The sequence below is a fragment of the Streptomyces sp. NPDC028298 genome (assembly GCF_055565895.1).
In genome coordinates this window covers 475,399-532,191 of record NZ_JBVHTL010000005.1, presented here as the reverse complement: position 1 = coordinate 532,191, position 56,793 = coordinate 475,399, and the positions used below count along the sequence as shown (strand labels likewise).

Sequence of the window (56,793 nt, the reverse complement as noted above, 5' to 3'; positions counted from 1 at the left end):
TCACGGAGTTGCCGACCGCGTCCTTCATCTGGGAGGCGACGGTGCGCTTCCAGATCAGCTCGTACAGCTTGAACTGGTCGCCGGTCAGTCCGGTCTCGGCGGGGGTGCGGAAACGATCACCCGAGGGGCGGATCGCCTCGTGCGCCTCCTGCGCGTTCTTGACCTTTCCGGCGTACGTACGCGGCTGGGCCGGCAGGTAGTCGGCGCCGTAGAGCTGGGTGACCTGGGCGCGGGCGGCCGTGACGGCCGTGTCCGACAGGGTCGTGGAGTCCGTACGCATATAGGTGATGAAGCCGTTCTCGTACAGCTTCTGCGCCACCTGCATGGTCGCCTTCGCGCCGAAGCCGAGCTTGCGCGAGGCCTCCTGCTGGAGCGTCGTCGTACGGAACGGGGCGTACGGCGAGCGGCGGTAGGGCTTGGACTCGACCGAGCGGACCGCGAAGTTCGTGTCCGCCAGGGCGGCGGCGAGCGCGCGGGCGTTCGTCTCGTCCAGGTGGAGCGTGTTCGCGCCCTTGATCTGGCCGAGCGAGTCGAAGTCGCGGCCCTGGGCGACGCGCTTGCCGTCGACGGCGGTCAGCCGCGCGACGAGGGTGGACGGGTCGCTCGCGTCACCGGTGCGGCCGGTGCCGAAGGTGCCGGTCAGGTCCCAGTACTCGGCGGAACGGAACGCGATGCGCTCGCGCTCCCGCTCGACGACGAGCCGGGTCGCCACGGACTGGACACGGCCGGCCGACAGGCGCGGCATGACCTTCTTCCACAGGACCGGCGAGACCTCGTAGCCGTAGAGACGGTCGAGGATGCGTCGGGTCTCCTGCGCGTCGACCATGCGCTTGTTCAGCTCGCGCGGGTTGGCGACGGCGCTGCGGATAGCGTCCTTGGTGATCTCGTGGAAGACCATCCGGTGGACGGGAACCTTGGGCTTCAGGACCTCCAGGAGGTGCCACGCGATGGCCTCGCCCTCGCGGTCCTCATCGGTGGCGAGGAAGAGTTCGTCGGAGTCCTTCAGCAGGTCCTTGAGCTTCTTGACCTGAGCCTTCTTGTCGGCGTTGACCACATAGATCGGCTGGAAGTCGTGTTCGACGTCCACACCGAGGCGGCGGACCTCGCCGGTGTACTTCTCAGGCACCTCCGCGGCGCCGTTGGGGAGGTCGCGGATGTGCCCGACGCTCGCTTCGACGACATATCCGGGGCCGAGGTAGCCCTTGATCGTCTTCGCCTTGGCAGGCGACTCGACGATGACGAGTCGGCGGCCGCCGTGTGCGGTGTCGCTGGTCGGGGACAACTTCGCTCTTCTCTCCGGTCGACGCGGAATCTCCTCGGGGCCTGGCTCCCGAGAGGTCGGGTCATGCTGACGCTGCGGAGTGTGACGGTACATCCCGCCCCCGTGTCAAACGGGAAAAGCCCGCAACGGCCACTCGAACGGTAACCCGACTACCGCCATTCCTGCCGCCCGGAGTGTCGACCCGCTCTTCCGGGCCTATCCGGAGGGTAACTTCCCAGTTACCCGAGGCGTGCTGCTCACGCGCGGTCTCACAGGCGCGTGAAGCACCACACGGCGAGCACCAGTGCCCCGCTTCCGGCGACGCTCGCGAGGGTCGCCGATGCGACGCGGTTCACACCGTGGGCGACCGGCTCGCCCTGCCGTACCCGGACCACCGCCCAGGCCAGGATTCCGCCTCCGAACAGGGCGAACACCATCCCCGCGAAGATCGCCGGCCCGCTTTCCATGGCTCTGTCCTCTCACCCCGGGTCCCCAGGCTCGGGACGCTGACACGCCCCGGCAGCGGGCGTACGAACCCACGGTGAACACCAGGCAACCGGTGCCCCATGGGCCCCTCACGCAGCACCCGACGCCGGGATCCACCCCGCCGTCCGGCGTCCGCGGACGGGGCCTCCCACGCCCCCGACTGTGGCGAATCCGTCGTTCCCGCCCCGTCCCGCCGATGGCCGGCAGCCTCCGCGCGGCGCTCCGCCCGCTCCCGGCTCCCCTCGATCCCGCCTCGACCCGCCGCCACGGAGTCGCCCTCCCTCGCAGCCGGTCCCTTTCCTCCTCGCCCTCGTCTCTTTTCTCGTCCTTTCCACGGACGCCTTTGCCGTGACCGGAGTCCGTGTCCGCGTCGGCGTCGGCATCCGTCCGCCCATCCATATCCGTCATACGGGCCGGCCATTCATATCGGCTGTCCGGCCCGTATCCGTCCGGGCCGGACAGTTACGCCGGGTAACTGCTGCGGGCGATTGCGGCGCCGGTGAGGCCGCCCGGAGGTTGGCCGGTTTCCCCTCTCGGGCGGCCGACAGCGAACCCCCCGTTTATTCGACCGGCTCCAGGAATCCCTGCTCGACCAGCAGACGGATCTGAGCGGGCGTGCGGTCCCGCAGCAATACCGGGTCCTCGCCGACCAGTTGGGCGATGGCGTCGAGGATCCGGCCCGCGCTCAGTGTGCCGTCGCACACGCCGGCGAAGCCCGCGCCGACCGTGTCCACCTTGGTGGCCCTGCGCATGCCGCGGTGCTGACGCAGCACCACATGCTCCGGGTCCTCGGCGCCGGGCAGCCCGACCTGCTCCTGCACGACCTCCGCCACCAGTCTGAAGTGACCGGCGAGCAGGCCCGCGTCGTCGTTCCGTCTCAGATAGTCGACCCGGTCGAAGTGCTCCCGTACGGCCTCGCCGAGCGGCTGCTCGACGGAGTGCGGCCACTCCTCCACCGTGACCGACGGCTCGGCCTCCGTCGTCCTGCGCAGGGTGATCCATCCGAAGCCGACGGCCTTCACCTTGCGGGCCTCGAACTCGTCCAGCCACGCGTCGTACCGCGCCTGGTAGTCGGCCGGGTCGGCCCGGTGGTCGCCCGAGTCGCGCAGCCACAGCTCCGCGTACTGCGTGACGTCCTGCACCTCGCGCTGCACGATCCACGCGTCGCAGCCGCGCGGCACCCAGGAACGCAGCCGGTCCTGCCAGTCCTCGCCCTCCACGTGCTGCCAGTTGGCCAGGAACTGGGCGTACCCGCCTTCGTTCAGCCGGTCCCCCGCCTCCTGGACGAGCGTGCGGCACAGATCGTCGCCGCCCATTCCGCCGTCGCGGTACGTCAGCCGGGCGCCCGGCGAGATCACGAAGGGCGGGTTCGAGACGATGAGGTCGTACGTCTCGTCCGCGCGGATCGGCTCGAAGAGGGAGCCCTGGCGCAGGTCCGCGGCCGGTGCGCCGGAGAGCGCGAGGGTGAGCGCGGCGATGCGCAGGGCACGGGGGTTCAGATCGGTCGCCGTCACGCGCGTGGCGTGCTGCGCGATGTGCAGGGCCTGGATCCCGGAGCCCGTGCCGAGATCGAGCGCGGAGTCGACGGGCCGGCGCACGGTGATGCCGGCGAGGGTCGTCGAGGCGCCTCCCACTCCGAGGACGACCTCTTCGTCCCGGCTCCCGATGCCGCCCGCTCCCCCGACGGCGCAGCCGAGGTCGGACACGATGAACCAGTCCTCGCCATCGGGCCCGCCGTAGGGCCGGATGTCGACGCTCGCCACGACCTCGTCCCCGCCCGTCCGGGTCAGCCAGCCGCTCTCCAGGGCGTCCTCGACGGGCAGCACCTCCGCCACACGCGCGTACGGCACGGGCTGCTGCAGCAGGAACAGCCGGACGAGCGTCTCCAGCGGTGTGTCTCCGCGGGTCGCCCGGAGCGCGGGCACGGTCTCGCTGCGCGCCAGCGCGGCGTACGCGGGGGCACCGAGCAGGTCGAGGAGACCGTCCGCGGTGAAGGAGGCCCCGAGGAGGGCGCTCCGCAGCCGGGCGGTGGTGTCGGCGTGATCGGACGAGGGCAACGGTGACAGGCTGGTGTGACTCACGCCTCCCATTGTGTCCGCTATCGCCCACGGGCACCCACACCTGTGGACAGAGCCCGGCCTGTGGACATCCCCACCTGTGGACAGAGGTTCACCCGTAGGCCGGGGCTCCTCCGCTCACCGCGGCTCGTCTGTCGACGGCGGCCCCGCTGGGGACGGCGGGCCGGCGCACGCCGAGAGCCCGGCGCGCACGCGTGCCAGGCTCTCCTCTGGCTCTGCGGACGGCCTCAGCCGTTGGCCGCCGCCGGGGACCCGGACGCCGACTTGCAGCTCTCCTGCTGCGCCATCGCCTTGCCCACGTCACCCTCCTCCAGCTTCTTCAGGGCGTCGTTCCCGCTCTGGCTCAGCTTGCCGAGCTGGGTCGCGATGCCCTTGAGGCCCTCGGCGAACTTGGCCTGGTCCTTGGTGTCGAGCTTGGCGACCTGTGTCTTCAGGGCGGCGTACTGCGCGGAGATGCCGTTGAGCTCCTTGACCGCGTTGGTCTGCTTCGTCTTGCCGTCCTCGACGTCGGGCGGTCCCGCGTTGTCGACGGCGGTGCCGATCGCCTTGTAGGCGTCGGACATGTCCTGGAAGGCCTGCGCGTCGGTCTTCTGAACGGCTTCCGGCGTGCTGTTGTCCGAGGTCTGCTTCTGGATCGCGGCGTTCGCTTCCTCGATCTTCTGCGCCTGCGGCTTCACCGCGTCACAGACCTGCTTGGCCCAGGAGTTCAGCTTGTCGTTGCCACTGTCCCCGCTGCTGCCGCATCCCGACAGAGCGAGCACCAGTACCGCACCGCCGGACAGTGCGACCGCGAGCTTCTTGTTCACCGGTTTGGTCCCTTCCATGGCTCTCGGCCCCGGAACATACACGCCATGTGGGCGACACCCACATGGCGAATGCCCGCTATGACTGCTTTTGAAGCCATTTGCACCAAGCGAGAGAAGGCTCACGGCGACAACGTGAACACATGCAGAACGGGCGCGCGGCACGTCAACACGCGCCGCGCGCCCGCCTGTTGGCCCGTATCTGATCCGGCACGGAATTCCGTGCCGGATCAGACGCGGAACCGGTGCGCTACGAAACCACCGCGGGGTCGGCCGACTTGGCGACCCCTTCGTCGTTGTCCTCCTCGTCGCCCATGACGATGCCGCGCCGCTTGGAGACGTACACGGAGCCCACGATCACGATGAGCGCGAGGACGGCGATGAACACCCGTACGCCGACGCTCTTGTCGTCGCCGTACGAGAACTTGACGATGGCCGGAGCGATCAGCAGCGAGACCAGGTTCATGACCTTCAGCAGCGGGTTGATCGCGGGGCCCGCCGTGTCCTTGAACGGGTCGCCGACGGTGTCACCGATCACCGTCGCCTCGTGGGCCTCACTGCCCTTGCCGCCGTGGTGGCCGTCCTCGACGAGCTTCTTCGCGTTGTCCCACGCGCCACCGGAGTTGGCGAGGAAGACCGCCATCAGCGTGCCCGTGCCGATCGCGCCCGCGAGGAACGAACCGAGCGCGCCGACGCCGAGCGTGAACCCGATCGCGATCGGCGTGAGCACCGCGAGCAGACCGGGTGTGGCCAGTTCGCGCAGCGCGTCCTTGGTGCAGATGTCGACGACTTTTCCGTACTCGGGTTTCTCGGAGTAGTCCATGATCCCCGGGTGCTCGCGGAACTGCCGCCGCACCTCGTAGACCACCGCCCCGGCGGACCGCGACACCGCGTTGATCGCCAGCCCCGAGAAGAGGAAGACGACCGCGGCGCCCGCGATGAGACCCACCAGGTTGTTGGGCTGTGAGATGTCCATCATCAGGTTCATCGGAGCGCCCGGCCCCGAGACCTTCTGGCCCACGTCGCTCGCGGCCGTGGTGATCGCGTCACGGTACGAGCCGAAGAGGGCCGAGGCCGCGAGGACGGCGGTGGCGATGGCGATGCCCTTGGTGATGGCCTTGGTGGTGTTGCCGACGGCGTCCAGGTCGGTGAGCACCTGCGCGCCCGCGCCCTCGACGTCGCCGGACATCTCCGCGATGCCCTGCGCGTTGTCGGAGACGGGACCGAAGGTGTCCATCGCGACGATGACACCGACCGTGGTGAGCAGACCCGTTCCGGCGAGCGCCACGGCGAACAGCGCCAGCATGATCGACGTACCGCCCAGCAGGAACGCCCCGTACACGCCGAGGCCGATCAACAGGGCGGTGTAGACGGCCGATTCGAGACCGATGGAGATGCCGGCGAGGACGACGGTGGCCGCGCCGGTGAGGGAACTCTTGCCGATGTCCCGGACGGGACGGCGGCTGGTCTCGGTGAAGTAGCCGGTCAACTGCTGGATGAGCGCGGCCAGCACGATGCCGATCGCGACGGCGACGAGTGCGAGCACCCGTGGGTCACCGTCCTTGGCCTTGATTGCCGCGTCCGTGACCCCGTCCAGTTCGCCGTAGGTCCCCGGAAGGTAGATGAAGACGGCGAGGGCGACCAGGACGAGCGAGACCACCGCGGAGATGAAGAACCCGCGGTTGATCGCGGACATGCCGCTGCGGTCGGAGCGCCGGGGCGCCACCGCGAAGATGCCGATCATCGCGGTGAGTACGCCGATCGCGGGCACGATCAGCGGGAACGCGAGCCCGGAGTCGCCGAACGCCACCTTGCCGAGGATCAGCGCGGCGACGAGCGTGACGGCGTACGACTCGAAGAGGTCGGCGGCCATACCGGCACAGTCGCCCACGTTGTCGCCCACGTTGTCGGCGATCGTCGCGGCATTGCGCGGGTCGTCCTCCGGGATGCCCTGCTCGACCTTGCCGACCAGGTCGGCACCGACGTCGGCGGCCTTGGTGAAGATGCCGCCGCCGACACGCATGAACATCGCGATCAGCGCCGCGCCGAGACCGAAGCCCTCCAGGACCTTCGGCGCGTCGGCCGCGTACACGAGCACCACACAGGAGGCGCCCAGCAGACCGAGCCCCACCGTGAACATGCCGACGACGCCACCGGTGCGGAAAGCGATCTTCATGGCTTTGTGCGAGACGGCGGTGAGATCCTTTTCGGGCTCACCCTCCGCCGGGGTCGCTTCCCGTGCGGCGGCGGCCACGCGGACATTGCTCCGTACGGCGAGCCACATTCCGATATAGCCGGTGGTCGCCGAGAACGCCGCGCCGATCAAGAAGAAGATCGATCGTCCGGCGCGCTGATTCCAGTCGTCCGCGGGAAGCAGCATGAGCAGGAAGAACACCACGACGGCGAATACGCCGAGCGTGCGCATCTGACGTCCCAGGTAGGCGTTCGCGCCTTCCTGGATCGCCGTCGCGATCTTCTTCATGCTGTCGGTGCCCTCGCCGGCCGCGAGGACCTGGCGCACCAGGATCCCGGCGACCACGAGCGCTGCCACGGCGACGACCGCGACGACCGTCACGATGAGACGGTTGCCGTCCGTCAGGACCGCGGCTGCGAAGGTTGTGGGGTGGTCAAACTGATGAGGGGTAGAAAGCCCCGCCATTCGTCCTCCTTGACGCTTGGGCTGAGCTCAAGATGTGGACGGATTCTAGGTACCGGAACCTGATCAAAACAGTGCGCGGTAAGCGGAATTAGCCTTCACTTGCCCTTCAGCAAATGATCGACAGGCGTCCACGGACCCAAATGCAGTAATGCCCCAGAAGCGTTGACGCTTGATCCAATTATCACGCGACTGATCGTGAACCAATTCACGAAACGCCGTGCGCGATCAACGGAATACACGATCACCGGAGCGCACGATCACCGTAAGGGTGAGGCAGGTTTCCCGGACATGCCGAAGGGCCCCACCGAGTAGGGCCCTTCAGGTCGAACTCAAGAGGGACGGCTGTCAGGTAAGAGCCACGGCCGGCGGCGTGGTGGGCCAGCTCATCCTGATCAGTCCGCCGTGCTCTCCGGCGATGACTTCAACGTCGTCGACGAGGCCGCTGATGACCGCGAGGCCCATCTCGTCCTCCTCGGCCTCCGCGTCCGAGACGGCGCCGGACGCCGCCCCGCCGGGCACGGAACCCGGCGCCTCGTCGCCGACCTCGATGGAGAACTGCTTCTCCTCCTCGATCAGCGTCACGTGCACCGGCGCCGCGATACCGCCGCTCTGGTGCAGTCCGACAGCACGAGTACAGGCCTCACCGACGGCGAGCCTGACCTCGTCGAGGACGGCCTCGTCCACTCCGGCCCTGCGCGCCACCGCTGCCGCCACCAGACGGGCGGTCCTGACGTGCTCGGGCAGCGCGCTGAAGCGGAGTTCAACGGTGGCCATGCATCCCCCTCTGAACTACGGGCGTGCTGTCTGGGGGCCGGGCCGAGGGGCCCGGTCCCCGATGTGTGCGAACCCGGGCCCCTCGGCCCGGGAGACCGGCCGTCAGTCGGTCGCGTTCACCGCCTCGTCCACCGAGGTGTGGATCGGGAACACCTTGGTGAGACCGGTAATACGGAAGATCTTCAGAATGCGCTCCTGGTTGCAGACCAGACGCAGCGAGCCCTCATGGGCCCGTACGCGCTTCAGGCCGCCCACCAGCACGCCGAGACCGGTGGAGTCGAGGAAGTCCACGCCCTCCATGTCGACGACGAGGTGGAAGCTACCGTCGTTCACCAGCTCGACCAGCTGCTCTCGCAGCTTGGGCGCGGTATATACATCGATTTCGCCGCCGACCTCGACGACCGTACGGTCGCCGTTAGGGCCGGACACATTGCGAGTCGACAGGGACAGGTCCACGGATCCTCCAGCACCTTGCTATCGAGCGGTCGCCCCATGGGACACCTCGGCAGAGCCCCCGGGACGGTTCGCCAGCCGCGATGGCATTCAATCACTTACCGGCAGGCGTGCACGACGCCTTGGGCCCATTGTCCGTCACGCCAGTGACACACTCGATGCCGATGGCCAAGAATCACCGATCCGATCGTTCCTCGGCGGACACCGCTTCCCGCCCCTCGCCGAGCACCGTCCTGGACCGGCTCGCCTCGGGGCCGAGCCGGGCTTCGCGCATCACTCATACGGAGCACTTGCCCCCGCGAGCGGGTCGCCATGCCGTCTGGCCCGACCGGATCCGTTCCGAGGTCATCGCCGCCGTGCAGGCGGCGGGCATCGAACACCCCTGGGCCCACCAGGCGCAGGTCGCCGAGCACGCCCTGGACGGCGAGTCGGTGATCGTCGCGACCGGCACCGCCTCCGGCAAGTCCCTGGCCTACCTCGCCCCCGTCCTGACGGCCCTCCTGGAGGGCTCGGAGGCCCCGAACGGCCGGGGTGCCACCGCGCTGTACCTGGCCCCCACCAAGGCCCTGGCAGCCGACCAGCGCCGTTCGGTGAAGGAACTTTCACAACCGCTGGGCAATGCCGTCCGCCCGGCCGTGTACGACGGCGACACACCCTTCGAGGAACGCGAATGGGTACGCCAGTACGCGAACTACGTCCTCACCAACCCCGACATGCTGCACCGCGGGATATTGCCCTCCCACCCCCGCTGGTCCTCCTTCCTGCGCGCCCTGCGCTACGTCGTCATCGACGAGTGCCACACCTACCGCGGCGTCTTCGGCTCCCACGTCGCCCAGGTCCTGCGCCGCCTGCGCCGCCTCTGCGCCCGCTACGGCGCCTCTCCCGTCTTCCTGCTGGCCTCCGCGACCGCCGCCGAACCCGCGGTCGCCGCGCGCCGCCTGACCGGCCTCCCCGTCGTCGAGGTCGCCGACGACGCCTCCCCGCGAGGGGAACTCGTGTTCGCCCTGTGGGAGCCCCCTCTCACCGAGCTGCACGGCGAGAAAGGTGCACCCGTCCGGCGTACCGCCACCGCCGAGACGGCCGACCTGCTGACCGACCTCACCGTCCAGGGCATGCGCTCGATCTCCTTCGTACGGTCCCGGCGTGGCGCCGAGCTGATCGCGCTGATCGCACAGGAACGGCTCGCCGAGATCGACCGCTCGCTGTCCCGGCGCGTCGCCGCCTACCGCGGCGGCTACCTCCCCGAGGAACGCCGCGCCCTGGAGAGCGCGCTGCACTCCGGGGAACTCCTCGGCCTCGCCGCCACCACCGCCCTCGAACTCGGCGTCGACATCTCCGGCCTCGACGCCGTCGTCATCTCCGGCTACCCGGGCACCCGCGCCTCCCTCTGGCAGCAGGCCGGCCGCGCGGGCCGCTCCGGGGAGGGCGCCCTGGCGATCCTGGTCGCCCGCGACGACCCGCTGGACACCTTCCTCGTCCATCACCCCGAGGCCCTGTTCGACCAACCGGTGGAATCCACCGTCCTCGACCCGGACAACCCGTACGTCCTGGCCCCCCACCTGTGCGCCGCCGCCTCCGAGATCCCGCTGACGGACGAGGACCTGGACCTCTTCGGCCCCGCCGCAGCCGGGCTGCTGCCGCAACTGGAGGCCGCGAAGCTACTGCGCCGCCGGGCCACGGCCTGGCACTGGACCCGCCGGGAGCGGGCCGTCGACCTGACCGACATCCGCGGGGGCGGCGGCAGCCCGGTGCAGGTCGTCGAGGCCGGCACCGGCCGCCTGCTCGGCACGGTCGACGAGGGCGCCGCGCACACGGCGGTCCACGAGGGCGCGGTCCACCTGCACCAGGGCCGTACGTACCTGGTGCGCAAGCTGGACCTGGAGGACTCCGTCGCACTGGTCGAGGAGGCCAGCCCGCCCTACTCGACGGTCGCGCGCGACACGACGACCATCGCCGTCCTCGAGACCGACGTCGAAGTCCCCTGGGGCGACGGTCGGTTGTGCTACGGCTCCGTGGAAGTCACCAACCAGGTCGTCTCCTTCCTGCGCCGACGTGTCATCACCGGCGAAGTGCTCGGCGAGACCAAACTCGACCTCCCTCCCCGTACGCTCCGCACCCGCGCCGTCTGGTGGACGGTCACCGAGGACCAGCTCGACGCGGCCCGGATCACCCCGGAGATCCTCGGCGGCAGCCTGCACGCCGCCGAGCACGCCTCGATCGGCATGCTGCCGCTGTTCGCCACCTGCGACCGCTGGGACATCGGCGGCGTCTCCGTCCCGCTCCACCCGGACACGCTCCTGCCCACGGTCTTCGTGTACGACGGCCACCCGGGCGGCGCCGGATTCGCCGAGCGGGCCTTCCACACCGCCCGCTCCTGGCTCACGGCCACCCGCCAGGCCATCGCCTCGTGCGAGTGCGACGCCGGCTGCCCCTCCTGCATCCAGTCCCCCAAATGCGGTAACGGCAACGACCCCCTCCACAAGCGAGGCGCGGTACGCCTGCTCACGGAACTCCTGCGGGCGGCACCGGAGCCGAGCCCGGAGACACCGGTCGGCGAGGAGTCGGGTCGCGTGTAGTCCGGCGGGAGTGGTCGGGCCAGGAGCGATTCGGGTGGGGCGCCATGGCCGGATGGGTCGGTCGAGGCACCTGGGCTCGATGCGCTGGATCGCTCGGATGGTCCAGGCGGGGCGCCAGGGCCAGATGGGCTGGGCGGGTCGCCGGGACCTGGCGGGGTGCCAGGGCTGGGCGGGTCACCGGGGCCGGATGGGCCGGCCGGGACGCCGGGACCGGACGGATCGCCAGGGCCGGATAGGCCAGATAGGCCGGATGAGTGAGGGCCGACGGCCGGTCGGAGGAAAGTTGGGCCGGGATAGGCCGAACGGGTGACGTGGGGGCGCTCGACCCCGCAGGCCCGGCTCTCGATCTGACCTCGGCGGTGATCGGCCCGATTCCGGACGACGCCGTCACCTCCGAGATCTGACCCTCGACCTCGCACCGCACGAGCCGCGCGCCCTGTGCTCGGGCCACCCGGTCCGCGCGGGCGCAGGCCGCCGTGCCACCGTCGCTCCAGTGGTCCGCCGCGGCGAGGGCCGCCAAGTCCGCGGCCCCCGCGGCCCGATGCCGCACCACGACGGCCTGCCCCATCGACAGCACCGCCCCGAAGACGGCACAGAGCACGGCGACCGCACCTACCGTCCACACCGTCGCGGACCCTCTGTCGGAGGACGCGCGCCACCCGCCTGAGGACGCACGCTCCCTATCGGAGGGCGCATGCCACCTGTCGGAAGACGCACGCCACCCGGCACGGCGGCCCACCCCGACAGGCGACCACACCCATCGCGGGCTCGGCCCGGCGCTCCGGTTCCTCATCTCCCCTCCACCTCGGCGGCCGTGTCCCCCACCGTCTCCTCGGCCAGCGCCACCGCCTCGTCCTTCAGTTCAAGGGACAGAGCGGCGGGACCGGGGGTCCGCGCGCCGACGGTGACCCGGACCAGATCTCCTTCCCGGCCCACCGTGACCTTCGCGCCGGGCGGGGCCGCACGACGGGCCGTCTCCAGGACGGCCTCCTCCGGGTCCTGGCGCGCCGCCGACCGAGCGCCCGCCCTCGCCGCGTCCACGCACTGGATCTGCGCCGAGGCGGCGAGCAGGGCCCCGACGAGCGCCATGCCGACGAGCACCAGAGAGGGCAGGACCACGGCGGCCTCGGCGGTGACGAACCCACCGTCCCGGCGCGAGGCCGGACCCGCCCTCAACTTGGCTTGTCCCCTGCGGTGTTCACATCTGGACATTGAGCGCCCGTCCCACGATGCCCTGCAGCTCCTCGCCGACCTGCCCGCTCGTCACCACCTTGTAGAGCGCGGCCGCGAAGGCCACCGCCGCGATGACACCCACCGCATACTCGGACGTGACCATCCCCGTGTCCCTGCGCGCCGCGACGGACGCGATCCGGGCCCGCACCCACGCACGCCCTCGCCCCTGCTCCCGCCCCTGTTTCCGCTCCAGCTCGTGTCCCTGCTCGCGTCCCCGCCCTTGCGCCGATCCGAGAACTCGTGCCATCCCGCTCATGTCAACCTCCTTGATATTCAGACCTGTCGGTCATTTCGCTCGCTCGCGTTCACCACTGCCGTTCACCGCTCACCTCCGCCGCCCGTCACCCACCACCCCCTCGCAGCAGTCCGCCGGCCAGCCCGATCACCACGGGCAGCACGCCGATCGCGAGGAAGGCGGGCAGGAAGCACAGGCCCACCGGGGCGGTGACCATGACGGCCGCCCGGCGGGCCTTCGCCGTCGCCGTGCGCGCCCACTCGGCGCGGGCCTCCGCCGCGATTCGGCCGACCGGCACAGCCGCCGGCACCCCCGAATCACCCGCCCGCTCCAACAGGCGCGCCAGCCCCCGAGCACCCGGCAGCGAGGCCAACCTCCGCCACGCGTCGACCGGTTCGCCGCCGAGCCGTACCTCCGCCGCACCCCGGGCCAGCCGCTCACCCACGGGTCCGCCCAGTGCCTCGCCGACGGCCTGCGCGGCCGCCACCGGACTGGCCCCCGCGGCGATACAGGGGGCCACCAAGTCGGCGGCGAGGGGCAGTTGGCGGGTGGCCGACGCCACGTCGTACTCCTCCGGAAGCACCGCGTTCCGCCGCCGAAGCCACCGCCGGACTGCGAACCCGGCCGCCAGCCCGGCCAGAACGCCGACGAGCCCGCCGACCAGAACCCAGCCGGCACACACCACACCCAGCAGAGGCAGCCATCGCCGGCCGAAGCCCCGTACCTCGTGGCGCCGCGGTGGCGGCTCGGGTTCCGGGATCATCAACGCGGCCAGACGTCCACGCACCCTTCTCACCCGCCTCACCGTCCCGAGCCAACGGGCCGGTGAGCCGATCAGGAGCACTCCGCACACAAGTACCCCCAGCCTGTGGACAACTTCTGCGCTCATGCCGCCTCCGCTCCTCGTACGATCCGCAGCGCCCACCACATCCCCACGCTCTCCAGCACCCCGCCGACCAGCAGGCAGCCCAGCCCGGGACCCGTGTGCAGCAGCACGTGCAGGGGGTTCGCGCCGAGCGCGGTGCCGAGCAGGAGACCGAGGACGGGCAGGCCCGCGAGCATGAAGGCGGTCGACCGCGACCCGGCCAACTGAGCGCGTATGTCGGCTCTTTGATCCCGCTCGGCTCGCAGCGCGCCCTCCAGCCGGTCCAGTCCCGCCGCGAGCCCCGCGCCCCGGTCCACGGCCACGCGCCAGCACGCGGCGAGCCCCACCAGTCCGTCGGCACCGGGCTGCCGTGCCGCCTCGGTGAGCGCGCCCGGCACGTCTCCGCCGAATCTCGCCGCGGCCAGCACCAACGGCTGCGCCTCGGCGAGTCCGTCCGAATCGCGGGCGGCCACGAGCAGTGCCTCACCGGGCTGGCGGCCGGCCCGCACCTCGCCCGCGAGTGCGCCGCACAGGGCGATCACCGCGTCGCCCCGTCGCTCACGTTCGCGCCGGGCCTCCCCCGCTCGCCGCACCCGGCGCAACAGGGGCATGCCTGCGGCTCCGAGGAGCAGGGGCACGAGCGATGTGCCCAGTACCGCGATCACCGCTCCCGCCACCAGGGACCACGCTTCGGGCCGCAGCCGCCCGCGCAGCCGTCGCCAGTCGACACGAGCCCGCTCCCACGAAGGCGGCCCGGTCGCCGCACCACCACCGGCGAGCAGGGTCCTCGCTCTGCGCGCGCCGGAGCCGTGCCCGCCGATCAGCCAGGCCGCGATCCCGGCACACGCCACGGCCGCTCCCGCGGGCGCGTCCGCCATCTCACCGAACCTCATCCCGCTCCCCGTTCGCATCCCGACGTCCGGCCTTCGTGAAGACCCCGCCGTCCGCCACTCCCGCGGGACTCCTCGTACTCCTCCGATCCGGAGGGACTTCCTGGCTCCCGAGCCCGAACGGCTCGCGCCACCCCTGACCCGACGCCATCGGCGTGCGGCACTCCTGGCTCGACCCCATCGGCTCGCGACGCCTCCGGCCCGGACCGATCGCTCCGCGGCCGCCCTGAGTTCGGCATTCCTGGCTTCCCGCCCGGAGGAGCTCCCGCAGCCGCTCCCACCCCCGTTCGTACGCGAAGGCGTCCTCGCCCCACCGCAGCGCGGGCACGGTCACCACCAGCCCCGACGGGGCTCGTTCCAGCACATGGACCTCGGCGATCCGGCGCCGGCCGGTCCGGTCCCGTACGAGATGGAGGACCACGGACAGTGCCGCCGCGAGTTGGCTGTGCAGCGCGGCCCTGTCTAGGCCGGCCGCGGTGCCCAGGGCCTCCAGCCGGGCCGGGACCTGCGCCGCCGCGTTGGCGTGGAGCGTTCCCGAGCCGCCCTCATGTCCTGTGTTCAGGGCCGCCAGCAGCGAGACGACCTCTGGACCTCGCACCTCGCCGACCACCAGCCGGTCCGGTCTCATCCGCAGGGCCTGCCGGACGAGATCCTGGAGGGAGACGAGTCCGACGCCCTCCTGATTGGCGGGCCGCCCTTCCAGGCGCACCACATGTGGATGGTCGGGCCGCAGTTCGGCCGAGTCCTCGGCGAGCACGATCCGCTCGCCCGGACCGACCAGCCCCAGCAACGCGCTGAGCAAGGTCGTCTTGCCCGAGCCCGTGCCTCCGCTGATGAGGAAGGACAGCCGGGCGTCCACGAGTGCTCTGAGGACCTTGTCCCCGCCCGGCGGCACCGTTCCCGCCGCCACCAGTTCGTCGAGGGTGAACGCGCGTGGCCGCACGACACGCAGCGACAGGCAGGTGGAGCCGACGGCCACCGGTGGCAGCACCGCGTGCAGACGGGTTCCGTCCGGCAGCCTGGCGTCCACCCAGGGGCGGGCGTCGTCGAGCCGTCTGCCGGCCACCGCGGCGAGGCGTTGCGCGAGCCGTCGTACGGCCGCCGTGTCCGGGAAGGACACGGAGGTCAGTTCCAGGCCGCCACCGCGGTCCACCCAGACCCGGTCGGGCGCCGACACGAGCACGTCGGTGACCGACGGATCGGCGAGCAGTGGCTCCAGCGGGCCGCTGCCGACCAGTTCGGAGCGCAGCCGCTCGGCCGCGCCGAGGACTTCGGCGTCCCCGAGCACCCGCCCCTGCTCGCGCAGCGCCTGGGCCACGCGCGCTGGGGTCGGTTCGGATCCGCTCTCGACCAGCCATTGCCGTACGCCGTCCAGCAGCCCCGCACCGCCGTCCGGCGCGGCCCCGGGTCCGTCCCACGCCTCGATCCCCGGGGGCGGGAGGCCTGGCGGGCCGACCCTCGTCTCCTTTCTCGCGTCCCAGTTCATACGCCCCCTCCTTCGACCGGAACGCGCTGCCAGAAGGCCGCGCAGAACCGTGCCAGGGGCCCCTTCGCCGCGCTTCCCGGCGGCGGCCCGCCGTCGAGCGGGAAGGACTCCGCCGGCAGTTCGCCCACCAGGGGCAGGTCGAGCAGACGGGCGACCTCGCGGTCGTCGAGGCCCGGCGCGCAGGGGCCGCGGACCACGATCCGCAGATCGCGCAGAACCATGCCGACCGCTGACGCCACCCGCCCGGCCGCCGCGACCGAGCGCAGGTCGGCGGGGACCACCAGCAGCCCCATGTCGAGCTGGGCGAGGATCTCGGCGACACCTTCGTCGATGCGACGGGGCAGGTCGACGACCACCGCACCACCACGCCGTCTGGCGGCGGCCAGTACCGCCCGGACCGCTTGCGGGGGAACGGTGACCGTGTCGCTCCGGTCCCAGCTCAGAACGCGCAAGGAGTGCAGCCTGGGCAGGGACTCCTCCAGGGCGCCACCGCCGACCCTGCCGCGGGATGCCGCGAACGCCGGCCAGCGCAGCCCCTCGGCCGTCTCGCCGCCGAGGAGTACGTCGAGTCCGCCTCCGAGAGGGTCCGCGTCCACGAGCAGAGTGCGCTTCCCCTCACGCGCGGAGGTGACGGCGAGCGCGCAGGCCAGCGTGGAGGCACCGGCCCCGCCACGGCCGCCGAGCACGCCGACGGTGAGGGCGGGCCTGCCGACTCCTTCGGCCACGTCCGCGATGCGGTCCACGAGCCATTGCTCGCCGTCCGGCAGCACCAGGACGTGATCGGCGCCGATCTCGACGGCACGCCGCCAGACTCCGGAATCGTCCTGGTCGCGGCCCACCAGGACCACTCCCCTTCTCCGCACGGCGCCCCGTACGCGGGATGCCGCGTCGTCGCCGACCAGGACGAGGGGTGCCGCCTCCCAGCTCCCCCTGCGTTCCGGAATCCCGTGATGGACCTCGGGTCGCGCGCCCGCCGCGGCGCACAGGCGCAACAGGTCGTCGAGAAGGTCGACGTCCTCGGTGACGATCAATGGTCCGCCCTGCCGCCCCTCGGCGGTGGGCGGCCGGTCATGGGTGATGGCTCCCGCCACGATCTCCAGCCCCCTTCGCTGCTTCTTGCGCGGGGCCCTCCGGGACCCCGCGATTCACGCTCGTATGAAGAGCCGGCAAGCGGCCTCCATATGAACGGCCGTTACGAACCGGCCAAACGCGTCCGACAAACGGAACCGGCCATGAACCGGCCGCGAACGGAGCGCGTGGGAATCACGGTGCGGCGATCCTGGAAATCGTGTGGATCTTGGTCGAAAACTGTGGACAACTCGGCGGCTGTGAATATCGCCTTCACGCCTACCGGTGAACGCTCAACGACTTCCGCAGAGCATCACGGCGACTACACACAGTGACGGATCATGGGTGCGCGAAGAGAGCGGAATCAGCGGTGCAGAGGAGGTTCCGGGGTCGCGCAGAAGCGGAGAAAACCCATCCGGACATGCGACGACCCCCGCCGGGGGGGAGAGCGGGGGTCGTCCCCACGGCCGACTCGGGGGGGGGAGGAGTCGGACCGGGTTAGCACGGTCGCGAACGATCCGTGACTTCCATGGTGTACCCGAGAGCCTTCTCAGGCAAACCCACGCGCCTCACCTTACGCCGAATGGTGGGCCCTATGCTCGACCTCGTGGAAAACCACTCCTTGCCTCGTACAGCGGCCTTCTTCGACCTGGACAAGACGGTCATTGCGAAGTCGAGCACGCTCACCTTCAGCAAGTCGTTCTACCAAGGCGGACTGATCAACCGCAGGGCGGCCTTGCGTACCGCATACATCCAGTTCGTGTTCCTGGCGGGCGGCGCCGACCACGACCAGATGGAACGGATGCGCAAGTACCTGTCCTCGATGTGCCGCGGCTGGAACGTCCAGCAGGTCAAGGAGATCGTCGCCGAGACACTGCACGACCTGATCGACCCGATCATCTACGACGAGGCCGCGTCGCTCATCGAGGAGCACCACAAGGCCGGTCGCGACGTCGTGATCGTGTCCACGTCCGGCGCCGAGGTCGTGGAGCCGATCGGCGAACTGCTCGGCGCCGACCGGGTCGTGGCGACCCGCATGGTCGTCGGCGAGGACGGCTGCTTCACCGGAGAGGTGGAGTACTACGCGTACGGGCCGACGAAGGCCGAGGCGATCAAGGAGCTGGCGGCGTCCGAGGGGTACGACCTGCCCCGCTGTTACGCCTACAGCGACTCGGCGACCGATGTGCCGATGCTGGAGTCCGTCGGGCATCCCCACGCGGTGAATCCGGACCGCGCGCTGCGCCGGGAGGCGGTCGCCCGCGCCTGGCCGATCCTGGACTTCCACCGCCCGGTCCGGCTGAAGCAGCGGCTGCCCGGCCTGTCCGTGCCGCCCCGCCCCGCCCTCGTCGCGGCGGCCGCGATAGGAGCGGCGGCGGCCACGGCGGGACTCGTCTGGTACGCCAGCCGGCGTCGCGCGACGGCGGTGTGAACCCTCACGCGCGCGTGAGGGTTCACCGCGCACAAGAGTTCTAAAAGAAGTCCATTTCTCACCCTTTTGAACCTAAAAGTAAAGAAGTGCGGTAAGGGGTTTCGCTTCCTCCGAACCTGGAGTACAAAGGGTTTAACGGCCCGCGAGACCAAGGACATCCGAGAGGATCACCTTCAAACGCAACCAGGCCCCACGGACCGAGCACGAACATCGAGCACCCACGCGACGTCGACCCGTCGATTACGGGCCAGCCGCACCAGGTGACGGGCAGAAGATCCCGACCTGATGGGCATTTCTCGAGGACGCTTGGTAACCCGGTGAACGTGCCAGCGGCGGTACGAGAACTCGTACCGCCGCAACCCTTTTCCAGGCCGTTCGCGCCCTTAAGCGGCGCCTCGCTGCAGTGCCTCGCAGACCGCGGCGGACTCACGCGCGCCCAGTTCCACGGCCCGGCCGCAGTGCGCGATCCAGGCGGCCATGCCGTCCGGGGTGCCGGAGACGTAACCGTCCAGTGCCCCGAGATAGGCCGCACGGCCCAGTTCCGCGTGGCCGACCTCCGCCGGACAGATGGACTTCGGGTCGAGACCGCTGCCGATCAGGACGATGCGCTCGGCGGCGCGCGCGACCAGGCCGTTGTGGGAGGCGAACGGACGCAGGGCGATCAGCTCGCCGTGGACGACGGCCGCCGTCACCAGGGCCGGCGCGGAACCGCCCGCGATGATGAGCTGGGACAGCCCTTCGAGGCGGCCCGCGACCTCGTCCGCGTCCGGCAGCGGAAGCTCCACCAACGGCTCATCGGCCTTCTCGCCGCTCCGCCTCGGCCGGCCGACCGCCTCGCCCCGGTCGGCCGCCGCCACCAGGTGGAGCCTGGCCAGCACACGCAGAGGCGACTGCCGCCAGATGGACAGGAGCTGGCCCGCCTCGGCGGTCAGCCGCAGCGCGGCGCCGACCGTACGGTCCTCGTCCCCCGCACTGAAGTCCGTACGCCGGCGCACCTCTTCGAGGGCCCAGTCGGCCCCGGACAGCGCCGCGGAACCACGGGCCCCGCGCAGCGCCGCCTCGGACGTGATCTCGTTGCCGCGCCGCCGCATGATCCGGTGTCCGTAGACCCGGTCCACGGCCTTGCGCACGGACTCCACGGAATCGGCCACCCCGGGAAGTGAACCGAGGGCCGCGAGCGGATCGGCGGTCGCACCTGTCGTACTCATGAGTACGACATTACGCACCCCGGGCCCGCGCCCCACGAAGGAGTGGTCTTCTTCACGCGGCGCGAGCACCGGGAGCGACGATCGCACTACCCTTGGTGAACATGAAAATTGCTTTCGTCGGGAAGGGCGGCAGTGGCAAGACCACCCTGTCGTCGCTCTTCATCCGCCACCTCGCCGCCTCAGGGGCACCTGTCGTCGCCGTGGACGCCGACATCAACCAGCATCTGGGGGCCGCGCTCGGGCTCGAAGAGACGGAGGCCGCGCAGCTCCCCGCCATGGGCGAGCGGCTGCCGCTCATCAAGGACTACCTGCGCGGCTCCAACCCGCGCATCCCCTCCGCCGAGACGATGATCAAGACGACCCCGCCCGGGGAAGGCTCCCGGCTGCTGCGGGTCGACGAGACCAATCCGGTGTACGACGCCTGCGCGCGACCGGTGGAACTCGACGGTGGCGTCGTCCGTTTGATGGTCACCGGCCCGTTCACCGAGGCCGATGTGGGAGTGGCTTGCTACCACTCCAAGACCGGTGCCGTGGAGCTCTGCCTGAACCATCTCGTCGACGGCCGGAGCGAGTACGTCGTCGTCGACATGACGGCGGGCTCCGATTCCTTCGCGTCCGGCTTGTTCACCCGCTTCGACATCACGTTCCTCGTCGCCGAGCCGACCCGGAAGGGAGTCTCCGTCTATCGCCAGTACAAGGAGTACGCCCGCGACTTCGGCATCACCCTGAAGGTCGTCGGCAACAAGGTGCAGAACCAGGACGACGTCGACTTCCTGCGAGCGGAGGTCGGGGACGACCTGCTGGTCACGGTCGGGCACTCGGACTGGGTGCGCGCCATGGAGAAGGGGCGCCCGCCCCGTTTCGAGACCCTGGAAGAGGCCAACCGGCGCTCGCTGCACGCTCTGCGGGCCGCCGCCGACGCCACGTACGAGCTGCGCGACTGGGAGCGGTACACGCGCCAGATGGTGCAGTTCCACCTGAAGAACGCCGCCAGTTGGGGCAACGCCAAGACCGGGGCGGACCTCACCGGGCAGGTCGACCCTGGATTCGTGCTCGGCGAAAGCCCCATGGCCACCGCGTGACGAGCGGGTCCTGAACGAGCGGCGTCCCGGGTACCCCTGCGACCTGAACGACGGGACGGCCCGGGGCACCGCATCGGCTTGATCGCCGGTGCCCCGGGGACTCCGCTACGGCTTCAGCGCCGGTGCCCCCGGGACTCCCTTCGGGGCCGGGGCGGGGCGGCCTGCGAGGAAGGAGGCCCAGCCCTGCTTCGGCACCTCTCCGACCTGGAGGCCGCGGAGCTTGTCGAGGGTGGCCGGGTCCTGGGCGTCGAGCCAGTCGGCCAACTGACGGAAGGAGACACAGCGCACCTCGGCCCTGGTGCAGACGCGCTCGACGACTTCGTCGACGGCACGCATGTAGGTGCCGCCGTTCCAGGACTCGAAGTGGTTGCCGATGATCAGCGGGGCGCGGTTGCCGTCGTAGGCGCGGTCGAAGCCCTTCAGCAGCCCGTCGCGCATCTGGTGGCCCCAGAACTCCTGCTTGGCCGGGTCGCCCTGGGTCTGCGTTCCCGACTGGTTGACCATGAAGTTGTAGTCCATGGTGAGCTGCTCGTAGGAGTGTCCGGGGAAGGGCACGAGCTGCATCGAGAGGTCCCACAGCCCCTCCTTCCGCTTCGGCCAGACCTGGTCGCCGACGCCACTGCTGTCGTAGCGGAAGCCCAGCTCGTGGGCCGCCTTCATGAAGTTCTCGCGGCCCTCCAGGCAGGGCGTGCGGGCGCCGACGAGTTCCTTGTCGTAGTCGAAGGGCAGCGAGGCCGTGGACTTCAGGCCCGCGTTGGTCCTCCAGGACTTCACGAACGACTTCGCCTGGGCGATCTCGCTCTTCCAGTCCGCGACCGACCACTGACCGACCCCGGCCTCGGTGCCGCAGAAGTGGCCGTTGAAGTGCGTGCCGATCTCGTTGCCCTCCAGCCACGCGCCGCGCAACTGCTTCGCGGTGTCCGCGATGCCCTGCGCGTCGTTGAAGCCGATCTCCGAGCTGCCGGGAGAGTGCTGGGGCGGCCGGTACAGGTCACGCTTGTCCTCCGGCAGCATGTACACGCCGCTCAGGAAGTACGTCATCGTCGCCCGGTTGGCCTTGGAGAGCTCCCTGAAGTGGGAGAAGAGCTTCTGGCTGTCCTCGCCGGCGCCGTCCCAGGAGAAGACCACGAACTGCGGCGGCTTCTGGCCCGGCCTCAGCCGCTCGGGCCGCGGAAGATGCGGCTGGGCCCCGGTGTACGACGTGGATCCGTCGCCGATCAGTCGGACCGCGGCCTTGGGCGCCAGGGCCCCCGTCCCCTTCTTCGCGCCGTGCGCCCGTTCGCGGGATGGCGTGCCGCCGCCTGCGCAACCGGCGAGCGCCGTTGCGCAGGCCGCGGCGATTGCCACACCCGCGGCGATCCTCTGGCTGGCGGCCATGTTCCGCCCTCCTTCTTCTCGGTCGGGCAGCGCCGGTCGGGGCACCGGCGCCGCTGTGCACCGACAGGTCCGCCAAGGTTTCACGGGACCGAGAAGGAATAAGTACGACAAGCCGATCAAAAGCCTGCTTCACCCCACGGGATGAATTCATGCCCCAATTGCCCCTATTTTCGACATCATCCCTTTACTCTGCATTACGATCCATTTACCGAGCGTTGAAGAATCCCGCCGCTGCACGCCGTGACCCACGGCCGCGACCCGCCCCCCGTCACTCCCGACGGGGGATCACCTGTTCCGCGACCGCGCCGCCCCGGAGGAGACGGGAACCATGTCTGCCTGCGTCCCCACCCGCGCCGCCGACCCCACTCGGCCCGCGCAGCTTCACCAGCCCCACAGCCCCCCACCGACCCCGCCCCGACGCTTCCGTGTCGCGGGCGCCGATCTGTCCGCCTCGATCGCGGTCTTCCTGATCGCCCTCCCCCTGTCCCTCGGAATCGCCCTCGCCACCGGCGCGCCGCTCCAGGCCGGGCTGGTCGCCGCCGCCGCCGGCGGACTGGTCGCGGGCCGGCTCGGCGGCTCACCGCTCCAGGTGAGCGGACCCGCCGCGGGACTGACCCTCGTCACGGCCGAGCTCATCCAGCACTACGGCTGGCGCGCGACCTGCGCCATCACCGTGATGGCGGGCGTCACCCAGCTCGGGCTCGGCTGCCTGCGCGTGGCCCGTACGGCCCTGGCCGTCAGCCCCGCGATCGTGCACGGCATGCTCGCCGGCATCGGGGTGACCATCGCCGTGGCCCAACTCCACATCGTGCTGGGAGGAATCCCGCAGAGCTCCGTCCTCGACAATCTCGTCGGACTGCCGGACCAGGTGGCCCGGATGCACTCCGCCGCGGTGTCGATGAGCGTGCTGACCCTGGTGCTGCTGTTCGCCTGGCCGCGACTTCCCGGGCGGACCGGACGGGCGCTGCGCAAGGTGCCCGCCGCGCTCATCGCCGTCGCCGGAGCGACCCTGACCGCCTCGGCCGCCGGACTGACGCTGCCGAGGGTCGAACTGCCGTCCTGGAGCAGCCACGCACTGGCCGGACTGCCCGAGGGCCCGGTGCTCGGCATCGTCGCCGCCGTCCTCACCGTGACGCTGGTGTGCAGCGTGCAGTCGCTGCTCGGGGCCGTCGCCGTGGACAAGCTGGTGAGCGGCCGTCCGGAACTCCAGGGCCGGGTGGGCCGTTCCCGCCTCGACCGGGAGCTGCTCGGGCAGGGCGCCGCCAACGTCGTCTCCGGCGCGCTCGGCGGACTGCCCGTCGCCGGTGTCGCCGTACGAAGTTCCGCGAATGTGCACGCGGGTGCCGTCAGCCGGAACTCCACGATCCTGCACGGCGTTTTCGTAGTGATCGCCGCGCTGCTGATGGTCCCGATCCTGGAGCTGATCCCCCTCGCATCGCTCGCCGCCCTGGTGATGGCCGTCGGCATCCAGATGGTGTCCCTGCACCACATCCGCACGGTCACCCGCCACCGTGAGGTCCTGGTGTACGCCGTCACCACGCTCGGCGTCGTGTTCCTCGGAGTTCTCGAAGGTGTCGCCCTGGGCGTCTCCGTGGCCGTCGGTGTCGCCCTGCACCGGCTCGGCCGCACCCGCATCACGCACGAGGAGAAGGAGGGAGTCCATCACGTACACGTACGAGGTCAGTTGACGTTCCTCGCCGTGCCCCGGCTCAGCCGCACCCTGCACCTCGTGCCCCGAGGGGCGGACGTGGTCGTGCGCCTGGACGGCTCGTTCATGGACCACGCCGCGTACGAGTCGCTGCAGGACTGGCAGAGCACCCACACCGCCCAGGGCGGCACGGTCGACCTCGGCGGGCGGACCGGAACGCGGATCGCCGAGCCCGCGGACTCCGGACACTGCCGCTGCCGGCCCTGGACACCCTGGCGGAACCACCAGTGCGACGCCGCCGCCGAACCGGGGCCCCCGCCCTCGGAGTCGCTTTCCGACGGACAGGAGGACGAGATGGACGAGGCCAGACCGAGCGGACACCAACTGGAGCGCGGAATCAGCGCGTTCCAGCGCAACACCGCACCTCTGGTGCGCGATGAACTGGCCCGGCTGGCCCGGGAAGGACAGCGGCCGTCCCAACTGTTCCTGACCTGTGCCGACTCCCGGCTCGTCACCTCGATGATCACCTCCAGTGGTCCGGGCGACCTCTTCGTCGTACGCAACGTCGGCAACCTCGTGCCGCCGCCCGGGAAGGAGAGCGGGGACGACTCGGTGGCCGCGGCCATCGAGTACGCGGTGGACGTACTGAAGGTGCGCTCCATCACGGTGTGCGGGCACTCCGGCTGCGGGGCCATGCAGGCCCTGCTCGCCTCGGAGCCTGGAGGAGCGCTCACGCCGCTCAAGCGGTGGCTGCGGCACGGGCGGCCGAGCCTGGACCGGATGGCCGGCGCCGGGCCGAGCGCGCGGATCGCCGGCCGGGCACCCGCCGACACGGTGGAGCAGCTCTGCCTGACCAATGTGGTGCAGCAGCTCGAGCACCTGCGGGCGCACGAGTCCGTTGCGCGGGCGCTTCGGGAGGGCGTGCTCGAACTGCAGGGGATGTACTTCCATGTCGGGGAGGCCCAGGCGTATCTGCTGGCCGGGGCCGAGGGGGCCGAACTGTTCGATCACGTAGGCGCGTTCGATCGGGCGGGCGCGGCGGAGGAGCTGAGGCATCCGGCGTGATCGGACGGTGGTGCGCGGTCCTGGTCGGCGGGACCGCGCACCACGCAGGGTCCCCAGGCGCAGGCGCCCCCTCCCGGCGCAGGCTCCCCCAGCCATGAGCGACGCACCCAGAAGTGGGCGACTCACCCCCGGATGAACCCGGTGGCCGGTACGTACGTGCCACAAGGGGGCAGACTCGTGCGAACTCGTGTGGTCTCGTGGAGGGCTGCGGGGCCGTACCGCGGGGCGCCGGTATGCCGGACGGGCCGAGGGCCGGACCGACGGCACGGCATAGGTCTAAACCAATTTATGGTCGGCCCTTGTCACCGGGCTCCCGGTCTGATGAGCTGTGGCCTGGGACACAACGGACACCCTGGGAAAGGGAGATGTCGTGAGCAACGAAAGCCTGGCCAACCTGCTGAAGGAAGAGCGCAGGTTCGCGCCGCCCGCCGACCTGGCGGCGAACGCCAATGTCACCGCGGAGGCGTATGAGCAGGCCAAGGCTGACAGGCTCGGCTTCTGGGCCGAGCAGGCCCGTCGGCTGACCTGGGCCACCGAGCCGACCGAGACACTGGACTGGTCCAACCCGCCGTTCGCGAAGTGGTTCGCCGACGGCAAGCTGAACGTCGCGTACAACTGCGTGGACCGGCACGTCGAGGCCGGGAACGGCGACCGTGTCGCCATCCACTTCGAGGGTGAGCCGGGCGACAGCCGGGCCATCACCTACGCCGAGCTCAAGGACGAGGTGTCGAAGGCCGCCAACGCCCTCACCGAGCTGGGTGTCGGCAAGGGCGACCGGGTCGCCGTCTACCTGCCGATGATCCCCGAGGCCGTCGTCGCGATGCTGGCCTGCGCCCGTATCGGCGCCGCGCACTCGGTGGTCTTCGGCGGGTTCTCCGCCGACGCGATCGCCACCCGCATCCAGGACGCCGACGCCAAGCTCGTCATCACCGCCGACGGTGGATACCGGCGCGGGAAGCCGTCCGCGCTCAAGCCCGCCGTCGACGACGCGGTGAGCCGGGTCGACGGGGTCGACAAGGTGCTGGTGGTGCGCCGCACCGGCGAGGACGTCGCCTGGACCGAGGGCCGCGATGTGTGGTGGCACGACATCGTCGGGCGCCAGTCGGCCGAGCACACCCCGGAAGCCTTCGAGGCCGAGCACCCGCTGTTCATCCTCTACACCTCCGGGACCACGGGTAAGCCGAAGGGCATCCTGCACACCTCGGGCGGATACCTCACGCAGGCCTCGTACACCCACCACGCCGTCTTCGACCTCAAGCCGGAGACCGACGTGTACTGGTGCACGGCCGACATCGGCTGGGTCACCGGGCACTCGTACATCACGTACGGGCCGCTCTCGAACGGCGCGACGCAGGTCATGTACGAGGGAACGCCGGACACTCCCCACCAGGGGCGGTTCTGGGAGATCGTGCAGAAGTACGGGGTGACGATCCTCTACACGGCGCCCACGGCCATCCGTACGTTCATGAAGTGGGGCGACGACATCCCCGCGAAGTTCGACCTGACCTCGCTGCGGGTGCTCGGGTCGGTCGGCGAGCCGATCAACCCCGAAGCGTGGATCTGGTACCGCAAGCACATCGGCGGGGACCGTACGCCGATCGTCGACACCTGGTGGCAGACCGAGACCGGCGCGATGATGATCTCGCCGCTGCCCGGGGTCACCGAGACGAAGCCGGGCTCGGCGCAGCGCGCGCTGCCCGGCATCTCGGCCACGGTCGTCGACGACGAGGCGAACGAGGTGCCCGACGGCGGTGGCGGCTACCTGGTGCTCACCGAGCCGTGGCCGTCCATGCTGCGCACGATCTGGGGCGATGACCAGCGGTTCCTCGACACGTACTGGTCCCGCTTCGAGGGCAAGTACTTCGCCGGGGACGGTGCCAAGAAGGACGACGACGGCGACGTATGGCTGCTCGGGCGCGTCGACGACGTGATGCTCGTGTCCGGCCACAACATCTCGACGACCGAGGTCGAGTCGGCCCTCGTCTCCCACCCGTCGGTCGCCGAGGCCGCGGTCGTGGGTGCCACGGACGAGACCACCGGGCAGGCGATCGTCGCCTTCGTCATCCTGCGCGGAACGGCTTCCGCCGAGGACGAAGGACTGGTGGCGGAGCTGCGCAACCACGTCGGCACCACGCTCGGTCCGATCGCCAAGCCCCAGCGGGTCCTGCCCGTGGCCGAGCTGCCGAAGACCCGGTCCGGGAAGATCATGCGCCGGCTGCTGCGCGACGTGGCCGAGAACCGCGAGCTCGGTGACGTCACGACGCTCACCGACTCCACGGTCATGGACCTGATCCAGGCGAAGCTGCCGGCCGCGCCCAGCGAGGACTGAGGCGGGTCCGTCCCGCCGGCCCGGCCCTGAGGGGTGCGGGAGCACGCTCACCGTGCTCCCGCACCCCTCAGTCGTCGGCACCCTCTCCGGTCTCAGTCGTCGGCACCCTTCGGCCTCAGTCACCGGCGCCCCCTCCGGCCGAACCAGCCCCCTCCGGCCCGACCAGCCCTCCATCCGGCCCAACCCGCGCTCCATCGGCCCGGACCAGCGAGCCCCGCGTCCGTTTCAGCCGTAGCGTGAAGATCCCCCACCGACCCGGCCGGATCATGGGTAAAGTAAGTAAAGCGTCAAAGACGCGACAAGATCGTTCATGGTGTGCCGGGAAGTCTGGTCGGCGAGTGCTTCGTCCTGCCTGCTCGACCGGAGGTCCTCACCGTGGCCGCGCCCCCCAGCACCACCCCACGCAAGTTCCTGGGCCTGATGTCCCTGCCCGAGCGGAACTTCGTGGCGGAAGCGCTGCGCACCGAGACCGTGGGCGGAGTGCTCCTGCTGATCGCGGCGGTCGCGGCCCTGATCTGGGCGAACACCCTGCCGCACAGCTACGAGGCCGTCTCGCACTACCACTTCGGACCGGCCGCGATCGGACTCGACCTGTCCGTGGAGCACTGGGCGGCCGACGGACTGCTCGCCGTCTTCTTCTTCGTCGCGGGCATCGAGCTGAAGCGGGAACTGGTCGCCGGGGATCTGCGGGACCCCAAGGCCGCCCTGCTGCCCGTGGTGGCCGCGATCTGCGGCATGGCCGTTCCCGCGCTCGTCGACGTCCTGACCAACGTGGCGGGCGGGGGCTCGCTCGAGGGATGGGCCGTCCCCACCGCCACCGACATCGCCTTCGCCCTCGCCGTGCTCGCCGTCATCGGGACGTCCCTGCCGTCCGCGCTGCGCGCCTTCCTGCTCACCCTCGCCGTCGTCGACGACCTGTTCGCGATCCTGATCATCGCGGTCTTCTTCACCAGCTCCATCAACTTCGCGGCGCTCGGCGGAGCGCTCGCGGGCCTGGTCGTCTTCTGGCTGCTGCTGCGCAAGCAAGTGCACGGCTGGTACGTGTACGTGCCCCTCGCGCTGGTCATCTGGGCGCTGATGTACAACAGCGGCATCCACGCCACCATCGCCGGTGTCGCCATGGGCCTGATGCTGCGCTGCCATCCGCACGAGGGCGAGAAGCACTCCCCGGGCGAGCACATCGAGCATCTGGTGCGTCCGCTGTCGGCGGGACTCGCGGTGCCGATGTTCGCCCTGTTCAGCGCCGGTGTCGTGGTCTCCGGCGGGGCGATCCACGATGTGTTCACGCGGCCCGAGACGCTCGGCGTGGTGCTCGGACTCGTGGTCGGCAAGGCGGTCGGCATCTTCGGCGGCACATGGCTGACGGCCCGGTTCACCCGGGCCTCGCTCAGCGACGAGCTGGAGTGGGCCGACGTCGCCGCCGTCGCCACCCTCGCCGGCATCGGCTTCACCGTCTCCCTGCTGATCGGCGAGCTCGCCTTCGCGGGCGACACGGAGCTCACCGACGAGATCAAGGCCGCCGTCCTGATCGGCTCGTTCATCGCGGCCGTGCTCGCCACGGCGCTGCTGAAGATACGCAACTCCAAGTACCGCGCCCTGTGCGAGGCCGAGGAGCGCGACGAGGACCATGACGGCATCCCCGACATCTACGAGGAGCACGAGCCGGCGTACCACCTGCGCATGGCGGCGATCCACGAGGAGAAGGCCGCCGAACACCGCAGGCTTGCCGAACTGGCGGGTGGGGCAAGCGAGGGGGACGACGGTCCGGCATGATCTGACAGGACCGTACAAACACATGCAGAAGAGGGAGATCGCGATGAGCGCACCCGACGGGAGCCCGGTCGGTGCCGAACGCAGCATCGGCCAGTTGGTCGCCGCGGCGACGACCGAGATGTCCGCGCTGGTGCACGACGAGATCGCGCTGGCCAAGGCTCAGCTCAAGCAGGACGTCAAGCGCGGCGCGGTCAGCGGCGGGGCGTTCTCGGCGGCGGGCGCGATCCTGATCTTCTCGCTGCCGATGCTCAGCTTCGCCCTCGCGTACGGCATCCGGACCTGGAGCCACTGGAATCTCGCGATCTGCTTCCTGCTGTCCTTCGCGGCGAACGTGCTGGTCGCGGCCGTGCTCGCGCTGATCGGCACGATCTTCGCGAAGAAGGTGAAGAAGAGCCAGGGCCCGCAGAAGGTGGCCGCCTCGGTGAAGGAGACGGCGGCCGTCCTGCCGAACGCCAAGCCGCACCCCCGGCCCGAACCGGTCGAGGACGCCGTCAAGGCTGTGGCACGCTCATCCTCATGACGGACCCCGCCACACCTTCGGCGCAACCCACCTCGGTCGTACGGATCGACCTTCCCGGCGACCACAAAGTCACGCACCGGGACGTGGCCGCCAACGGCGCGCGCTTCCACATCGCCGAGCTCGGCGACGGACCGCTCGTGCTGCTGCTGCACGGCTTCCCGCAGTTCTGGTGGGCCTGGCGGCATCAGCTCGTCGCGCTCGCCGACGCCGGGTTCCGGGCCGTCGCCATGGACCTGCGGGGTGTCGGGGGCAGCGACCGCACCCCGCGCGGCTACGACCCCGCCAACCTGGCGCTCGACATCACCGGGGTCGTGCGCTCCCTCGGTGAGCCCGACGCCGCTCTGGTCGGGCACGACCTCGGCGGCTACCTGGCGTGGACGGCGGCCGCCATGCGGCCCAAGCTCGTCCGCCGGCTCGCGGTGTCGTCCATGCCGCATCCGCGGCGCTGGCGCTCCGCGATGCTCTCCGACATCAGGCAGACGTCGGCGGGCTCGTACATCTGGGGCTTCCAGCGTCCCTGGATCCCCGAACGCCAACTCCTCGCCGACGAAGCCGCCCTGGTGGGCCGTCTGGTGAGCGACTGGTCCGGTCCCCGGCAGCCGGACGAGGACGCCCTGGAGACGTACCGCCGGGCCATGCGCATCCCCTCGACCGCGCACTGCTCCATCGAGCCGTACCGGTGGATGGTGCGGTCGATGGCGCGCCCGGACGGCATCCAGTTCAACCGGCGCATGAAGCGGCCGGTGCGCGTGCCGACGCTGCATCTGCACGGCTCGCTCGATCCGGTGATGCGGACGCGGAGCGCGGCGGGCTCCGGTGAGTACGTCGAAGCCCCGTACCGCTGGCGGCTGTTCGACGGGCTCGGCCACTTCCCGCACGAAGAGGATCCGGTCGCGTTCTCCACCGAACTGATCAACTGGCTGAAGGATCCGGAACCCGACCGGTGACACCTCGGTCACCCGTGTGTGACGGTCCGACCGCGCCCGGTGCCGCGTCCGGAACACGGGCCGTGAACACCTGTCCTACGAACGGCCACTTGCCCGGCGCATAGGCCAATTGAGGGGCCGGGGCGAGGTTATCGACCTTCGGGCAGGGGCAGACGTCGGGGTATGGGCTGGACGCACGACTACAGTGACGCAGCACGCAATCGCCGCTCGGCCACGGGTCTGAGCTCTCGTCAGGGGGGCTCCGCTCAATGGGCGGGCACGGATCCGCGTGTAGGGATTCCGCACATTCTGCGACGCCGGGCCCGCTGGGTCTCCGTACGGCTGCGCCATCCGCGCGGCTGAGATCCGGCCGACACCCTCTCCGCGGCAGAGACCCCGCCCGCACCCTCCGGACGGCCGAGGTCACGGCCGCGCCTTCATGCGGTGAAGACCTCCGCCCGCGCCTCCTGGTGACGGAGGCCGGGCCTGCCGGTCAGAGCGCGCAGCTGTCGCTGTCCACCTGCTGGTCGGCCGTACGGCCCTTGGCGATGTCCTGCCGGACCTCGTCCGCGGTGAGCGCGTAGCCGGTCTCGGCGTCGTCGAGCGACTTCGCGAAGACCACGCCGTACACCTTGCCGTCGGGTGTCAGCAGCGGTCCGCCGGAGTTGCCCTGACGGACCGTCGCGTACAGCGAGTAGACATCGCGGCGCACCGTCTTGCGGTGGTAGATGTCCGGGCCGTTGGCCGTGATGCGGCCGCGCACGCGCGCGGGCTGGACGTTGTACGAGCCGTTCTGCGGGAAGCCCGCGACGATCGCGCTGTCGCCGCTGGTCGCGTCCTTGGCGCTGAACCGCAGCGCGGGCGCCTTCAGGTTCGGTACGTCGAGGACGGCGATGTCGCGCTCCCAGTCGTACAGGACGACCGTCGCGTCGTACTTCTTGCCTTCGCCGCCTATCTGGACGGTGGGTTCGTCGACGCCGCCGACCACGTGCGCGTTGGTCATCACTCGGCGGTCGCTGAAGACGAAGCCGGTGCCTTCGAGGACCTTGCCGCAGCTCTGGGCGGTGCCCATGACCTTGACGATGGAGTTCTGCGAGCGGGTGGCCACGGGACTGGCGGCGAGCTGGGGGTCGGGCGGCTGGACCTCGGTGATGGGCTCGTTGGCGAACGGGCTGAAGACCTGCGGGAAGCCGTTCTGCGCGAGGACCGAGGAGAAGTCGGCGAACCAGGTGTTGGCCTGGGCGGGCAGGGCGCGGGAGACCCCGAGCAGCACCTTGGAGTTGCGGACCTCCTTGCCGAGCGTCGGCAGGGTCGTGCCGGCGAGGGCGGAGCCGATCAGCCAGGCGACGAGCAGCATCGCCACGACGTTGACCAAGGCACCGCCGGTCGCGTCCAGGGCTCTGGCCGGGGACCAGGTGATGTACCGGCGGAGTTTGTTGCCGAGGTGGGTGGTGAGGGCCTGGCCGACGGAGGCGCAGACGATCACGACGACCACGGCGACGACGGCGGCGGTCGTACTCACCTTGCTGTCGTCGGTCGTCCAGCTCCAGACGACGGGGAGCAGGTAGACGGCGACGAGACCACCGCCCAGGAAGCCGATCACCGACAGGATGCCGACGACGAACCCCTGGCGATAGCCCACGATCGCGAACCACACGGCGGCGACCAGCAACAGGATGTCCAGCACATTCACGAAGGTCACCTTGTCACGCGCGCCAGTCGAGCGGGACCTGCTTCTCGCGGTCCCACGGACGCTCCCAGCCCGCGAAATGCAGGATCTTGTCGATCACGCCGGCCGTGAAACCCCAGACCAGGGCCGATTCGACCAGAAATGCCGGACCTCGGTGGCCGCTCGGGTGGACGGTGGTCGCACGGTTGGCCGGATCCGTGAGATCCACCACGGGGACCGTGAAGACGCGGGCCGTCTCGCCCGGGTCGACGACGCCGACCGGCGTCGGACGGCGCCACCAGCCGAGCACCGGGGTGACCACGAATCGGCTGACCGGGATGTACAGCTTGGGCAGCACGCCGAAGAGCTGGACACCGCTCGGGTCGAGGCCGGTCTCCTCCTCGGCCTCGCGCAGCGCGGCGTTCAGCGGTCCGTCGGTCGTCGGGTCGCCGTCCTCGGGGTCGAGGGCGCCGCCGGGGAAGGACGGCTGTCCGGCGTGCGACCGGAGGGTGCCCGCCCGTTCCATCAGCAGCAGCTCGGGGCCTCGCGGGCCCTCGCCGAAGAGGATGAGCACCGCGGACTGGCGGCCCGTGCCGTTCGCCGGCGGCAGGAAGCGGCTGAGCTGGAGCGGTTCCACGGTCTCCGCGACCTGCGCGACCGGGCCCAGCCAGTCGGGCAGGCCGTCCTTGCTGAGCACCGGCCCGCCCTGCGCGTCGCTCGCGTTCCGTGTGTTGCCTGCGTGCTTCATCGCCACCCCCGTTCTGCTGTTCCCAACGCCCGCCGAGGCCGTGTTCGTTCCGTCATCCGGCGCCCAGCGGGGGCGCGGGCCTGCCGCCCGCGTCCAGATAGGCCTGCGGGGGGTTGAGCCGCTGTCCGGGGAAGCCGCCCTTCTCGTACTTCAGGAGCTTCTTCGCCTTCTCGGGGTCCGTCTCGCCCTCCCCGTACGCCGGGCAGAGCGGGGCGATGGGGCAGGCACCACAGGCGGGCTTGCGGGCGTGGCAGATGCGGCGGCCGTGGAAGATCACGTGATGCGACAGCATCGTCCAGTCGCTCTTCGGGAAGAGCGAGCCGACGGCCTTCTCGATCTTGTCGGGCTCGGTCTCCGCGGTCCACCGCCAGCGCCGCACGAGCCGCTGGAAGTGCGTGTCGACGGTGATCCCCGGCCGCCCGAAGGCGTTGCCGAGCACGACGAAGGCGGTCTTGCGGCCCACTCCGGGCAGTTTCACGAGGTCTTCGAGGCGGCCGGGCACCTCGCCCCCGAAGTCGTCCCTCAGGGCCTTGGAGAGCCCTATGACGGATTTGGTCTTGGCCCGGAAGAACCCGGTCGGACGCAGGATCTCCTCGACCGCCTCCGGGTCGGCCTCGGCGAGGTCCTCGGGGGTCGGATACCTGGCGAAGAGCGCCGGCGTCGTCTGGTTCACCCGCAGGTCGGTGGTCTGGGCGGACAGGACCGTGGCGACGATCAACTGGAAGGGGTTCTCGAAGTCGAGCTCCGGGTGGGCGTACGGATACACCTCGGCGAGCTCGCGGTTGATGCGGCGGGCCCGGCGGACGAGGGCGGTGTGCGACTCGTTCCGCGGCGGAGCCGCGACGGGCCGCACGGATGCCGTCTTCCCGGCGGAAGCCTCACCGGAAGCCGCCTTCTTGGAGCCGGCCGTTCCGACAGCCTTCTTGCTGCCCGTCTTCCCCACGGACTTCTTGGCAGCCGTCTTCCCCACAGCCTTCTCGTCGTCGGTCTTCGCCACAGCCTTCGCCACAGCCTTCGCCGCAGCCTTCTTCGCCGGAGTCACCTTCTTGGCAGCCGTCTTCGCCGATGTCACCTTCGCCGATGTCACCTTCTTGGCGGTCCGAGGCGCCGTCTTCTTCGCGTCCTTGCCGCCGGCGGTCGCCGACGCGGCCTCGGAGGCCGCCCCCGGCACCGCCTTCACCGGCTTCGGCTTTGCCGCTTTTGCCTGTTCTTTGGTTCCGTCGGGGGCCTGTTCGCCCACAGCGGAATCGCGACGTACAACCACCCGCCCAGCCCCCTTGGCCTGTGCTCTCACCGGCGATTTGGACACCCGGCCAGCCTAAAGCCCGGCACCGACATCCGCCCCGGACCCTGAAGATCGGCCCCCAATTGGCCCCCTGCCGCACTCGTTGGGACGCCAGTGCGGCAGACTTGTGACTGATCACACTGTTTGGACCGTCCGGCAAGATGGGGAACACGGTCCCCTGGTACCAAGGGGGAGCACGGTCCCCTGAGCAGGTCGACAAGGAGAGAACTCGTGGACGACGTTCTGCGGCGCGCCCCGCTCTTCGCGGCGCTCGATGACGAGCAGGCCGCGGAGCTCCGCGCCTCCATGAGTGAGGTGACCCTCGCGCGAGGCGACGCCCTCTTCCATGAAGGCGACCCCGGCGACCGCCTTTATGTGGTCACCGAGGGCAAGGTGAAGCTCCACCGCACCTCCCCCGACGGGCGCGAGAACATGCTCGCCGTCCTCGGCCCCGGTGAACTGATCGGCGAGCTGTCGCTGTTCGACCCGGGCCCGCGCACGGCGACCGCCACCGCGCTCACCGAGGTCAAGCTGCTCGGCCTCGGCCACGGCGACCTCCAGCCCTGGCTGAACGCACGCCCCGAGGTGGCCGCCGCTCTGCTGCGCGCCGTCGCCCGGCGCCTGCGCAAGACCAACGACCAGATGTCCGACCTGGTCTTCTCCGACGTGCCCGGTCGTGTCGCGCGCGCCCTGCTCGACCTGTCGCGCCGCTTCGGTGTGCAGTCCGAAGAGGGCATCCACGTCGTGCACGACCTCACGCAGGAGGAGCTCGCCCAGCTCGTCGGCGCCTCCCGCGAGACCGTCAACAAGGCGCTCGCCGACTTCGCGGGCCGCGGCTGGCTCCGCCTGGAGGCCCGCGCGGTGATCCTCCTGGACGTGGAGCGGCTCGCCAAGCGCTCGCGCTGACGCCTACACCCGTACGTCGACGGGGTCCCGCCTCCCACCGAGGCGGGACCCCGTCGTCGTACCCCCGAAAAGGGGAAGGCGCCGCTGTCTCCCGCCACCCTCGGCCTCGCCCCCTCTCCCCTCCCCTCCCCCCGCTGATCCGCGGGCCGATGCGCGGGCCGATGCGCGGGCCGCTAAATGATCTGCGCCCCGGCCACCCTTCGCGGGACAGTGGCGGCATGACCGCACACGGGCACGGCAGAGGACTCGACGCCGAGGGATACATCGAGCGCGAGGGATCACTCGCGCGCGTGCCGTACGCCTTCGAGGACGTCGTCGCGGCGGCCCGTGAACAGGTCCTGGACGTCTTCGGAGCCCGGCTCGACGGCGCGTACCTCTACGGCTCGATCCCGCGCGGCACCGCGCGCGTGGGACGCTCCGACCTCGACCTGCTGCTGTCGCTGCGCGAGGAGCCGACCGACGCGGACCGCGCCGACACCCGCGCGCTGGAAGCGGCGCTCGACAAGGAGTTCGCCGCGATCGACGGTGTGGGAGCGCTGCTGTTCAGCCGTACGCGGCTGCTGAGCGACCTGGAGACCCACGACCTCGGCTGGTTCGTCGCCTGCCTCTGCACGCCACTCTTGGGCGAGGACCTGGCCGAACACCTCCCGCGCTACCGTCCCGACACGCTGCTGGCCCGCGAGACGAACGGCGACCTCGGCCTGCTGCTGCCGCGCTGGCGCGAGCGGATCGCCACGGCCGCGGACACGGACGAGGCGAGGCGCCCGCTGGTGCGCTCGATGTCCCGGCACCTCGTCCGCACCGGCTTCACGCTCGTCATGCCGCGCTGGAACGGCTGGACCAGCGACCTCGGGGAGATGGCCGAGGCGTTCGGCGCGTACTACCCGAGGCGGGCCGCCGAGATGCGCGCCGCGGCCGTACACGGCCACGAGCCGACCGGCGAGGCCGCGGTGCTCCGCTCGTACACCGAAGACTTGGGCCCATGGCTGGCGGAGGAGTACGCGCGCGTGCACGGCGTCAAGGCGCCCCGCCCCTGACCACCGGACCGTCTCCCCAAGACCCCCGACAACGCGGCGCCGAACGCCACGCCCCGTAGGACGCCCTGCAGGGCGGGCGTTTCCTAGATGAGCCCGTGCTCCCGCAGATAGTCCATCTGCGCCCGCACCGACAGCTCGGCCGCGGGCCACAACGACCGGTCCACGTCGGCGTAGACACGGGCGACGACGTCCTGCGGCGAGCGGAGGCCGTTCTCGACGGCGGTCTCGACCTGGGCGAGCCGGTGGGCACGGTGGGCGAGGTAGAACTCGACCGCGCCCTGCGCGTCGTCGAGGACCGGCCCGTGACCGGGCAGGACGGTGTGGACACTGTCGTCGACCGTCAGCGAGCGGAGCCGGCGCAGGGAATCGAGATAGTCGCCCAGGCGCCCGTCGGGATGGGCCACCACGGTCGTACCGCGCCCCAGGACGGTGTCCCCGGTCAGCACGGCCTGATCGGCCGGGAGATGGAAGCACAGCGAGTCGGCGGTGTGCCCGGGAGTGGACACGACCCGCAGTTCGAGCCCACCGAGGCTGATCACGTCTCCGGCGGCCAGCCCTTCGTCCCCGAGCCGCAGCGCGGGGTCCAGCGCGCGGACAGCGGTACCCGACAGCTCGGCGAAGCGCGACGCGCCCTCCGCGTGGTCGGGATGCCCGTGCGTGAGCAGCGTGAGCGCGACACGCTTGCCTGCCCGCTCGGCCGTGTCCAGGACCGTCCGCAGATGTACGTCGTCCAGAGGGCCCGGGTCGATGACGACCGCGAGCTCGGAGTCCGGCTCGGACACGATCCACGTGTTCGTGCCGTCCAGGGTCATCGGGGAGGCGTTGGGGGCGAGGACGTTCACCGCGCGCGCGGTGGCGGGCCCGGACAGGACCGTGCCCCGCGGCCGGCCGGGGAGTGCTGCTGCTTCGGTCATGCGGAGGCTCCGCCGGTCGGGATGTGCTTCGTGAACTCGTCGTGCCCCGGCCAGGAGAGGACGACCTCGCCCTCCTCCAGGCGCGCCTCGGCCAGGACGGGGGTCAGATCACGGGCGGCCGCGCCGGCGAGGGCGTCGGCGGCACTCTCGTACGCCACGATCCCGCGCAGGGTCGCGATGGTGGGCGGCATCATCAGCAGCTCGCCCTTGTCGTAGCCGGCGGCCGCGTCCGCGGGACGGATCCACACGGTCCGGTCGGCCTCCGTGGAGGCGTTCCGCGTGCGCTGGCCCTCGGGGAGGACGGCCACGAAGAACCACGTGTCGTAGCGGCGGGACTCGAACTCCGGGGTGATCCAGCGGGCCCAGGCCCCGAGCAGGTCCGAGCGGAGCACGAGCCCTCTGCGGTCGAGGAACTCCGCGAAGGACAGGTCCCTGGCGACCAGGGCCGCCCGGTCCGCCTCCCAGTCGTCCCCCGTGGTGTCGCCGACCACGCTGTCCGGGCTGGGGCCGGCGAGCAGGACGCCCGCCTCCTCGTACGTCTCCCGCACGGCCGCGCACACGATGGCCTGGGCGGAGGTCTCGTCCACGCCGAGCCGCCGCGCCCACCACGCGCGCGTGGGGCCCGCCCAGCGGATCTGCTGCTCGTCGTCGCGTGGGTCCACGCCGCCGCCCGGATACGCGTAGGCGCCTCCGGCGAAGGCCATGGAGGCGCGTCTGCGCAGCATGTGGACCACGGGGCCGGTCTCGCCGTCCTTGACCAGCATCACCGTCGCGGCGCGCCGGGGCGTGACCGGCGTCAGCGTGCCGTCGGCGAGCGCCCGGATCCGCTCAGGCCAGTCCGCCGGAAACCATTGCCCATTCCCCATGGCCGGAGGCTATCCCGAGCCGGGCGGATGTTCGAGGCCCCACCGCCCCACAAGCCCTTTTCGCCCCTCCGCCCCTGCCCGTCCCACCCTGGGGCTCCGCCCCGGACCCCGCTCCTCAACGCCGGAGGGGCTGGATTTTCCCGGCCGGGGCGGAAACTTTCGCCGGCCGCAACCGAATCCGTGACCGCGCCCGCAGCCGGAAAACGACGGAAGGGGCCGTGCCGGTACATCGATGCCCGTCGCCACCGACGGTCACATCCCCGTCCAACGGCCACGGGCTGATGCACCGGCACGGCCCCGACCCACCCACCCACCGGACGGGAACCGCACCCGGCCCCGGTGACACCCCGAAGGGCTACGCGTGCGTGAGCTCCACCTGGATCTCGACCTCGACCGGCGCGTCCAGCGGCAGCACAGCCACACCGACCGCGCTCCGCGCGTGCACACCCTTGTCGCCGAGAACGGCGCCCAGCAGCTCACTCGCCCCGTTCAGCACACCCGGCTGCCCGGTGAAGTCCGACGCCGACGCCACGAACCCGACGACCTTCACGACACGCGCGATGCGATCGAGGTCGCCCACGACCGACTTCACCGCGGCCAGAGCGTTCAGCGCGCACGTACGGGCGAGTTCCTTGGCCTCCTCGGCCGTGACCTCGGCGCCCACCTTCCCGGTGACCGGAAGCTTGCCGTCCACCATCGGAAGCTGGCCGGCGGTGTACACGTACACGCCCGTCTGTACGGCGGGCTGGTACGCGGCCAGCGGCGGAACGACGTCCGGAAGGCTCAGTCCGAGTTCGGCGAGCTTCGCCTCGACAGTCCCGCTCATGCCGACTTCTCGCGCTTCAGGTAGGCCACGAGCTGCTCGGGGTTGGGGCCGGGCACGACCTGGACCAGCTCCCAACCGTCCTCGCCCCAGGTGTCCAGAATCTGCTTCGTGGCGTGGACGAGCAGCGGCACGGTGGCGTATTCCCATTTGGTCATGTGGCCGACTGTAGCCGCTGGCGACCACCGCCTCCCGCCCGAGCCACCCCGTCGCCCGGCCGCCGACAGCGCCGGTTGTCCACAGCCTCCTGCTTACTCCGGCCGCGGACTGGTTAGGCTCGAATACGTGAGCAGGCTCCAGGTCGTCAGCGGCAAGGGCGGTACCGGCAAGACCACGGTGGCCGCCGCCCTCGCGCTCGCCCTCGCGACCGAGGGCAAGCGCGCCCTCCTCGTCGAGGTCGAGGGCAGACAGGGCATCGCGCAGCTCTTCGAAACAGAAGCGCTGCCCTACGAGGAGCGGAAGATCGCCGTCGCTCCAGGTGGCGGGGAGGTGTTCGCCCTCGCCATCGATCCCGAACTGGCGCTGCTGGACTACCTCCAGATGTTCTACAAACTGGGCGGAGCCGGCCGCGCCCTCAAGAAACTCGGCGCGATCGACTTCGCGACCACCATCGCGCCCGGACTGCGGGACGTCCTGCTGACCGGCAAGGCGTGCGAGGCGGTGCGCCGCAAGGAGAAGAGCGGCCGCTTCACGTACGACTACGTGGTGATGGACGCGCCCCCCACCGGCCGCATCACCCGCTTCCTGAACGTGAACGACGAGGTGGCCGGCCTCGCGAAGATCGGCCCGATACACAACCAGGCCCAGGCCGTCATGCGCGTCCTCAAGTCCCCGGAGACGGCCGTCCACTTGGTGACGCTGCTGGAGGAGATGCCCGTACAGGAGACCGCGGACGGGATCGCGGAGCTGCGCGCGGCGAAGCTTCCCGTGGGCCGGATCATCGTGAACATGGTGCGTCCGGCACTGCTCGACGGCGTCGACCTGGAACTGGCGAAGACCACCGCGCGATCGGCGATCGCCAAGTCGCTCTCCTCGGCCGGTCTCGGCGGGGCGCGGCGCGGCGGACTCGCCGAACGGCTGGTGGACCCGCTCCTCCAGCAGGCCGAGGAGTACGCCGAGCGGTACACGCTGGAGACCGAGCAGCGGAGCGTGCTGGCCGAGCAGGACCTGCCGTTGCACGAACTCCCGCTGCTCGCCGAGGGCCTGGATCTCGCGGGCCTGTACGAACTGGCCGCACAGCTCCGTAAGCAAGGGATGTCATGAGTCTGGACCCCGCCCGCGTCCTCGATCTCGACCCGCTGCTCGACGACCCGGAGACCCGCATCGTGGTGTGCTGCGGTTCGGGCGGCGTCGGCAAGACGACCACGGCGGCGGCTCTGGGGCTGCGCGCCGCGGAGCGCGGCCGCAAGGTGGTCGTGCTCACCATCGACCCCGCGCGCAGGCTGGCGCAGTCGATGGGCATCGACTCCCTCGACAACACTCCGCGCCGGGTGAAGGGCGTCGAGGGCAGCGGTGAGCTGCACGCCATGATGCTGGACATGAAGCGCACCTTCGACGAGATCGTCGAGGCGCACGCGGACGGCGACCGGGCGGCGGCCATCCTCAACAACCCCTTCTACCAATCGCTCTCGGCGGGCTTCGCGGGCACGCAGGAGTACATGGCGATGGAGAAGCTGGGCCAGTTGCGGGCGCGCGACGAGTGGGACCTGATCGTGGTCGACACGCCGCCGTCCCGCTCGGCGCTGGACTTCCTGGACGCCCCGAAGCGGCTCGGTTCCTTCCTCGACGGGCGGCTGATCCGGCTGCTGACGGCGCCGGCGAAGCTGGGCGGCCGGGCGGGCATGAAGTTCCTGAACGTCGGGATGTCGATGATGACGGGCACCCTGGGCAAGCTGCTCGGGGGCCAGCTCCTGAAGGACGTGCAGACGTTCGTCTCGGCCATGGACACGACGTTCGGCGGTTTCCGTACGCGGGCCGACGCCACGTACAAACTGCTCCAGGCGCCCGGCACCGCGTTCCTGGTGGTGGCGGCGCCCGAGCGGGACGCGCTGCGCGAGGCCGCGTACTTCGTGCAGCGGCTGGCAGCGGAGGAGATGCCGTTCGCGGGGCTGGTGCTCAACCGGGTGCACGGCAGCGGGGCCACGCAGCTCTCCGCCGAGCGCGCGCTCGCCGCGGCGGAGGATCTGGATTCCGCCGACGGGGAGAACCCGGAATCCGCGGAGAACCCCGAGGCCGACGCCACGGACGATCCGGAGGCCGCCGGCGCGAAGGACCCCGGCGCCGCCGACGGAGAAAATCTTGCCGGGGCCCGCATTGTGGATCAGGCGGACGGGAAGGCTGGACTTCGTAACTCTCCCGGCACGTACGGCAGTTCAGAATCACCGGCTTCCGGTGCCCCAGCTCCTGACGAAGGCTCCCCCGCCACCACGGACAGGACGGCCGGCCCGGACGACACCACCGCTACGGACAGGACCGCCGCCACGGACCCCGAGCGGTCGACCGACCAGCTCACCGCAGGCCTGCTGAGGCTCCACGCCGAGCGCATGCAGTTGCTCTCCCGCGAGCAGCGCACGCGTGACCGCTTCGCCGCGCGGCACCCCGAGGTGCCGGTGGCCGAAGTGGCGGCGCTGCCCGGCGACGTCCACGATCTCGCGGGACTGCGGGACATCGGGAACCGGCTCGCGGCCCACCGGCCGGAGCTGCCCGAGAGCTGAGCGCGGCGACTCCAAGGGGTCTCAGCGCAGTGCGGAGACCCCGAGGGCACCTCGGCCCAGCGCCGCGCCCCTGAGGGGCGGCGTCAGCCCTGCCCTGTCCCCACGACCACCGATCGGGCCTGGAGGGCCCGTACGAGCCGGAGAGGCCCGAGAGCGGCGCCCTGGCCGCGACGGGCGAACTCCCCTCAACCCACCGCCGCGTAGCGCTCGTACACCTCTTCCTCGTCGAGGGGCAGCAGGCCCGCCCCGCGCTCGTACTCCGTACGCGCGGTCTCGAGCAGGCGCCGCCACGAGGTGACGGTCGGCCGCCGGCGCAGCAACGCGCGGCGTTCACGCTCGGTCATGCCACCCCACACGCCGAATTCGACGCGGTTGTCGAGCGCGTCGGCGAGGCACTCCGTGCGAACCGGACATCCGGTGCACACTGCCTTGGCCCTGTTCTGCGCTGCTCCTTGAACGAACAGTTCATCTGGATCGGTAGTGCGGCAGGCCGCCTGCGCACTCCAGTCGGTTACCCAGCCCATACCGGCGCCGTCCTCTCCCGAATCGAGGCTCCCCCACGGCGGCAGCGGCATATTCACCGCCGCCAGTTGAGGACGTTACGGAAGGTGGGCACAGCGCAACACCCCCTTCGGGCCCAATCTTGAATGGCCCGAACGGACTATGCGTAAGCGGCAGATCACCCGGGGGAGTGAGCCGAGGACATGCGCGACGATCCCGGCAAACCGGGACAGTTGGGTCGAGTCACAACGGACGCCATGTGACACACAAGGCTGATTCGGGCACGCACTTCACAAGAGCGCGGAACTTCCGGAACGATTCGGGGTCGCCGGACGTATTGATACGTGGCCGCACTGCTGTGACAGTTGTGAGCAGCTTAGGCCAAGGCATATACGCGTGTCCGGCGAATGAGAACGTAGGCTGCCCTCATGCCAAAGAAGCGCTCGGGCGGTGGTCTGTCCACTACGCAGCAGGCCGCCAAGTTCCTCGGTGTCAGCGTGCTCGCGGGCGCCGTCATGGCCGGAATCGCGCTGCCCGCCGCGGGCGCGCTCGGTCTGGCGGCCAAGGGGTCGGTCCAGGGATTCGATGACATTCCGGACAATCTGAAGAGTCCGTCGCTGAGTCAGCGGACGACGATCCTGGACAGCAAGGGCGGCCAGCTCGCGACCGTCTACTCGCGCGACCGCACGGTGGTCGACCTCAAGGACATCTCGCCGTACATGCAGAAGGCGATCGTCGCGATCGAGGACTCGCGCTTCTACCAGCACGGTGCGATCGACCTGAAGGGCATCCTGCGCGCGGTCAACCAGAACGCGCAGAACGGCGGGGTGGCCCAGGGCGCCTCCACCCTGACCCAGCAGCTCGTGAAGAACTACTTCGTGGAAGAGGCCGGCGACGACCCGACCAAGGTCGCCCAGGCCACCCAGCAGACCATCGGCCGCAAGATCCGCGAGCTCAAGTACGCGATCCAGCTCGAAGAGAAGCTGGGCAAGAAGAAGATCCTCGAGAACTACCTGAACATCACGTTCTTCGGTGAGCAGGCCTACGGCATCGAGGCCGCCTCCCAGCGTTACTTCTCCAAGCCCGCCAAGAAGCTGAACCTCCAGGAGTCCGCGCTGCTCGCGGGCATCGTCCAGTCGCCGAGCCGGTACGACCCGGTGAACGACGAGGAGGAGGCCGTCAAGCGCCGCAACACGGTGCTGCAGCGCATGGCCGAGGTGCACGACATCTCCCAGGAGCAGGCCGACGCCGCCAAGGAGGCGAAGCTCGGGCTGCACGTGAGCCAGCCCAAGAACGGCTGCATCACGGCGATCAAGGGCGCCAGCTTCTTCTGCAAGTACGTGGAGAAGGTCTTCCTGAGCGACCCGGTCTTCGGGAAGACCAAGGAGGAGCGGGCGAAGGTCTGGAACCAGGGCGGCCTGACGATCCGTACGACGCTCGACCCGCAGTCCCAGGCGTCGATCCAGGCCTCGCTGAAGGACCACATCTACAAGTCCGACAAGGTCGCCGCGGCGGCCACCCTCGTCGAGCCCGGCACCGGCAAGATCCTCGGGATGGGCCAGTCGAAGCCGTACGGCTACGGGAAGAACGAGACCGAGTACAACTACTCGGTCAACTTCGACATGGGCGGCTCGAACTACGGCTTCCCGACCGGTTCGACGTTCAAGCCGTTCGTGGCCGCGGCCGCGCTGGAGCAGGGCCGGCCGGCGACGCAGGAGTACTCGTCGCCGAACAAGATGCCGTACCCCAGTCCGGTGCAGACCTGCGGCAGCAAGCCGTGGACCAACCAGAACAACGAGCAGGTCCCGAACGAAAGCGCCTCCGAGCAGGGCCCGTACCAGCTCAAGGAGGCGATGGCGAAGTCGGTCAACACCTACTTCGTGCAGATGATCTCCGACATCGGCCTGTGCCCGGTGATGAACCAGATCGAGAAGCTCGGCGTGGTCCAGGGCAACGGCGACAAGCTCCCCGAGGTGCCCGCCATCGCCCTGGGCTCCAAGGGCATCTCGCCGCTCACGATGGCCACGGCGTACGCCGCCTTCGCCTCCCGCGGCATGTACTGCACCCCGGTGGCCATCGAGTCGATCAGCCAGCAGATCGGCGGCCACGAGAAGTCCCTGGACGTGCCCAAGTCGACCTGCTCGCGGGCCATGTCCGAGCCGACCGCGGACACCGTCAACAGCCTGCTGAGCGGCGTGATCGACTCCGGTACGGGTCAGCAGGCCGGCCTCACGGACCGTGCCAACGCCGGTAAGACGGGTACGACGGACGAGCGCAGGAACGCCTGGTTCGTCGGCTACACGCCGAACCTCTCCGGCGCCGTCTGGGTCGGCAGCGCCACCCAGCAGGTCAAGATGCGGGGCATCCAGATCGGCGGTTCCTGGTACGACAAGGTGTACGGCGGTCAGGTCCCCGGTCCGATCTGGCGGGACCTGATGACGGGCGCGCTCGCGGGCAAGGACGCCCCGTCCTTCAACCTGGTCAACATCCCCGACCCCGACAAGAACAAGGGCAAGGGCCAGGACGACAACAACAAGGGCCGCGGCCGCCACGGTGGCAGGGGCAACGACAACACCACCGGCACGATCAACGGCAACACCATCAGCGGCCAGAGCGACGGGGGGGTGACGTTCCCGACGCCCTCCGTCTCGCTCCCCGACGGATGGATCCAGGGCAACACGAACAGCGGAAACACCAACAGCGGAAACGGGAACGGTGGCCAACGCTGAGGCGCAGCCCGTAGCCCGTACGCCGCCGCGTGAACGCGTGAACGCCCCGTGGCCCAGGAGTCGATCCTGGGACACGGGGCGTTCGACGTAAGAGGTGCTGCGCGGCAGGCCCCGGGATGCCACCCGGTCTATCGCCGACCCGGCGAGGAACCCGGAACATCAACCGAACCCGAACCCGAACCCGAACCTGAACCCAGACCCGGAGCCGAACCCGAACCCGAACCTGTACCCAGACCCGGAGCCGAACCCGAACCCGAACCTGTACCCAGACCCGGAGCCGAACCCGAACCCAGACCCGGAGCCGGAGCCGGAGCCGGAGCGGAACGGTCCAGGGGCGGTGTCAGCCCGCGAGCAACTGCTTCACGACGGCAGCGACACGACCACCCTCGGCCTGCCCGGCCACCTTCGGGTTCACGATCTTCATGACGGCACCCATCGCACGCGGACCCTCGGCACTGGCCGCCTTGGCCTCCTCGACGGCCTGGGCGACGATCTGCCGAAGCTCGTCGTCGGAAAGCTGCTTGGGCAGATACACGGCGAGAATCTCGCCCTCGGCCCGCTCACGCTCGGCCGACTCGGCGCGCCCGCCCTGCGTGAAGGCCTCGGCCGCCTCACGACGCTTCTTCGCCTCGCGGGCGATCACCTTCTGCACTTCGTCGTCGGAGAGTTCGCGCTTGGTCTTGCCCGCGACCTCCTCATTGGTGATCGCGGAGAGGGTCAGCCGGAGCGTCGAGGAGCGGAGCTCGTCGCGCCCCTTGATCGCGGCGTTGAGGTCTTCCTGCAACTTCGACTTGAGCGTGGTCATGGTTTATTCATAGCCTTTTGTCATGGACCCGGTCAACGAGATATCGCAGGTCACAAGCGACTCGGCACGCCTCCGCAAGGTGGCCCGGATGACCGAAACTCAAAAGGCCCGAGGACGCGGACGTACCGACTGGACGGGAGAACCGGCGGCGATCTACTGCCGGATCTCCCACGTGAACGATGACGACCAAACGGGCGTCGACCGACAAGAGCGTATCTGCCGTGACATCGCGGAACGCCTCGGAGCCACCGTCAGCCACGACATGATCTACGCGGAGAACTGACCAGCCGGCATGCCGCAGGCATCCGCGTCTTCCGCGGAAGGAGATCAACCAGGGCGACTGGCGGGCTCGGGCGATCATCGAGCGCGGCATGTGGGACAAGGCCCAGGAGCGCAGGCGCCAACGAGCCGCAGTCAGCCGGGGGAGGCTCACTCCGCAGCACCCCTACATCCTCCGGGGACCGGTCATCTGCAAGGGCTGCGGGAACCACATGAGAGGCAGAGGGGGTTCAACCGCCGACGGCGGAACGACTCCGACTCCCAGCACTGTCACTGCACGGCAAGCGGAGCGCCCCTCGAACAGTTCGTCACCGACACTTCGATCAAGCTCCTCGCTTCCGCTTCGCCACCCTGACCATCGAGGAGGGTCGGACCGACGGCGGATACGTGGACTTCGAGCTCGTGGCGACCAAACCGAACCCTTCGACAACGCGAGCTCGTTTCGAGCCTTCGCGGCCGAACTGGCTATGGATACACGGGCGAGTTCTCAAGCAACCGTGAAAAAGAAACTATTGCCGGAATCAATCAATCCACTCTCAAGACTCACTCAATTCCATTGAGAGATGCCCTGTGCAGCCACTAGGTTCTTACTTGTTCGCCAGTACGGAATGCAGCCCAAGAGACGCGAACCAAGACCTAGGGGGACTCGTGAATAGCACAGCACGGATCGGCGCAATCGTCGGCGCAGTAGCCGTGAGTATGGGTTTAGCAATTACTCCGACCGCGGCCCAGGATGAGACAAAGACTCCTCGCGCCAGCCCCATCGCGCAATTCTTTGAGCCTGGAGCCAAGATACCTGGCAACCTCACCAAGCCTGGGGCCAGGTTGACAATCAAGCACAATACGGATTACGCGCAGTCACCCTCGATCGTCAGGCCTCGATGGGTATCGAATCTGGGCGAGTCGTGCAGCACGCAAGTAATTTCGAAGACTGCCGGAAACGGTAAGACCACCCTGGTCCTGTCCGTCACCAAGGAGCGATCGGTCCAGCTCAGCGGTAGCGCCGGCATCAGCAAAGGTCTCATCTCTGCCAATGTAGGCTTTGATGTGACAAATACTTATAAAGTCACTGATGAGACGCGCTACGAAGTCCCCAGAGGCAAGCATGGGAATATTGAAGCGTACACTCTCTTCCAGCACTATCTTGTCAAGTTCAGGGATATGCGGAGTATCCCCCACACAGTCGACGTGTATAAGCCTATCGGCGTATGCTTCAATCAGTGGCTGGACTAGACAGTCTAAATTTCCGGTGTGAAAGGGTGGCCCCATGGTGCAGGTTCTTCGAAGGCTAGCCTTAGGGGCCACCCTTCCGCTCTTGTGTGTCGCATGCACTTCAGGAAGCGGAGATGGGGCTACGCACGAACCATCGGCTCCCCAATTCACACACCTGAGCCGACTTGACTCGATCGATGAGACCGAAGAAAAAATCATCGCAGCGGATGAGTTCCCTTCGAATTCGCACACCCCCAAGGTGATAGGAGAGGTCCGAAAGGATTCTTTCCGCCTGATCGCATACGTTCAGGGGGACTCCTGCGGCCTTCGGGTAGCTGACGCGACGAACCCAAATCGATCGTTTCTTCACATTACGTCAGCGTGGCCTGAGAATGATTCGAGTGGAAGCGCCAAATATCCCGCCGGTCCCTACCATTTCGCTTCGGCGCAAGGTGCAAGTGGATCTGTCATGTGGGCTTCGCTTGGTTGCAGCAAGTCGGCGATGGTGATCGATTACTCGTCTCGGGCTCGGGGACCTGCGTCTGATCAGCGCGGCAACGTGTCTGTCAAAGAGCACTCCACGCGTCCTGAGGCTCTCACCGTGGTAATCGGTCCGCGAGAAGCTCGCGAAGAAGTCCTGCCACGGGCCTGATGACGACTGCGCCTGCCGAAGAGGTGGGCTTGCCCTCCGTCGGTCGCGATGAGGAGGCAACAGCCATCGCGACCACACCCTCGGGCCGTGAAGACGAGGCCGCGCTCGTCACGCACCGCCTACTGGCAGACGCCGCGGCCCGCACCCGCACCCGCACCCGCACAACCCATCGCGCGCTGATCCCCTTCGACGGGGCGAAGCAGGTACCCAAGCTTGCCAAGCACTCGAACGCCGAACCGAGCGACATCTACGCTGCGTTGACGACTCCAGGACATGCTGGACCGAGAGCGTGACCGCTCCGCTCATACCCAGAGGAGCGGGCGGGCCTTGCGTGCTGCAAGTGCCAAGTTCTGCAGTCCCGCAGCCAGTAGGTGTCTCAAGAAGCCACTGGGCAGGGACTTCCGGACTGTCCACAGGGGGTGAAGAGCGCTCGGCGGAGTCTGACACGATGGGCGTATGCGCGCGCGATACGGAGTACCCCTGGGAATCACGGCGGTGGGCGCCGCCGGACTGCTGTACTCGGCGGGGTTCGAGGCCCGTTCCTTCCGCCTGCGGCGGGTGACTGTCCCGGTTCTGCCTCCCGGGATGCGACCGCTGCGCCTTCTCCAGGTCTCCGACATCCACATGGTGAGCGGACAGCGCAAGAAGCAGCGCTGGCTGCGCTCGCTGGCCGGCCTGCGCCCCGACTTCGTGATCAACACCGGGGACAACCTCTCGGACCCGGAGGGCGTGCCCGAGGTACTGGACGCGCTCGGCCCCCTGATGGAGTTCCCGGGTGCGTACGTCTTCGGTTCGAACGACTACTACGGACCCACCCTCCGCAACCCCGCCCGGTACCTGTTCGAGAAGGCGGCGGGCCGTCACGGGCTGAACGGCAACAAGCCGGTCGTGGGCGCCGTCCACAACCCGTGGGAGGACCTGCGCGAAGGTTTCGACACCGCCGGCTGGCTGAACCTGACGAACACCCGGGGGACGCTGAAGATCGACGGCGCGGAGATCGAGCTGACCGGCCTCGACGACCCGCACATCAAACGCGACCGCTACGCGCGCGTGGCCGGCGGCCCGTCCGAGTCGGCCGACTTCTCGATGGGTGTCGTGCACGCCCCGTACCTGCGCAGCCTGGACGCCTTCACCGCCGACGGCTACCCCCTGATCCTGGCGGGCCACACCCACGGCGGCCAGATCTGCCTCCCCTTCTACGGCGCCTTCGTCACGAACTGCGACCTGGACACGGACCGCGTCAAGGGCCTCTCCCGGCACACGGCGGAGGGCCACACGTCGTACATGCACGTCTCAGCGGGCTGCGGCGCGAGCCGCTACACCCCGGTCCGCTTCGCCTGCCCGCCGGAGGCGTCGCTGCTGACGCTGGTGGAGCGGGCGTAGGCACCTGAGGGGGCGCGCCCTGGGACCGGATCCGGTGTGGGTGAGCTCGCCGGATCGGCCAGGCCAGAACCTCGGCCCAGGTCGTCCCGCGCCGCGGTGGATTCGACTGCACTGCGGCGGACGAACAACCGAGACAGCACGAAGCCCCATCGACACGACCGGTGACGATGGGGCGACGCTGAACGGGATGACGACCACCCCCGTGACCATGTAACCCGCCCGGTCTACCCATATCGCCCAAATGCCTCGATCCGCTTAGCGTGAGGGCATGATCACCCCTATGCCCAGGGACATACCCGACCTCCCCGCGATACCGGGCATCATCCCGTCGACCCACCCCTTCGTCCCGGCGACGGCGGTGGTGGCCCCCTCGCACCGCCCGGTCACCGCGATCTACCGGGCTCTGGTGGCCCTCGCGGCGGCGACGGGCGTGGCCATCGAGATGAAGCTGGGAAGCCCGGCCCGGGTGCTGAGCTACTTCACGATCCAGACCAATCTGCTCGTGGCCGTGGTCTTCGCGGCGTCGGCGCGCCGGGCCTGGTCGGCGCGCAGGCCCCTGCCAGGGGTGCTGACCGGCGGCACGTTGATCTACATCTCGATCACGGGCCTGGTCTACCACCTGATCCTGGCGAACGAGTCGACGCCGTTCTCCATGACCGGAGGCGACGACACGCTCTCCGGGTGGCACGCGGTCGCCAACCAGCTCCTCCACACGGTCACGCCGATCGCCGTGGCCCTCGACTGGCTCCTGCTGACCCGCCCGACCCCGCTGGCGCTGCGCAACGCGGCGACCTGGCTGATCTACCCCCTCGCTTACCTGGCTTTCAGCCTGGCCCGCGGCGCGATGCTGACGTCCGGGACGCTGGCGCGTTACCTCTACCCCTTCGTCGACGTCGACCGGCACGGCTACGGAGGTGTCCTCGGCAACACAGCCATCCTCGGCACCGCCTTCTACGCCCTGGCCCTCCTGATCGTCGTCCTCGACCACGTGCGCCCCGACCCGGTCCGACGCCGCGTCCGACGCCCAGAAAACCGGATTTCGTCTCAGGCCACCGGTGGGCTAAAGTAAACGACGTCGCCGCGAGAGCAGCGACAATCGGGGTGTAGCGCAGCTTGGCAGCGCGCTTCGTTCGGGACGAAGAGGTCGTGGGTTCAAATCCCGCCACCCCGACAGCTAAAACACCAAGTCAGGGCCGGTTTTCCTTCATGGGAAACCGGCCCTGACTCGTTCCCCGGAGCCTCTGGGGAGTGAACGGGGAGTGGATCAAGGAATTCCATGCCCCTGGCTTCACTCGCCCACATGCGTGTGGGTCGACTCGACCGCGGACGGGACGGGAGCAAGGGAGAGTGGTGGGCGGGGGAGGGCGGTCAGGTAACCACCCTAGTCACAGCGCCAAGATCCAGTACGCTCCCTGCCATGACAGCACCTCCGGCGGGCTCTGAGACAGCCGACCGCCCGACCGCGTTGTGGGGCGTCTCCTTGGCCTCGCTTGGCGTCTTCCTCGTCAGCTGGGTGCTGTGCTGGGTGAACGCATACGTCGTCAATGACGACCTGCCGAATACCTGCGGCGACGTGCGAAGGCAGAGCTTTCCACCAGAGGTGACATGCGTGTCTGCAGACGGCACGCTCACTGGTGCGAACGCCGGCTGGATCGAAGCCCTGTTCTACGCCTCGCTCGTGGTGTTCGTGCTGCTTTCGAGCATGGTGCTGGCGCTCGCGGCCGTCCGGAGGAAGTGACGCGTACGGCCTGGCCCGTACCGGCATGTCGGGGCCGCGGTGCGGCGGAGCCGGTGATCGCGCTGCACAGCCGGTGGCCCGCCCCGTCCACGGCGGGCCACCGGCTGTGAGCGCAGAGGTTCAGGACAGGAGCGGGCCGTCGTCGGTGTCCCCCCGCGGGCCGTCGCCTCCCGCGGCGTGGTGTCCGGGCCGCAGCGCCGTCCAGCCCCGGGCGCAGAACACCACCACGGCGGCCACGAGCGCCAGCACGACGCCGGCCTCGATCCGCGCGGTGAAGACGAGACCGGTCTGCTGGGAGAGCTGGAAAGCAGCGATGGGATACAGCGGCAACAGGGCGACCAGTCCGGCCCACGCCGCCGGACGGGTGCGCGAGGCCGCGAGACCTGCGGCGAGCAGCAGGGCCAGGTCCGTCACGCCCCAGACGTTCGAGCCGGGAACCTTGTTCAGCACCACCAGCGCGAGCAGAGCCGCGGCCACCACGGACCATGCCGTGCGGTCCTTCGACCCGGGGGTCAGCCGCAGCGGGGCCACCCACAACAACGCGCAGGCCAGGAGCGGTCCGGCGGTCCCGGCGAGCAGCCACAGCGTGGAGCCTTGGTGCGCGAGCGCGTGCGACACGGCCACGGCCCCCGACCATGCGGTGGCCGCCGCGGCGGCCGTTCCCAGGCCTCTGGCCGCTGGGACCCGTCCGGCCAGCAGCGCGGCGAGGGCGAACGCGGCAAGAGCGACACCGGCCAGCGCCTGGTAGATGCCGAAGGTCTGCTCCATCCGGTCCCAGCTCAGCACGCGCCGGAACATGTCGGCCTGGAGGATCCTGAACGCCAGATCTCCGGCGATGCTCAGTGCCAGGGCAAGGGGGACGAGGCCGGCGAGTGCTTTGCCACGGGCGCTCTCGGCGCCGAGCCCCGCCCGCAGCCGCAGCCCGTGCGCGGCCAGCGAGGCCGCCTCCGCCATGTGCGCGGCCCGGCCACGACCGGCGGACGCGGCGAGCGCGGCATCCTCGAGTTCCTCACCCATCTCGGCTCGGTAGGGGGCGGGGTGGAGCCGGACAGCCAGGCGCAACAGCACGGTGCTCATCCCGTCACCCCCTGGGCGCCGCCCGCGAGGCGTCCCAGTCGGCGGCGCGCCTCGCGGGCCACCTCCTCCATCCGCCGCACCTCGGCGTCCAGCACTGTCGTGCCGGACGGCGTGAGCGCATACACGCGCCGGGCCCGGCCGTCGACGACCTCCTCGCGTTCCACCCGCACCAGCCCTTCCTCCAGCAGTCGGTCCAGCGCTCCGTACAACGTGCCTGCCCGCAGGCGTACCCGACCCTGCGACATCTGCGCGACTTCGGCGATCAGCGCGTATCCGTGCCGGGGTGCGTCGGCCAGTGCGGCCATCAGCAGCAGCGTCGGCTCCCGCATCGGCTGTCGGCCATCCCTGTTAGTCATGAGCGCTATATATATCGCATGACTGACTATGGCGGGACGGATTCGGCGATCATTCGTGCGCTCACGGGGTGAGGCTGCCGGTCTTGATGCCGCTGCTGTGGAGAACTTCGAACGACATCCCCCACAGAACGGCCTCGAACACGATGGCCAGGATCACGGCACTCCAGCACAGAACGCGTGCCCAGCCAGGAAGACGGAACAACTCCCGATCGGGGGCGGGCGGGGTCCGCGAGAGCCACAGCCACCGGATGGCGCCGACGCGGACGCCCACCGCCGCCAGAGTCAGCACCCAGTGGACGGCGTGGCTGCCGATCACCGAAGCCGGCAGTGCGGCGAGCCAGTTGGGCACCAGCAGCCAGGCGGCCGCGGTCCACTTCTGGCTACGGCCCCACCACGGCGAGAGGCACATGGCCAGGATGCCTCCGCCGGTAAGAAGGAGGACGGGGAGGTTCAGGACGTCGTGCAGCTCGCCGGAGGAGAAGAGCTGGTTCACGACGCCCAGCAGACTGCCCGCCACCAGAAGCCACATGATCCGGCGAGGACCAGCCCAGACGGAAGGCTTCTTCGCCACGGAAAGTCCGTCGGCGGCGCCGGGGTGGCGCCCCGTTTCGTGGTCGGAGGGAGTCACGGAAGTTCCTCTCGGAGCTGGACTGAGTGACGTTGGAGGGCAGGCCGAACCACCGCGTGTCCCACAGTGAGTCACTGCCGGGCGGCAGGCTCACGCGTCCGTGCGGAGGGCTGGGCCGAGAGCCCAAGGAGGAGGGGGTCGGGTCGCCGAACCGGATCGCGGGCGGCACGTTGGCCGCGGGGCGGGCGGATCCTTGTCGAGGCGTGCCGACGGACCCGGCCGTAGAGGCCGCACCGGGTCCGTCCGTTCGGGCACGAGAGGCGGCGCGATACAGGAAGGCGCCGTCCGGGAAGTTACGCGATGCGGCGGCGCAAGGTGCGCAGTGCCCCGTGGACGAGCAGAGCGGTGAGTGCCAGGACGAGCACACTGGAGGCGATCTGGTAGCCCCAGTAGTCGCCGGCGTCCAGAGAGTTGATGAGGTAGGAGTCCTGGGGAAGCAGGTCGTCGAACTGCAGGCCGAGCACGCCCCCGAGATGGAAGCCGTGAACCTTGGAGAAGATCCAGGGGTCGGCCAGCAGGACCGCTCGGGAGCGGACCAGGAGAGCGGCCAGCAACCAGGTGAGGGCGGGGGCGGCGACGACGGCGAGCCAGGAACGGCGCAGCACGGTCCCTGTCCAGGCGCCGGCGGCGACGCCGAGCACGACGTAGGCGAGGGTGACGGGCCCGACCGTGAAGTACGCGGTCTGCTGATCGACGCCGTGGACCAGCAGGTCAAGCCGATAGGCGTGGATGGCGCTGCGCTGGTACAGGACGACGAGCGGCAGTGTCAGCAGGACGAGGAGTGCCGCGAGTGTGGCCCAGCGGGTGGTGAACCAGCGACGGGGCGTGACGGACTGGGTCAGTACCAGGGTGACACGTCGGCTCTCCCACTCCAGGGCCGTCAGGAGACCGGCGAGCGCGGCGGAGCAAAGGGCGGGCCGGAAGACGATCGAACTGTTGTCGGACAGCAGTTTCGCGGTCTTGTTGTGGGCGTCGTCCACGTAACGCCCGAAGTGGTAGGCGTGGCTGCCGACATGAGCACGCAGCGCTACGGCGTCGGTCCACCCGTCGTAGTGATACACCAGATCCGCTCCGATGCGTGCGGCCAGGAGCAGGAGGATCGCGAAGGGGATCCAGTACTGCCGCAGAGCGGTCCGCACGAGTGGCAGACGGCCTCCCGGGAGAGGCGACTTCAGTGCGGAGGCTATGGCGGGGCTGGGGCTCATGCGGCGGATTCCTTGGCGAGCAGTGAAGTGGAGGAAGTCGGTCGGGAGGCTTCGCCGGTGTCCAGGTGAGCGAGGATGAGTTCCTCCAGCGACGGCGTGCGCACCTCCCATTCCGCGGGCAGTGGAGCGCCGGAGGGCCTGATCAGAACGCTGATGCCGCGGCCGGCCGGCCGGGACTCGATCACGGTGTGCCCGGCCAGCAGCTCCACGGGCCCTGGAAGAGTCACGACGGCGTGCGAGGCGATGAGCTCGTCGATGTCGCCGCACAACCGGGTCCTGCCCTCGTCGAGCAGCAGGAGGTGGTCGCAGGCGTCCGCGAGCTCGCCGATGATGTGGGAGGACATCACCACGGTGGTCCCCGTGTCGGCGACATGCGCCAGGAGCAGACCCATCAGCTCCTTGCGGGCCAGGACGTCGAGGTCGGCCATGGGTTCGTCGAGCAGGAGCAGGTCCGCCCGCTTGCCGAGTGCGAGAGCCAACGCGATGCGGGTGCGCTCGCCGCCCGAAAGGTCGCCGATGCGGTCGCTCTTGCGGAATCGAGCTGGGGCGGCGACATGCTCGGCCAGTTCCGCGTCCCAGTTGTCGACGTTGAGGCGGGCACCCAGCCGCAGCGTCTCGGCGACCGTGAACCGCCCGAACATCGGACGGTGTTGAGCGAGGTAGGCCACGCGGGGATGGCCGGCGTGCGGCATGCCGTCGAGGACTTCGACCGCCCCGGTGGTGGTCCGCTGCATGCCGGCGGCCAGCTCCAGCAGGGTGGACTTGCCCGCGCCATTGGGACCGACGAGGGCACACACCACCCCGGCGGGTATGCGGAAACTGCACTCCTCGAGCACGTCCGGGCCCCTGCGCCGGTACCGCTTGGTGACACCCGTGGCGGCGAGCGCCGTCTCAGGGCTGGGGGGATGGGACATCAGGTTCCTTCGACACATAGAGATCTTCGAGTACGGCACTGAACAGTGCTGCGAGGTCGTCGCGCTCAAGCCCGGCAGCGCGGGCCCGTGCCGCGACGTCGGCGAGTTCGGCACGCCAGGGGGAGTCGGCGGTGGATGCGCCGAGCGTGCCGGTCACGAACGTCCCATGCCTGCGCCGGGTTTCGACCAGGCCCTGGGATTCCAGTTCGCGATACGCCTTGAGGACGGTGTTGGGGTTGAGCGCGGTGGCCTCGACCACGGCACGCGCGGTCGGCAGCCGGTCGCCCGGCTGCAGCAGGCCGAGCCGCATCGCTTGCTGGACCTGCTGGACGATCTGCACGTACGCGGGGATGCCGCCGCGCCGATCGATCCGGAAATCGAATCCCACGACCCCAACCCCCATTGCACTAATGAACTACTTGAATAGTGCAATGAAAGATCGGTGCACGTCAAGCCAGGTTCATCGACCGGACCGGAGGAGAAGCGCGGGGCAGGCTCCGGACTGACGCGCGCAGCGACGACTCCACGATCGATAGCCCCGGTTCGCGAGCAACCGGCAAGGGCGCCGGCCACAACGAAGGGCGGCTGCTTCAACGAGGGGGAACCGCGGGCATGACGCAGATGCCTCCCCGCCACCCTCGCTCCCCACCCCATTCGCCCGTCACCAGGTCGCGATGAAGGCGCCGTCGGGGGCCGTGACGGACACTGCCCTGCCCCTCGGTGAATCTCTTCGCAGCGTCGGCCGTGGGCACCGGAAGGCACGGTGTTCCCGAGCCGCAGCAACCCTGAAAACAGCTGATGACCGGCAGTGAGCCGGTCATCAGCCGATCTTCCATCAGGTGCTCAAGACCGTTCCCAAGCGATATCCACCCGGGTGCAGTTGTGCTGTTCGGGTCAGTGTTCGCCGTACCCGTGGCACTTGTCGCCGTAGCCCGCCGTGCAATCGCGCTTGTTCTTGACCTTGACCGTGACGTCCTCGTGAGCGCCGTCGATGACGTACGGGCCGGTCACCGGGTTGTCCGGCAGGACGTAGCCGTCCGGCACGGCGGTCTCGCGCAGGTAGTACGTGCCGTACGCGAGGGGGTCGAAGTCACAGGTGCCCCTCCTGCCCGTGGTGCACTCGGTACCCGTCAGGGTGTCCGGGGTGCGGCCGTTCGTCTGCAGCCCGGCCCGGCCGTTCGACTCCTTCCACAGCTCGAACACGGCGCCTTCCAGCGGCCGCCCGGTTTTGGCGTCGGACTTCTTCAGGTGGAGCGAGCCGTCGTGTTCCGCGGGCGTCTTAGTGTCCTTCGCGGTCACTGAGACGCCTGTGCCGACGTTGGCGTCGGTGAGGATGAGGGGGCCGAACACAGCAGGATCCGGCAGGTCGTAGCCGTCGGGCGCGGCGGTCTCCTGCCAGTAGTAGGTGCCGGTCGGGACGGTCTCGCCGCAGGTGCCGGCCGCCCCGGTGACGCAGGGGTCGCCGACCTTGGTGTCAGGGTTGATACCGGTGGTCTGCAGGCCAGTGGTTCCGTTGGTCTCCTGCCAAAGCTGGAACTCCGCACCGCGCAGCGGGACACCGGAGTCGGCGTCGACCTTCCTCACGCGGACCCGGCCCTCGCCGGGCGTCACGGGAGTCTTGGTGTCGCCCGCGGTGACGGAAACACCGGCGCCGGCGTTGGCGTCGGTGAGGACCAGAGGGCCGAACACAGCAGGATCCGGCAGGTCGTAGCCGTCCGGCGCGGCCGTCTCCTGCCAGTAGTACGTCCCCGTCTCGACCGTCTCCCCACAAGTACCGGCCGCACCCGTCACACACGGATCACCGACCTTGGTGTCAGGGTTGATACCGGTGGTCTGCAGGCCAGTGGCTCCGTTGGTCTCCCGCCACAACTGGAACTCCGCACCGCGCAAAGCGACACCGGAGTCGGCGTCCACCTTCCTCACCCGCACCCGACCCTCACCAGGATCCACAGGTGTCTTCGTGTCCTGCGCGGTCACAGAAACGCCTGTCTCGACGTTGGCGTCGGTGAGGACCAGCGGGCCGAACACGGCAGGATCCGGCAGGTCGTAGCCGTCCGGCGCGGCCGTCTCCTGCCAGTAGTACGTCCCCGTCTCGACCGTCTCCCCACAAGTACCGGCCGCACCCCGT

At 69.8% G+C, this 56,793-nt stretch carries 49 protein-coding genes, 1 tRNA gene and 2 pseudogenes (1 of these 52 only partly in view); 20 read left to right on the top strand and 32 right to left on the bottom strand.

Translation table 11 applies throughout. The annotated features are described in order from the left end of the window. The 7 genes from topA to bldG form a co-directional block, all read right to left on the bottom strand. On the bottom strand, window positions 1–1,282 hold the beginning of the coding sequence (gene topA, locus ACZ4TO_RS25060; protein WP_468025258.1) for a type I DNA topoisomerase. 1,535 nt of this gene lie to the left of the window's left edge; 1,282 of the gene's 2,817 nt are visible here — the first part of the coding sequence; it begins with the start codon at window positions 1,280–1,282; its stop codon lies off the left edge, out of view. Between the two features lie 248 nt (window positions 1,283–1,530). Further along, the gene (locus ACZ4TO_RS25055) at window positions 1,531–1,728 is read right to left on the bottom strand and encodes a hypothetical protein (RefSeq protein WP_468025257.1); all 198 of its coding nucleotides are present in this window, start codon (window positions 1,726–1,728) and stop codon (window positions 1,531–1,533) included. Between the two features lie 579 nt (window positions 1,729–2,307). Next, entirely contained in the window at window positions 2,308–3,837 is a 1,530-nt protein-coding gene (locus ACZ4TO_RS25050) for a DUF7059 domain-containing protein (RefSeq protein ID WP_468025256.1), read from the bottom strand. 215 nt (window positions 3,838–4,052) lie between these two features. Then, window positions 4,053–4,649: a small secreted protein gene (locus ACZ4TO_RS25045; RefSeq protein WP_382783940.1), complete on the bottom strand. Its 597-nt coding sequence runs from the start codon at window positions 4,647–4,649 to the stop codon at window positions 4,053–4,055. Between the two features lie 229 nt (window positions 4,650–4,878). Further along, window positions 4,879–7,287 carry a sodium-translocating pyrophosphatase gene (locus tag ACZ4TO_RS25040; protein WP_382783937.1) on the bottom strand — a complete coding sequence of 803 codons (2,409 nt, stop codon included), beginning with the start codon at window positions 7,285–7,287 and terminating at the stop codon, window positions 4,879–4,881. A gap of 345 nt (window positions 7,288–7,632) precedes the next feature. Further along, the gene (locus ACZ4TO_RS25035) at window positions 7,633–8,061 is read right to left on the bottom strand and encodes an ATP-binding protein (RefSeq protein ID WP_382783934.1); all 429 of its coding nucleotides are present in this window, start codon (window positions 8,059–8,061) and stop codon (window positions 7,633–7,635) included. Window positions 8,062–8,163: 102 nt separating this feature from the next. Beyond that, window positions 8,164–8,517: an anti-sigma factor antagonist BldG gene (bldG, locus tag ACZ4TO_RS25030; RefSeq protein WP_037625427.1), complete on the bottom strand. Its 354-nt coding sequence runs from the start codon at window positions 8,515–8,517 to the stop codon at window positions 8,164–8,166. Window positions 8,518–8,597: 80 nt separating this feature from the next. Between bldG and ACZ4TO_RS25025 the strand changes: the two genes are divergently transcribed. Next, window positions 8,598–11,090: a DEAD/DEAH box helicase gene (locus tag ACZ4TO_RS25025; RefSeq protein WP_468025255.1), complete on the top strand. Its 2,493-nt coding sequence runs from the start codon at window positions 8,598–8,600 to the stop codon at window positions 11,088–11,090. A 295-nt stretch (window positions 11,091–11,385) separates the two neighbouring features. On the opposite strand, the pseudogene ACZ4TO_RS25020 reads toward ACZ4TO_RS25025, so the two are convergent. The 7 genes and pseudogenes from ACZ4TO_RS25020 to ssd form a co-directional block, all read right to left on the bottom strand. After that, a pseudogene (locus ACZ4TO_RS25020) lies at window positions 11,386–11,829 on the bottom strand (Rv3654c family TadE-like protein); the annotation flags it as partial. Between the two features lie 50 nt (window positions 11,830–11,879). Next, entirely contained in the window at window positions 11,880–12,302 is a 423-nt protein-coding gene (locus ACZ4TO_RS25015; protein WP_468025254.1) for a TadE family type IV pilus minor pilin, read from the bottom strand. Further along, a complete protein-coding gene (locus ACZ4TO_RS25010) occupies window positions 12,289–12,579 on the bottom strand; it encodes a DUF4244 domain-containing protein (RefSeq protein WP_468025253.1) in 291 nt (96 codons plus the stop codon). Before ACZ4TO_RS25010 ends, ACZ4TO_RS25015 begins: the two co-directional genes overlap by 14 nt. 85 nt (window positions 12,580–12,664) lie before the next feature. Next, complete coding sequence (locus tag ACZ4TO_RS25005) at window positions 12,665–13,447, bottom strand: type II secretion system F family protein (protein ID WP_468025252.1); 783 nt, start codon at window positions 13,445–13,447, stop codon at window positions 12,665–12,667. Then, window positions 13,444–14,316, bottom strand: coding sequence for a type II secretion system F family protein (locus tag ACZ4TO_RS25000; RefSeq protein WP_468025251.1), 873 nt, complete (start codon window positions 14,314–14,316; stop codon window positions 13,444–13,446). Before ACZ4TO_RS25000 ends, ACZ4TO_RS25005 begins: the two co-directional genes overlap by 4 nt. A gap of 220 nt (window positions 14,317–14,536) precedes the next feature. Then, window positions 14,537–15,799, bottom strand: a pseudogene (locus ACZ4TO_RS24995) (TadA family conjugal transfer-associated ATPase); the annotation flags it as partial. Continuing rightward, a complete protein-coding gene (ssd, locus tag ACZ4TO_RS24990) occupies window positions 15,796–16,890 on the bottom strand; it encodes a septum site-determining protein Ssd (RefSeq protein ID WP_468025250.1) in 1,095 nt (364 codons plus the stop codon). The pseudogene ACZ4TO_RS24995 and the gene ssd, both read right to left, overlap by 4 nt. A gap of 572 nt (window positions 16,891–17,462) precedes the next feature. Between ssd and ACZ4TO_RS24985 the strand changes: the two genes are divergently transcribed. Continuing rightward, window positions 17,463–18,296, top strand: a complete 834-nt coding sequence (locus ACZ4TO_RS24985; protein ID WP_382783913.1) for an HAD family hydrolase — start codon at window positions 17,463–17,465, stop codon at window positions 18,294–18,296. 383 nt (window positions 18,297–18,679) lie between these two features. Here ACZ4TO_RS24985 and ACZ4TO_RS24980 read toward each other — a convergent pair whose 3' ends face one another. Then, on the bottom strand, window positions 18,680–19,504 hold the full coding sequence (locus tag ACZ4TO_RS24980; protein ID WP_385043567.1) for a Fic family protein: 825 nt from the start codon (window positions 19,502–19,504) through the stop codon (window positions 18,680–18,682). Between the two features lie 101 nt (window positions 19,505–19,605). Here ACZ4TO_RS24980 and ACZ4TO_RS24975 point away from each other — a divergent pair, with 101 nt between their 5' ends. Then, the gene (locus ACZ4TO_RS24975) at window positions 19,606–20,586 is read left to right on the top strand and encodes an ATP-binding protein (RefSeq protein ID WP_468025249.1); all 981 of its coding nucleotides are present in this window, start codon (window positions 19,606–19,608) and stop codon (window positions 20,584–20,586) included. Between the two features lie 105 nt (window positions 20,587–20,691). Here the strand turns inward: ACZ4TO_RS24975 and ACZ4TO_RS24970 are convergent, their stop codons facing one another. Then, window positions 20,692–21,963 carry a polysaccharide deacetylase family protein gene (locus tag ACZ4TO_RS24970; protein ID WP_468025248.1) on the bottom strand — a complete coding sequence of 424 codons (1,272 nt, stop codon included), beginning with the start codon at window positions 21,961–21,963 and terminating at the stop codon, window positions 20,692–20,694. A 328-nt stretch (window positions 21,964–22,291) separates the two neighbouring features. On the opposite strand from ACZ4TO_RS24970, the gene ACZ4TO_RS24965 reads away from it, so the two are divergent. The 6 genes from ACZ4TO_RS24965 (at window position 22,292) to ACZ4TO_RS24940 (ending at window position 30,587) form a co-directional block, all read left to right on the top strand. Beyond that, on the top strand, window positions 22,292–24,676 hold the full coding sequence (locus ACZ4TO_RS24965; protein ID WP_468025247.1) for a bifunctional SulP family inorganic anion transporter/carbonic anhydrase: 2,385 nt from the start codon (window positions 22,292–22,294) through the stop codon (window positions 24,674–24,676). Window positions 24,677–25,004: 328 nt separating this feature from the next. Further along, complete coding sequence (acs, locus tag ACZ4TO_RS24960; RefSeq protein WP_468025246.1) at window positions 25,005–27,005, top strand: acetate--CoA ligase; 2,001 nt, start codon at window positions 25,005–25,007, stop codon at window positions 27,003–27,005. A gap of 420 nt (window positions 27,006–27,425) precedes the next feature. Further along, window positions 27,426–28,778, top strand: a complete 1,353-nt coding sequence (nhaA, locus tag ACZ4TO_RS24955) for a Na+/H+ antiporter NhaA (RefSeq protein WP_468025317.1) — start codon at window positions 27,426–27,428, stop codon at window positions 28,776–28,778. 43 nt (window positions 28,779–28,821) lie between these two features. Further along, window positions 28,822–29,298 (top strand): phage holin family protein, encoded by a 477-nt coding sequence (locus tag ACZ4TO_RS24950; RefSeq protein WP_382783897.1) that lies wholly within the window; start codon window positions 28,822–28,824, stop codon window positions 29,296–29,298. Beyond that, window positions 29,295–30,245, top strand: a complete 951-nt coding sequence (locus ACZ4TO_RS24945) for an alpha/beta fold hydrolase (protein ID WP_468025245.1) — start codon at window positions 29,295–29,297, stop codon at window positions 30,243–30,245. The genes ACZ4TO_RS24950 and ACZ4TO_RS24945 overlap by 4 nt, the downstream gene beginning before the upstream one ends. A gap of 162 nt (window positions 30,246–30,407) precedes the next feature. After that, window positions 30,408–30,587 (top strand): hypothetical protein, encoded by a 180-nt coding sequence (locus tag ACZ4TO_RS24940; protein WP_382783892.1) that lies wholly within the window; start codon window positions 30,408–30,410, stop codon window positions 30,585–30,587. 130 nt (window positions 30,588–30,717) lie between these two features. Here ACZ4TO_RS24940 and ACZ4TO_RS24935 read toward each other — a convergent pair whose 3' ends face one another. The 3 genes from ACZ4TO_RS24935 to nth are packed head-to-tail and all read right to left on the bottom strand — an operon-like array spanning window position 30,718 to window position 33,821. Continuing rightward, the gene (locus ACZ4TO_RS24935; protein WP_382783889.1) at window positions 30,718–31,917 is read right to left on the bottom strand and encodes a MarP family serine protease; all 1,200 of its coding nucleotides are present in this window, start codon (window positions 31,915–31,917) and stop codon (window positions 30,718–30,720) included. Between the two features lie 13 nt (window positions 31,918–31,930). After that, the gene (locus ACZ4TO_RS24930) at window positions 31,931–32,641 is read right to left on the bottom strand and encodes an NUDIX hydrolase (protein WP_385043577.1); all 711 of its coding nucleotides are present in this window, start codon (window positions 32,639–32,641) and stop codon (window positions 31,931–31,933) included. Between the two features lie 52 nt (window positions 32,642–32,693). Beyond that, window positions 32,694–33,821, bottom strand: coding sequence for an endonuclease III (gene nth / locus ACZ4TO_RS24925; protein WP_468025244.1), 1,128 nt, complete (start codon window positions 33,819–33,821; stop codon window positions 32,694–32,696). A 336-nt stretch (window positions 33,822–34,157) separates the two neighbouring features. Here nth and ACZ4TO_RS24920 point away from each other — a divergent pair, with 336 nt between their 5' ends. Continuing rightward, window positions 34,158–34,832, top strand: coding sequence for a Crp/Fnr family transcriptional regulator (locus ACZ4TO_RS24920; protein ID WP_006382668.1), 675 nt, complete (start codon window positions 34,158–34,160; stop codon window positions 34,830–34,832). A 218-nt stretch (window positions 34,833–35,050) separates the two neighbouring features. Further along, entirely contained in the window at window positions 35,051–35,869 is an 819-nt protein-coding gene (locus ACZ4TO_RS24915; RefSeq protein WP_468025243.1) for a nucleotidyltransferase, read from the top strand. 83 nt (window positions 35,870–35,952) lie between these two features. Here the strand turns inward: ACZ4TO_RS24915 and ACZ4TO_RS24910 are convergent, their stop codons facing one another. The 4 genes from ACZ4TO_RS24910 to ACZ4TO_RS24895 form a co-directional block, all read right to left on the bottom strand. After that, window positions 35,953–36,783, bottom strand: a complete 831-nt coding sequence (locus ACZ4TO_RS24910; protein WP_468025242.1) for an MBL fold metallo-hydrolase — start codon at window positions 36,781–36,783, stop codon at window positions 35,953–35,955. Beyond that, on the bottom strand, window positions 36,780–37,649 hold the full coding sequence (locus tag ACZ4TO_RS24905; RefSeq protein ID WP_382783874.1) for an NUDIX hydrolase: 870 nt from the start codon (window positions 37,647–37,649) through the stop codon (window positions 36,780–36,782). Before ACZ4TO_RS24905 ends, ACZ4TO_RS24910 begins: the two co-directional genes overlap by 4 nt. Window positions 37,650–38,004: 355 nt before the next feature. Then, window positions 38,005–38,475, bottom strand: coding sequence for a RidA family protein (locus tag ACZ4TO_RS24900; RefSeq protein WP_385043584.1), 471 nt, complete (start codon window positions 38,473–38,475; stop codon window positions 38,005–38,007). Beyond that, complete coding sequence (locus ACZ4TO_RS24895) at window positions 38,472–38,630, bottom strand: DUF4177 domain-containing protein (RefSeq protein WP_351291915.1); 159 nt, start codon at window positions 38,628–38,630, stop codon at window positions 38,472–38,474. The genes ACZ4TO_RS24900 and ACZ4TO_RS24895 overlap by 4 nt, the downstream gene beginning before the upstream one ends. 127 nt (window positions 38,631–38,757) lie before the next feature. Between ACZ4TO_RS24895 and bagA the strand changes: the two genes are divergently transcribed. Then, window positions 38,758–39,735: an ATPase BagA gene (gene bagA / locus ACZ4TO_RS24890; protein ID WP_382783869.1), complete on the top strand. Its 978-nt coding sequence runs from the start codon at window positions 38,758–38,760 to the stop codon at window positions 39,733–39,735. Then, entirely contained in the window at window positions 39,732–41,186 is a 1,455-nt protein-coding gene (bagB, locus tag ACZ4TO_RS24885) for an ATPase BagB (protein WP_468025241.1), read from the top strand. Before bagA ends, bagB begins: the two co-directional genes overlap by 4 nt. A gap of 185 nt (window positions 41,187–41,371) precedes the next feature. Here bagB and wblA read toward each other — a convergent pair whose 3' ends face one another. Further along, complete coding sequence (wblA, locus tag ACZ4TO_RS24880) at window positions 41,372–41,710, bottom strand: transcriptional regulator WblA (protein ID WP_028799159.1); 339 nt, start codon at window positions 41,708–41,710, stop codon at window positions 41,372–41,374. A 405-nt stretch (window positions 41,711–42,115) separates the two neighbouring features. Between wblA and ACZ4TO_RS24875 the strand changes: the two genes are divergently transcribed. Next, window positions 42,116–44,416, top strand: a complete 2,301-nt coding sequence (locus tag ACZ4TO_RS24875) for a transglycosylase domain-containing protein (RefSeq protein ID WP_382783864.1) — start codon at window positions 42,116–42,118, stop codon at window positions 44,414–44,416. A gap of 340 nt (window positions 44,417–44,756) precedes the next feature. On the opposite strand, the gene ACZ4TO_RS24870 is transcribed toward ACZ4TO_RS24875, so the two are convergent. Continuing rightward, complete coding sequence (locus ACZ4TO_RS24870; RefSeq protein ID WP_468025240.1) at window positions 44,757–45,221, bottom strand: GatB/YqeY domain-containing protein; 465 nt, start codon at window positions 45,219–45,221, stop codon at window positions 44,757–44,759. A gap of 22 nt (window positions 45,222–45,243) precedes the next feature. On the opposite strand from ACZ4TO_RS24870, the gene ACZ4TO_RS24865 reads away from it, so the two are divergent. From ACZ4TO_RS24865 to ACZ4TO_RS24840, 6 genes are all read left to right on the top strand, one after another. After that, complete coding sequence (locus ACZ4TO_RS24865) at window positions 45,244–45,504, top strand: recombinase family protein (protein WP_382783859.1); 261 nt, start codon at window positions 45,244–45,246, stop codon at window positions 45,502–45,504. A 644-nt stretch (window positions 45,505–46,148) separates the two neighbouring features. After that, entirely contained in the window at window positions 46,149–46,733 is a 585-nt protein-coding gene (locus ACZ4TO_RS24860; protein WP_468025239.1) for a hypothetical protein, read from the top strand. A 1,087-nt stretch (window positions 46,734–47,820) separates the two neighbouring features. Further along, on the top strand, window positions 47,821–48,747 hold the full coding sequence (locus ACZ4TO_RS24855) for a metallophosphoesterase (protein WP_385043589.1): 927 nt from the start codon (window positions 47,821–47,823) through the stop codon (window positions 48,745–48,747). A gap of 268 nt (window positions 48,748–49,015) precedes the next feature. Continuing rightward, entirely contained in the window at window positions 49,016–49,816 is an 801-nt protein-coding gene (locus ACZ4TO_RS24850; protein ID WP_468025238.1) for a Pr6Pr family membrane protein, read from the top strand. Between the two features lie 28 nt (window positions 49,817–49,844). After that, window positions 49,845–49,918: transfer RNA gene (locus ACZ4TO_RS24845), tRNA-Pro, on the top strand. Between the two features lie 246 nt (window positions 49,919–50,164). Then, window positions 50,165–50,485: a hypothetical protein gene (locus ACZ4TO_RS24840; RefSeq protein WP_468025237.1), complete on the top strand. Its 321-nt coding sequence runs from the start codon at window positions 50,165–50,167 to the stop codon at window positions 50,483–50,485. A 120-nt stretch (window positions 50,486–50,605) separates the two neighbouring features. On the opposite strand, the gene ACZ4TO_RS24835 is transcribed toward ACZ4TO_RS24840, so the two are convergent. From ACZ4TO_RS24835 to ACZ4TO_RS24805, 7 genes are all read right to left on the bottom strand, one after another. Then, window positions 50,606–51,562: a hypothetical protein gene (locus ACZ4TO_RS24835; RefSeq protein ID WP_468025236.1), complete on the bottom strand. Its 957-nt coding sequence runs from the start codon at window positions 51,560–51,562 to the stop codon at window positions 50,606–50,608. Further along, window positions 51,559–51,918: a PadR family transcriptional regulator gene (locus ACZ4TO_RS24830; RefSeq protein ID WP_468025235.1), complete on the bottom strand. Its 360-nt coding sequence runs from the start codon at window positions 51,916–51,918 to the stop codon at window positions 51,559–51,561. Before ACZ4TO_RS24830 ends, ACZ4TO_RS24835 begins: the two co-directional genes overlap by 4 nt. Before the next feature lie 61 nt (window positions 51,919–51,979). Further along, window positions 51,980–52,489, bottom strand: a complete 510-nt coding sequence (locus ACZ4TO_RS24825; RefSeq protein WP_468025234.1) for a hypothetical protein — start codon at window positions 52,487–52,489, stop codon at window positions 51,980–51,982. Window positions 52,490–52,839: 350 nt separating this feature from the next. After that, window positions 52,840–53,751: a hypothetical protein gene (locus ACZ4TO_RS24820; protein WP_468025233.1), complete on the bottom strand. Its 912-nt coding sequence runs from the start codon at window positions 53,749–53,751 to the stop codon at window positions 52,840–52,842. Then, window positions 53,748–54,665 carry an ABC transporter ATP-binding protein gene (locus tag ACZ4TO_RS24815; RefSeq protein ID WP_468025232.1) on the bottom strand — a complete coding sequence of 306 codons (918 nt, stop codon included), beginning with the start codon at window positions 54,663–54,665 and terminating at the stop codon, window positions 53,748–53,750. Before ACZ4TO_RS24815 ends, ACZ4TO_RS24820 begins: the two co-directional genes overlap by 4 nt. After that, window positions 54,643–55,068 (bottom strand): GntR family transcriptional regulator, encoded by a 426-nt coding sequence (locus ACZ4TO_RS24810; protein ID WP_468025231.1) that lies wholly within the window; start codon window positions 55,066–55,068, stop codon window positions 54,643–54,645. Before ACZ4TO_RS24810 ends, ACZ4TO_RS24815 begins: the two co-directional genes overlap by 23 nt. A 491-nt stretch (window positions 55,069–55,559) precedes the next feature. Further along, window positions 55,560–56,793, bottom strand: a 1,234-nt coding sequence (locus tag ACZ4TO_RS24805; protein ID WP_468025230.1) for an MSCRAMM family protein, incomplete at its 5' end; no start/stop codon positions are given.

Excerpts from the sequence above, each read along its gene's own strand:
- ACZ4TO_RS24900 (WP_385043584.1), bottom strand. The coding sequence starts at position 38,475 with ATGAGCGGGACTGTCGAGGCGAAGCTCGCCGAACTCGGACTGAGCCTT.
- ACZ4TO_RS25025 (WP_468025255.1), top strand. The coding sequence starts at position 8,598 with ATGGCATTCAATCACTTACCGGCAGGCGTGCACGACGCCTTGGGCCCA.
- ACZ4TO_RS25040 (WP_382783937.1), bottom strand. The coding sequence starts at position 7,287 with ATGGCGGGGCTTTCTACCCCTCATCAGTTTGACCACCCCACAACCTTC.
- ACZ4TO_RS24820 (WP_468025233.1), bottom strand. The coding sequence starts at position 53,751 with ATGAGCCCCAGCCCCGCCATAGCCTCCGCACTGAAGTCGCCTCTCCCG.
- ACZ4TO_RS25050 (WP_468025256.1), bottom strand. The coding sequence starts at position 3,837 with ATGGGAGGCGTGAGTCACACCAGCCTGTCACCGTTGCCCTCGTCCGAT.
- ACZ4TO_RS25035 (WP_382783934.1), bottom strand. The coding sequence starts at position 8,061 with ATGGCCACCGTTGAACTCCGCTTCAGCGCGCTGCCCGAGCACGTCAGG.
- wblA (WP_028799159.1), bottom strand. The coding sequence starts at position 41,710 with ATGGGCTGGGTAACCGACTGGAGTGCGCAGGCGGCCTGCCGCACTACC.
- ACZ4TO_RS24865 (WP_382783859.1), top strand. The coding sequence starts at position 45,244 with ATGGACCCGGTCAACGAGATATCGCAGGTCACAAGCGACTCGGCACGC.
- ACZ4TO_RS24810 (WP_468025231.1), bottom strand. The coding sequence starts at position 55,068 with ATGGGGGTTGGGGTCGTGGGATTCGATTTCCGGATCGATCGGCGCGGC.
- ACZ4TO_RS25005 (WP_468025252.1), bottom strand. The coding sequence starts at position 13,447 with ATGAGCGCAGAAGTTGTCCACAGGCTGGGGGTACTTGTGTGCGGAGTG.
- ACZ4TO_RS25010 (WP_468025253.1), bottom strand. The coding sequence starts at position 12,579 with ATGAGCGGGATGGCACGAGTTCTCGGATCGGCGCAAGGGCGGGGACGC.
- ACZ4TO_RS24930 (WP_385043577.1), bottom strand. The coding sequence starts at position 32,641 with ATGAAGCACGCAGGCAACACACGGAACGCGAGCGACGCGCAGGGCGGG.
- ACZ4TO_RS24975 (WP_468025249.1), top strand. The coding sequence starts at position 19,606 with ATGAAAATTGCTTTCGTCGGGAAGGGCGGCAGTGGCAAGACCACCCTG.
- ACZ4TO_RS24895 (WP_351291915.1), bottom strand. The coding sequence starts at position 38,630 with ATGACCAAATGGGAATACGCCACCGTGCCGCTGCTCGTCCACGCCACG.
- ACZ4TO_RS24940 (WP_382783892.1), top strand. The coding sequence starts at position 30,408 with ATGGGCTGGACGCACGACTACAGTGACGCAGCACGCAATCGCCGCTCG.
- ACZ4TO_RS24950 (WP_382783897.1), top strand. The coding sequence starts at position 28,822 with ATGAGCGCACCCGACGGGAGCCCGGTCGGTGCCGAACGCAGCATCGGC.
- ACZ4TO_RS25015 (WP_468025254.1), bottom strand. The coding sequence starts at position 12,302 with ATGTCCAGATGTGAACACCGCAGGGGACAAGCCAAGTTGAGGGCGGGT.
- ACZ4TO_RS25055 (WP_468025257.1), bottom strand. The coding sequence starts at position 1,728 with ATGGAAAGCGGGCCGGCGATCTTCGCGGGGATGGTGTTCGCCCTGTTC.
- ACZ4TO_RS24970 (WP_468025248.1), bottom strand. The coding sequence starts at position 21,963 with ATGGCCGCCAGCCAGAGGATCGCCGCGGGTGTGGCAATCGCCGCGGCC.
- ACZ4TO_RS24855 (WP_385043589.1), top strand. The coding sequence starts at position 47,821 with ATGCGCGCGCGATACGGAGTACCCCTGGGAATCACGGCGGTGGGCGCC.
- bagB (WP_468025241.1), top strand. The coding sequence starts at position 39,732 with ATGAGTCTGGACCCCGCCCGCGTCCTCGATCTCGACCCGCTGCTCGAC.
- ACZ4TO_RS25000 (WP_468025251.1), bottom strand. The coding sequence starts at position 14,316 with ATGAGGTTCGGTGAGATGGCGGACGCGCCCGCGGGAGCGGCCGTGGCG.
- ACZ4TO_RS24815 (WP_468025232.1), bottom strand. The coding sequence starts at position 54,665 with ATGTCCCATCCCCCCAGCCCTGAGACGGCGCTCGCCGCCACGGGTGTC.
- ACZ4TO_RS24835 (WP_468025236.1), bottom strand. The coding sequence starts at position 51,562 with ATGAGCACCGTGCTGTTGCGCCTGGCTGTCCGGCTCCACCCCGCCCCC.
- ACZ4TO_RS24905 (WP_382783874.1), bottom strand. The coding sequence starts at position 37,649 with ATGGGGAATGGGCAATGGTTTCCGGCGGACTGGCCTGAGCGGATCCGG.
- ACZ4TO_RS24910 (WP_468025242.1), bottom strand. The coding sequence starts at position 36,783 with ATGACCGAAGCAGCAGCACTCCCCGGCCGGCCGCGGGGCACGGTCCTG.
- ACZ4TO_RS24980 (WP_385043567.1), bottom strand. The coding sequence starts at position 19,504 with ATGAGTACGACAGGTGCGACCGCCGATCCGCTCGCGGCCCTCGGTTCA.
- ACZ4TO_RS24875 (WP_382783864.1), top strand. The coding sequence starts at position 42,116 with ATGCCAAAGAAGCGCTCGGGCGGTGGTCTGTCCACTACGCAGCAGGCC.
- ACZ4TO_RS24830 (WP_468025235.1), bottom strand. The coding sequence starts at position 51,918 with ATGACTAACAGGGATGGCCGACAGCCGATGCGGGAGCCGACGCTGCTG.
- ACZ4TO_RS24945 (WP_468025245.1), top strand. The coding sequence starts at position 29,295 with ATGACGGACCCCGCCACACCTTCGGCGCAACCCACCTCGGTCGTACGG.
- ACZ4TO_RS24985 (WP_382783913.1), top strand. The coding sequence starts at position 17,463 with ATGCTCGACCTCGTGGAAAACCACTCCTTGCCTCGTACAGCGGCCTTC.
- ACZ4TO_RS24870 (WP_468025240.1), bottom strand. The coding sequence starts at position 45,221 with ATGACCACGCTCAAGTCGAAGTTGCAGGAAGACCTCAACGCCGCGATC.
- ACZ4TO_RS25045 (WP_382783940.1), bottom strand. The coding sequence starts at position 4,649 with ATGGAAGGGACCAAACCGGTGAACAAGAAGCTCGCGGTCGCACTGTCC.
- ACZ4TO_RS24850 (WP_468025238.1), top strand. The coding sequence starts at position 49,016 with ATGATCACCCCTATGCCCAGGGACATACCCGACCTCCCCGCGATACCG.
- ACZ4TO_RS24915 (WP_468025243.1), top strand. The coding sequence starts at position 35,051 with ATGACCGCACACGGGCACGGCAGAGGACTCGACGCCGAGGGATACATC.
- ACZ4TO_RS24840 (WP_468025237.1), top strand. The coding sequence starts at position 50,165 with ATGACAGCACCTCCGGCGGGCTCTGAGACAGCCGACCGCCCGACCGCG.
- nhaA (WP_468025317.1), top strand. The coding sequence starts at position 27,426 with ATGTCCCTGCCCGAGCGGAACTTCGTGGCGGAAGCGCTGCGCACCGAG.
- ACZ4TO_RS24965 (WP_468025247.1), top strand. The coding sequence starts at position 22,292 with ATGTCTGCCTGCGTCCCCACCCGCGCCGCCGACCCCACTCGGCCCGCG.